Below are 57,671 nucleotides of genomic sequence, written 5' to 3' on the forward strand. Positions count from 1 at the left end.
GGCAGCGCTGGCGATGCGGCTCGTTCCAAGTCACCTCCTGCGGCGCGCCATGTCGATCATCCTCACCGGCGTTACCTGCGCTGCCGTTTGCGCGGCTCCAATCGGCGCCTATGTCGGCGATATCTGGGGATGGCGAACCGCCTTCATGATCGCTGCGGTCGTCGGCGCCGTTACGCTGGTAGTGCAACTCATAACCATTCCGACGCTGCCTCCGATTGGAGTGGCCAGCTTCCGCAGTCTGCTGGATGTGGCCAAGAATCCGATGATCAAAGTCGCGATGTTGGTCGTCCTGCTGGTCGCTTCCGGGCACTTCGCCGGCTTCACCTATATCCGCGCCTTCCTTGAGAAGTTTCCCGCGCTTGATATCGAGACGATCTCGCTGGTGTTGCTCGTCTTTGGCATCGGCGGCTTCTTCGGCAATTTGGCCGGCGGATTCCTGGCCGAGCACAGCCTCAAGGCAGCCGCGGCCCTGCCTCCCCTGTTCATAGCGATGGCCACTGTCTCGCTGCTGACGCTGGGAGCATCGGCTTGGGCCACGGCGATTGCGGTTACAGTATGGGGCTTTGCCTTCGGCGCGGTGCCGGTGGGACTGCAGACATGGATGGTGCTGCACGCCGCTCCCGAGCAGGCCGAAAGCGCCGGTGGGCTGATGGCCGCAACGTTCCAGGTAGCCATCGCAGCGGGCGCGATTTTCGGCGGACTACTGATGGACAATGCCGGCGTCGCCAGTTCCCTTGCCTACAGCGCCGTTGCCTCGTTCCTCGGCGCCCTGACAGTGTTCTTGCTCGGCCCGAAGCGCGAACCTCAGACCACCTGACAGAGAGGCCATCAGTGCAGCGCGGGAAAGATGCAATCATCAGCCGCGCGGTGCGATCCTACGCACGATTTTTGGCGGTTGCAGGCCTCGTCTCCGGGTGATCGGACGCTGTTGTCCGGTCGATTTCGACCGGCGGGGGCGTTTCGAATGATGGTGCCGACGAGAGAACCTAAGAGTGCGGGACCGAACCGGACCGCCTCGTCCGTCGACCGCTCTGGCATGGCGACGCGGTCTATGCGGCTCTGTCTTGCGGCGAGCATCGGGCGGATCGCGCGCCTGATCTCTTACATGAAGCTCGGGGCCGAACATGCCCCGCAGCTTCTGATTCGGCCCGAAATAGAGGATCGTTCGGCGATATCGTAGTTGTATTCACCAACTGTGATCCAGCCGCGATTGAACGTCGACAGCCCCGCGCGACGGATTTCCAGCGGCGGAATCTCAAGCGCCGCCTGCCCTTGGTAAGGCGGCTTACCGGAATTCGGCAGGAGGACGAGACGAGTTATCTCACGCTCAGTATCCCCGCAATTCGGTGCGGCGCATGGCGAAAACCTTCAGCCTCGCATAGCTTGCGGTAAAAGTACTTCTTCCACTTCATGTTTTTTGGTGTTGCCGGCTGCCAGCATGGGGAAACACGTGGCACGCCGTCATGCAAAATCATCGAATGTGCGTCAGACCCAATTTTGCACGCCGGTTCGCACCCGTATGAGGCGCTGAGTAAATCTAGACTGAGACCAGGAGTGCCCGCGACTTCACATGCGGGATGCCTCCTGCAACATTATCTGCCGCATCCAGATGCTTGCCGGATCACTGTTGTGGAGGGTGGGCCATTGGACGGCCTCGGTGAACGTGGGTAGTGGCCGCGGAAGTTCGATGATCCGCAAGGGGAAGGTTTTTTTGAAATGCTGAACCAGCCGGAAGGGCATGGTCGCTATACGAGCTGTGCCTGAGACCATCGGCGGGATCATGCTAAAGGCCTGTACGACGATCTCAACACGTCTCTTGAGACCATGCTCAAGCAAAAACTGTTCCTCGATGGATGGCATCTGGGCACCGCCGACCCTGAACGCAATGTGTTTCATCGACACGTATCTCTCGAATGTAAGCTGACGTGGCAACTGCTTGTTCGTGGGGCAGCCCACGCACACGAATGTCTCGTCGAACAGCGCCGTTCTTGGATGGGCGCTCGACATGAAAAATTCCGGAAGAATCACAAAATCGACGTCACCGCGCCGGAGAAGCTCATCGGGGTCGTTGTCGAGCGGCCGCAATTCGAAGCTGACGGCGGGTGCTTCGCGTGCAACCCGCTCCACGACCTTTTCAAAAAACACGAGTGTGGCGAAATCGGAAAGAATGATCCTGAAGCGGCGATCGGATTGAGCCGGATTAAACGGATCCCAAGAAATAATCGAGCATTGGATGTGCAAGAGTGCGCCACGAACTGCGGGGGCGAGTGTTTCCGCACGCGGGGTTAGAACGCGTTCGCGGCCGCTCATCGTAAACAGTTCATCGTTGAAATAGTCGCGCAGCCGGGCGACGGCCGCGCTCATGGCCGGCTGACTAAGGTTGATGCTGCTTGCCGCGGCCGTGAGGTTGCGCGCGGTCAGCAGTGCGTCGAGCACGACGAGAAGGTTCAGATCAAGGCCTTTGAAACGCATGCCTCATCTGTCCGTAACGTGGTTGTTTGTCATCGTGACCATTATGGGCGCTCGTTTACGGTCCCACTCAGAGGTGTTGTGTCCCGACCTGCCGCCCGCGCGCGTGGAGGACGTGCTCGTCGTAGTTATGGGGATAGCGCGGCCGATGAGCGAATGGCCGACCGGTACAACAGTCGATCGGATAGGTCCGGAGCTATGAAACATGTCGATTACAGATGCGAATTTTTCACGTGACTAATTGATTACAGATTGAGATTTGAGCAGACTTGGGCGTGGCGGCGCTCCGACAACGATCCGCGACCCATATCCGAGGTTGCGCGCAATACTGCGAATTGCCATCGCTATGACGACAATCGCCACTCCAAGCACAGTTGCGAAGGCGATTCTGGTCGTGAGATTCCAGACTTCTCCAAACTGTATCAAATCCATGAGGCGAAACACGGCACCCTGGACCAGGTAAAGCAGCAGCGTGCTCTGACCAAGCTGCACCGCGACGAAGCGAGCTACTCTAGTCGAGTAGACAAGTCTCCAGCATTGGAACATAGACTGCATTGCTACTGCAGAAGCCGCCAAAGAGCCAGAGAACATCAGAAAAACTTGTTTAGCTGACTGTTCATCATGAATTAAAACGAGATTGTTGTAGGCATAAGTCTCCTTGCCCCACCCGAGGAAGCATATGAAAGCCGCTATCGAAAATAAGACAACAAAAATGGATTTGTGACGCCAGATGACGCCATTCTGCCATCCGATCGGCTGGGCAAACAGGAACCCTAAACAATAAAATGGGTAAGTGTACTTTAACAACGGGGTTATTGATAACGTGATGGGTGCGAATGCGACCGCAATTGCAGATGCGCTTATGATCCATATCGATAGACGGTTGAAAGTTGTAAGAACTCTAATCAGAATGAACGAAATAAATGCCGCCCATATGAACCAATAGGTTCCAATAACTTCCGTCGACAAATCCAACAATGTATCAGTTAAACTCTTCATGGGAAAAATAACTGCGGACTTTAACGTCCAAATCAACGTACACCAAAAAAGCATTGGCAGTAGTAGCTGCATTGCCCGCTCACCGACACCTTGGGTGAACGATTTTCGCAAAATTGCCCCAGAAGAAAGATATCCGCTTATCGCCATAAAGAGAGGCATATGAAACATGTAGATCGACTTGAAATACGGCGACAGCCAGAAAGCGTCGGTGCCCTGGTAGATTAAATATTGTAACAAGTGCCCAATTATCACCAAAGTAATGAGTATGCCTTTGGCGAAATCGAAGCTTAGGTCTCGGTTGTTTGTCCCTGCTGGGCACGAGCCGCGTCCCTTCGCTCCGGCTCTTATGTTATCAAGCATCAGACTCCAGCCTATCTGTTGCAGTTGCTACTTGCCGTTTCTGGGCACGGCGAGCGCGGTGCAAAGGATCGAAAATCACGCCGATCGCGGCGTGGTATGGAGGGCCGATTGGCTGCAACCGAGCGGACAACATCCCAGTGCCTGATCGCAAACCTCGAGCGCATTGGCGGTCGCGATCATGTGTGGCGATGCGAACGCCCGGCACTATGGTCGTCTGGCCGTCTCTGCAAAACCTCTCAAGATGGTTTCGCAGCGGGTGCCGAACCATGCCAAAAGCGAATGGAATGCCACGCTGCTGCAGCACCGGACGCATGACGCGGATAGAACGACTCATTCCGAGTCTCTCAAGATCCGGATGCATCCTGTACGATCCGAGTTCGCCTACCAAGCAATCAACCTCGCCAACCGTGAAGAAATGGCGCAGCAGGTCCTAGTGAGCTGCTACGCCGTGCACATCAGAGCCGATTGCGCGAACCCTCGGCCCTGCACCGGCCCAGCTACAACCGCCTGAAAGCCCCTGTCGCCCATAGGCCTTTTGGAAGAAGGCGGAGAGTTCGACATGATCGGCTACTTACAAGTCATTTCCCAGCACACGCTGCAGAAGCAGTGGCGTGATCGGGCGCATGTCAAGTGCGGTCATCTATGCAGCGCCCTGGAAGTTTGGTAAAATCGATTGTTTAGATCGCGAGCATCCACGCTATGGATAAGTGAAAGCCATGCGCTTCAAGGGCCTTGATCTGAACCTTCTCGTCGTGCTCGACGCACTGCTGACCGAGCGGACCCTCACGGCGGCGGCAAGCAGCATCAACCTTAGTCAGCCGGCCATGAGCGCGGCCGTCGCCCGGCTGCGCGACTATTTCAACGATGAACTGTTTACGACGAGCGGCCGCGAACGTGTTCTAACCCCGCGTGCGGAAACACTCGCCCCCGCAGTTCGCAGCGCACTCTTGCAAATCCAGTGCTCGATTATCTCTTGGGATCCGTTTAATCCGGCTCAATCCGATCGCCGTTTCAGGATCATTCTTTCCGATTTCGCCACACTCGTGTTTTTTGAAAAGGTCGTGGAGCGGGTTGCACGCGAAGCACCCGCCGTCAGCTTCGAATTGTTGCCTATCGACGACGACCCCGATGAGCTTCTCCGGCGCGGTGACGTCGATTTTCTGATTTTTCCAGAATTGTTCATGTCAAGTGCCCATCCAAGAGCGGCGCTGTTCGACGAGACGCTCGTGTGCGTGGGCTGCTCCACGAACAAGCAGCTGCCACGGCAGCTTACATTCGAGAGATACATGTCGATGAGGCACGTTGCGGTCAAGTTCGGGCGGACGCTGAAGCCCTCCATCGAGGAACAGTTTTTTCTTGAGCATGGTCTCAAGAGACGTGTCGAGATCGTTGTGCAGGCCTTTAGCATGATCCCGCCGATGGTCTCAGGCACAGCTCGTATAGCGACCATGCCCTTCCGGCTGGTTCAGCATTTCAAAAAAACCTTCCCCCTGCGGATCATCGAACTTCCGCTGCCACTACCCACGTTCACCGAGGCCGTTCAATGGCCCGCCCTTCACAACAGTGATCCGGCAAGCATCTGGCTGCGAGAGATATTGCTACAGGAGGCGTCTCGAATGACTTCTCCGGGGGACGCCAAAAGGCGCCCCAGGCAGCCCTAATTTACTCCCGCGTCTCACGCCGGCACTCGCGTCAATAGCCCGTGTCGGAAGAGAGCGACGCTCGCGGCAAGTGCGCCTGCGAGGTCGTCCAGCGGGTGGGCTGCGTCGACAAACGGTGCGAATGAGAAGGGCCCCCCATAGCCGCCATCAAGCAGCGCCCGGATCTGGCTGCCATTGTCGGAACCGACCAGGACGCGATCCGGGTAAATCCAGTGGATCGGATCGTTCACGCTTGAAATGTGGACGAGACCGGTCAGCTCGGAGGAGAAGAACGTCTCCCCGGCAAGCGTGTGGTGGAACGTGTCGTGCACGAGGCGGAAGACGGATTGGCCATCAATGGCGGCAATGGCCTTAGCCGCTTCGTTCTTCGATCGAAGCGAGCAGGTCCGGAAGCCCAGCGGCTCGATGAGACCGATCAGACCGCGCGACTGGAGGATCGGCTTGAGCGCCTTCAAGGCGACGCGGAGATCGCCCCGGCGCTCGACATTGGCGGGCCAGGAGCCATCGTTGACCGGCACCAGCATGAGCGTCTTGGCTCCGCAGGCCGCTGCATAATCGGCGAGCTTGCTCGCCTCGGCCCTGCGGGCGGGGGTCCACTCATTGAAGCGCTGGAGGGCATTGACGGAAATAATCCCAACGCCTGTGTCGGCGGCCGCAGACCGGACGTCCGCCGCCGGCATGCCGCGTGCAATAGCATTGCTGCCCGGTTGGCTGCGGATCTGGACATCGGTTAGGCCCTGGTCGCGGGCAAAAGCGAAAAGTGCCCTGACGTCAAGTCCGGGCGTCGCCAAATAATCGAGTGCAAAGCGGGGCGATGCTTCGCGCATGGCTTGGCTTTCCTTCCATGAAACGGGCGTCATTCTCGGCTGACTGGCTTCTACCGTGCGTTGATTCGCGAGGTCCGAAATGATGGGCATGAGCGAGGCGAGGCAGTCGTACTCACGTTTCTCTCACGCTATGTTTTTCTCTCATTTATGAGCCGACGTTCACCCAAACGGCGGTGCCGCGCCTCCTGAGACATGGTTAAATAGGTGCAATGACCGAACTCGCTCGCAGCCATCCAACTGCTTCCGCAAGGTACCCGCCAAAGTCAGGCAGCAGGGTGTTTCGCCAGAGCGAGGCCGACGCCCAGCGCGATCATCGCGCCACCTGACGCCTCCCTCAGGCGGCGGATCAACCCGGGACGCGCTGCCGCGCCGTCTTGAATGCCGCTGGCCACGACGGCAACCACGATGTCGGCGAGCGTGTTGAGCGCAATGGACACGGAGCCAAGCACCACGAATTGCAGAGCTACGAGCCCTGCGCTCGGATTCACGAACTGCGGAATGAAGGCGAGGAAAAAGACTGCCGTCTTCGGGTTGAGCGCCTCGACCAGTACCCCTTCACGAAACGCCCGCCGGGGTCCGACTGGACCCACTGCGGCGCCGTCATCGCCGCCAGTCGCTCCCCTGAGGCGGGCGGCTTGAAAGGTGCGAAAGCCGAGCCAGACGAGGTAGACCGCGCCGAACAGCTTTAATGCGGAGAACAGTTCCGAGCTCTCGAGCACGATCGCGGAAACACCTAAGCTTGCGGCGAGGACGTGGATCATGCCCCCCAACCCCGTGCCGAAGCTGGAAGCGATACCTTCCCGACGACCACCGGCGAGCGTGCGCGCGGCAACGTAGAAGATGCCCGGACCGGGGGTGATGGCGAGCACGGAGGCCGCGGCGAGGTACAGGGCGAGTGGGGTCAGTTCTGGCATGATGGTCGATTCCGACGAAGTTCATGATTATTTTGGGATGAGAGCGGCGACGTCGCGGTCAGATGCCCGCTCGCTCGCCGCAAGGCCCGCCGCCACGCCAGCGCGGTCGGCCGCGTTCCGGTTCTGGCTCATTTTGCGCTTGCCCTCCAGCCTCGTGATTGGCATGCGCAGGCCGACGATTCCGCGGAGTTGCGCCTGTATAAAATCCGGCGGCGCGTCCGACACCGCCCAAGGCGAGGCGCGCTCGCCCTCGTGGTGGTCGGTCAGCCGATTCACGACGTCCAGCAATCTTCCCGCATCCTCGAAGAACTCGACCGGGCCATAGGCGTGGACGGCGACGTAATTCCAGGTCGGGACGACCTTCCCGGTTTCCCGCTTGGTCGCATACCATGCCGGCGTCACGTAAGCGTCCGGCCCCATGAAGATGGCCAAGCCGTCGCCCAGCGGCGGAACACGGCACTGGGGATTGGCCTTCGCCAGGTGCCCGTAGATCACGCCGTGCTCGCCCTCGCTCTCGTCAAGGAAGAGGGGCAGTGGCGTTGCGAGCGGCCCTTCCGCCGTGACGGTAACGAAGTTCGCCAGCAGCGCCGCGCGAATGGTCGCGCGCAGGCATTCCTTGTCGTCGTCGCGGAAAGCGGGAGGGATGTACATCGCGAAACTCCTTGCGTTACCAAGTCAGGTATCGGCAAGCTGGCCTATTGGAAACAGCCAGTCAGAAGCTATTGAGGTAGTCCAGTTGGTGAAAGATGGCATCGCGCGCCGGATCAGGGCACCGGAATCCCCGGTGCCGGTCACGGTATGCGAATTGCCTGCCAAACCTTTCGGACGCAGCCAGCGATCCCGCAGGGTCGCGCTATGTGAGCCTGTGACAAGCCCAATGAAATCGATCCAACGCGAAGTGAACCATACATTCAACAATCGTCGAAGAGTGAACCTACCGGCGGTGCTGGGCCATGCCGAGAGCCTGCGCGGGTCCTCATCGTAGCAGGTGACAACAGACGTCTAGCCAACTGTCGGAGCCGACCAGTTCGTCCGATGTCGACGAAGTGCTTGTTCGCAGGGCGTAAACGGCCTGTAAGCCTTCATAAGAGAGACCACACAGGTACTGGCTGGGAAAGCAGGTCCATGGGATCTCGCATTTCAGTGATGTTCTGGAAGCGAGCGAATTTCATATCCGCAGGCATCTAATGCAGGAATCAGATTGGACAGCGCCATAACGGTCTGGTTGCGCAGACTGGCTTGAGTGCTCCGTGTCGACTCGTCGGGAGGGCATCCGTCGTGCAAGAGCACGATTGCGCCGGGGCGTACCGAGGCGAGCACTGCATCGACGATCGCGTCGGTGCCGGGGCGCGACCAGTCTCTTGGGTCGATCGACCAATGAAGGGCCGCCAGCCCCGCGATCTCTGAGGCAGTGAACACTTCTTCGCTCCAGGCGCCGTATGGCGCGCGAATGTAGCGGATCGAGGCCTGCGGGCATGCCAGCATGATGGCCTGGTTCGCCTCAAATACTTCACGTTGCACTTCGCCCAAACCGCATTTGGACAGGTCCGGATGAGACATCGTGTGGTTGCCTACCTCATGCCCTTCTGCGATCATTCGCTGGATGAGTTCCGGATGCTCTGCGGCGTAAGCACCAATGACGAAGAATGTCGCTGGCACCCGATTTTGCGCCAGCACATCGAGTATCTGTGGTGTGAAACATGGATTGGGACCGTCGTCAAACGTCAGATAAACGCTTCGACGCCCGGTGCCGTCAGCGCATTCACTCTGCACCTTCCATCTGTCATCGAGACGTCTCATAGCTGCGAACCCTTGCGGTCAATTGTTGTACCGGTCGGCCATTCGCAATCGGCATAACCCCGATCCTTGAGGTAGGGGCCTACGCTATCGGGGGGAGCTTGTCGCGAAGAGCCGACGCGATGCAGCTTGCGCCGATCACCGATGTACCTGGTCGAAAAGGGGATCGGCTCGCTTGATGTTCGGCGCAGACCAGGAGGGACACACCAGAAAATGCTCCTCGGAGCCAACGCATGCATCGACAATCTCCTTAGGGCTGCATCCTTGAATTCTTCCTATGGGACGTTCTGTACAATCGGCAAAATCGATTGTTTCGATGACAAGCATCCACGTTGCGGATAGATGAGACAAAGGCTTGGATCGCGCGCAACCTCACGGCGGCGGCAGCAGCATCAACCTTAGTCAGCCGGCCATGAGCGCGGCCGTCGCCCGGCCGCGCGACTATTTCAACGATGAACTGTTTACGATGAGCGGCCGCGAATGCGTTCTAACCCGCGTGCGGAACCGTCAGCGTCTCAGAGTCGAGCGACGACGTCGCGCAGCATCTCGACGCCTTTTTCGATCTGCCGGATGCTCAGGGCGGAATAGCCCATGACAAGCCCGACGCGGTCGGCTTCGCCTGCTCCCGACTGCCGATGATAAAGCGGCGAAATCGGGTGCAGACCCAGACCCGCGTATTGGGCAGCTTCGACCAACGCCGTTTCACGCGATCGCGGCAGGTCGTTGAACCATATGACGACGTGCAGTCCAGCCTCTGCCCCCTGGACGGCGATCCGACCTTGAAAACTGCGCTTCAGGGCGGTCAGCAATGCCTCCCGGCGCTCGCCGTTGATGCGGCGCACGCGGCGCACATGGCTTTCATAGCCACCGCTCTCGATCAGAGAGGCCAATGACTCCTGCCCCGCCATCGGAGAATGCCGGTCGGCAAGCTGCTTGGCGGTTTCGAAAACCTGCAGGAATTCCGCCGGGACGACGAGATAACCGATCCGCAGCATCGGCGAGAGCGTCTTGGAGATGGTGCCGAGGTAGATGACGGCCCCATGATCCTCGAGGCTATGCAGCGGGGGAACGGGGCTGATATCGTAGCGATATTCGCTGTCGTAGTCGTCCTCGATGACATAGGCGCCCTGCTCCCGCGCCCATTCCAGAAGCTGATGCCGCCGCGGGATCGGCATGACGCCGCCGAGCGGAAACTGATGCGAGGGCGTCACATAGGCCAGCCGGGCCGCGACCCCCGCCAGTTGCTCCGTTTGCATGCCGTGATCGTCAACCTCGACGGGAACGGGCGTGGCACCTGTACTGGCAAAGACCTGGCGCGCCATCCTGTAGCAGGGGTCCTCGATGACGAAGCTGTCCCCGGGGTCGAGCAGCAGGCGCGCGCAGAGATCGAGGCCCTGCTGCGAACCATTGACGATGACGATCTGCTCGGGGTCGCAGCGCACAGTACGGGCGCGCCAGAGATAGCCCTGAAGCGCTTGGCGGAGCCGGCTCGAACCGCACGGATCGTCATAGGCGAGCCGTGCCGGCCGCTGCGCCATCGCCGCGTTCATCGCGCGCTTCCAAACCGATGCGGGGAAATCTGAGGGCGCCAGGACGCCATATCGGAAATCAACCTTCAGCGTGTTCGGCAGGTAATCCGGCCAGCGCGGAGTACCACGCAGCCGTTCTCCATAGCTTGACAAGTGAACCGGGCCGAACCGTTTTGGGGGATTGGCGGTCAGCTCATGTCCCAGCAGTGAGGATGCGACACGAGGGCGCGCGCCTTGACGGATGTCGATGAAACCTTCCGCGGCCAGCTGCTCGTAGGCGACGGTGACGGTCGTTCGCGAGACGCCAAGTTCCTCGGCGAGACCACGGGAGGACGGCAGCTGGCTTCCGGTGCCGTAAACGCCTCTGAGGATCTGCTCGCGAAGCGCTTCGTAGATCTGGCGCGCGCCCATGCCATGCGAGCGGGTTGAAGCACCGGGACCTGGAGACTGGACCATTTCTTTTCCTGCCAACTGGACATTCCATATCAACCAGTTTGCAGCCACTCCTTCCGAAAGCCAAGGCACGTCTGAAGCCGATGCCCGAGACCGCAATCCAAGACCGGAAAGTGGCACATCTGCGAACGATGCCAAATTCGGCTTCGCTACCCTCGCGATCCATCACGGCTACGATCCGGCTGGTTTTCCCAATGCCGGTCAACCACGCGTCTTCCTGAGCTCGACCTACGATCGAAAGTGTTGCGGCGAATGAGGCCGCCGCCTTGGCGGCGCAATCCTCGGCGACGCGGAAGCCTCCACACGCTGTACGAAACGGGCTTGCGCTACATCACCGGCGCGGCGCTCTCGACCATGTCCTCCTTCCTGGTTCTGCGCGGGCTGAAAAGGACTCTCACGCTTCGCATGGAATGGCACAGCACCACGGCGCTTGCGATCGCGCAGGTGCGCGACGGGCATTCGGCCGTGGGTTAGGTGAGCTCCCCTTCTTCGACTCGCATCCCGATCAGGCGATTGCCCGAAAGGAGATGTCGGGCATCGCCAACGAGGGGGCCGAAGGGTCAAGGCGCGCTAAGACATGATCGTCGCCTCACCAACGCATTTTGCCAAAAGCATCTCAACGACTAATATGCCGGCTTGGCGCGCCGTAGGGCCGCCGCCTTATCCCGCGAGCGGCGCAGCCCGCTCGCACGTCCCGTCCGCTATGCGTAACACCAGGCTGATGCCGAAGACCATAGGCAGTCACCGAACCGGGTCCGCCGTCGAGAAACGACGAATTGGTGCTGTCTTGAGCCACCGGCAAGCAAATCCATTACTGATCCTCGACTGCCATAGGCGTTATGCATGCTCGCAGCCTGGGCACAGTCATATGAAGATGCTTGGACAGAACGGTGTTTCGGCAACTGTTATCTGTCGTCCAGCTTTTGGCATCAGTTTTGATGGACGCGAGCAGCTTGCGAGGGACGCATCCGAACGCGGCGCTGCTCCCACAACCGTCGCAGTTCTCCTGTGAGAGCCTCGCGCTGGGCCTGATCCAGCGTAATTGTATCGAGGAGATCCGCGAGCACGGCTTCGCCCTCGATTCGCGTCAGCAGATCGAACAATTCAGGTGAAATACGCACACCGTCACGGCTGGAGTGATCCGTTCGGATTTCGCAGATGGTCTCCTGGCGATCCAGCGCCGTGTGAGCGCGGACCTTATACAGTGATACATAAGGCGGCAATGAAACCGCTAGCGCAGTCCAATCCTCCAGCGTTGCGGCCCGTTTTTTGACGAGGAACGGCCCGACCACAAGTCCATCCAACCCTGTCGTCAGGAACGTGGCAATCGAGTCTGCAACTGAATCCACGATCGGCTCGGCATTGTTGTTAAAGGACGTGTTGAGCAGAATTGGGATGCCAGTGCGCTGCTTGAAGGCATTGATGACGTCCCAGTAGGCCGGACTGGCCTTGCGCGATACTGTTTGCAGCCGAGCCGTACCGTCGACGTGCGTGATGGCGCCGAGCAAACCACGCTTGGAGTCGCGCACACGGACCACGAAATTCATGAAGGGAAATTCGCACGCACTGCCTGGGAGGTCGAAAAATTCGCGCGCATCCTCCTCCAGCACTGATGGGGCGAACGGGCGATACCCTTCCCGCTTCTTGACCATGGCGTTGATCCGGTCCTTGTTTGTGGCGGGCCTGGGGTCGGCAAGAATGCTGCGATTTCCGAGCGCGCGCGGCCCGAACTCCGAACGACCTTGCACCCAGCCGATCACGGCGCCACCGGCCATCCACTCGGCTGCCCTATCCGCCACCTCCTCAGTGCGTTCAAACTCCAGGTGCCCCGCCCATGCCTTTAGTTCCTCTTCCACAGCATGATCGCTCGCGAGATCCGGCCCCCAATAAACCTCCTGCAATCGCGCACGCGGCGCGGGGCGGCCCAGCTCACCAGACACGATGAGTGCAGCGCCCAATGCGCAGCCAGCGTCGTGCGATGCGGGCTGCACGAAGATGTCTTCGAAAAGGCCTGAATAGAGCAGCTTGCCGTTCATGGAGCAATTGTGCGCAACGCCACCGGCCAGGCACAGCCGCGTCATCCCGGTGGCCTCACGATGATGCCGAAGAATATGAAACACGATGCGTTCGAGTGCTTCCTGTAGCGACGCACTCACATCTTTGTGCTGCTGAGTGAATGGCATTCCCTTTTGCCGGACCTGAATGGTGCGAAGCAAAGTCGGACCGATGCGGTCCAGGTGGACGCGATACTCGCCGTTTGCAGACAGTTCATAGAACTGCTCGAAAAGCTCGCGATAGGGAACGGGATCGCCGTAGGGGGCAAGCCCCATTACCTTATATTCATCGAACAAGCCGTAGCCGAGATACCGGATCACCTCGAGATAAAATAGCCCAAGGGAATTGTTCTCTGGGAAAGTCGCGAGTTGCGAAATTTCAGCACCAGATCCTACCGCCACAAGACCCGACTGGAAATCACCAGAGCCATCAATCGCGAAAATCAGACTTTGCTCGAAGCCCGACATTGCAAAAGCACTCACGGCGTGCGCCTGATGATGACTTACGAATGAGATACGCGAAGGGTCGAGCTCGCTACCGAACTCCTGCGCCAACAGCTGCTGCACCAAAAATTTGGCATCCAACGGAATGGAGGCGTCGGGCTCGGAAGCAAGCATGTTTTCGAGCATGGCGTTGCAATAGGCTTCGGTAGCGTAGTACGCCACATGATCGATTTCGCTGAGCTGAACCCCAGCGGCTGAAAGACAGTATTGAACCGAACTGATTGGGAGCTTGTTGGAGTGCTTGATCCGATTGAGGCGCTCCTCTTCTACGGCCGCGATGACCTGTCCGTCTCGGACGAGCACCGCAGCGCCATCGTGCATGAATGTATTCGCAATCTGGAATCGGTTTTCATAGACTTTGTCTAATCCGCCGCTCAATCCTAGACACAGCATCTCGCTCTCCGTTTATCGCACAGGAAGACTGAATTGGCCTGTTTCAAGGCCGTTTGATCAAAAACACAGGCTGCGTTGTCGTTCGCCGCCGCGAACGCCAGTCAGACATCACCAACCTCAAAGAAATTCTCTTACGCCTGGATCAACATGAGATCCTGTGATCGAGGTCCCGGGCGTTCCATAACGTTGAGAGATTGAGTGGATGCCACGAAGACCCTGGGTTGGATGCCGATTTGCGTTGGCGATGTCGTTTTTATTTGCAGCACGAAGTCCGTAGCGCATTGTTTATCTCACTCTCTTTCGTCAGCGCATTAGTCGGCGGCGCAACAGCGCCATCGAGAGGAAGAATGGCAACAGCGCGTACAGGCCGAGCACACCGACGTGCAGGGCGATGCCGCTGATCGGGCGATCAAGCATAACCGGACGAATGAGGTCGATCGCATGTGACAGCGGCATGCATCGCGCTATCTGCTGAAAGGCGCCAGGCAGCTGGTTCAATGGGAAAACGGCGCCCGACAGGAACAGCATAGGTGTGAGGACAAGCGTCTGGTAAAACACGAAGTAATCGTAGCTGGGCGAAAGTGCGGTGACGATCATCGCGAGGCTCGCAAATACGCACCCTGTCAGAGCAATGATTGGCAGCGCATAGAGGACGGACGGCCAGGCGGCATAGCCCAAGGTTGCGGTGACGATGGTAATAGCCGTACCGGCCATGAAGGCCTTGGTGGCTGCCCACGCCAGTTCACCCAGAACGATATCGCCGAGGGTAACGTGCGTATACAGCATGGCTTCCCATGTGCGTTGAGAATGCATGCGAGCGAAAGCCGCGTACAATGTTTCCAGGGTAGAGGCGGTCATCGCACTTACCGCGACCATGCCGGCCGCCAAAAAGGCGATATACGACGCACCGTCGACGCGGCCGACCATTATGCCGAGGCCGGTGCCTAGGCCGAAAAGGTAGATCATAGGATCGGCGAGGTTACCGAGAAGCGACACGAGTGCGACTTTCTTCCATGCCAGATAGTTGCGTCGCCATACCGCAACCCAGTTCCACGCATTGGCCGGCAGCGCCGCCGCAAAACCTTCAATCATCGCTCACTCCTCCATCTCGCGCCCGGTCAGCCGCAAGAAAACATCCTCGAGATTGGCTGGACGCAGAAGAAGACGCAGACCTGCTCGCCCCTGCAGTTGCGTGCGCACCTGGTCAGGGTCTGGCGCATAGCAATAAAGGGTTTCGCCGCTGACCTCGATGCGCTGGGAATGTGGCTTGACCAGCGAAAGCAACTCGTGCGGATCGCCGCCATAAATCTCCATGACCTGGCATCCGATATGCTCGTCGATCAGCGCCTGCGGGCCGCCTTCGGCGATGTTGCGGCCCTTTTCGAGCACGCACAGCCGATCGCATAATCGCTCAGCCTCTTCCATGAAATGCGTCGTCAGAATAATCGTCTTGCCGCGTGCCAACAGGGCGCGCAGCCGCTCCCAGATCAGGTGGCGCGCGTGCGGATCGAGGCCGGTGGTCGGCTCGTCCATCACAATGAGCTGGGGGTCGTTGATCAACGCCCGCGCCATTGTCAGGCATCGCTTCATGCCGCCGGACAGTTCCGAGACGCGCGCATCCGCCTTGCGCTCGAGGCGAGCGAACTCGAGAAGCGACGGGATGACCGCTTCGCTCTGACGTGTGCTCATGCCGAAGTAGCGTCCGAACACCAGCAGGTTCTCGCGTACGGTGAATTCCTGGTCAAGATTGTCGAATTGCGGGACCACGCCAATGCCCCTGCGTGCCAGCCGAGCGCGCGCCGGCACCGGGACGCCAAGCACCGTGATCGTGCCCGCGTCAGGGCATGTCATGCCGAGGAGCATACGCGCAATCGTGCTTTTGCCCGCCCCGTTTGGTCCGAGGAGGCCGAAACACTCTCCCGACGCAACGGAGAACGACAGTTCGTCGACAACGATCTTGTTCCCATACGACTTGGTTACGCCGGCAAAATCGACTGCCACGGTTGACGCAGAGTCAGGCACGGAGCTTTTCGCGCTTGTTTGCCCGTGAGACTCCCGTTCGATCGCAGGAGTCTCGAGCCGCCGCAAATCCTCTGGGCCCAACTTACGCTTCAACACTTGATGTTTCTGGTCCTGGCTCAAAACTCTTCTACCTGCGATCAAGTAACTATTGCTGTTCGCTGTAAGCGGCGTCAGATCCCACCAGGTTTGGCTTTGGAAGGGCGTCGCCGGTGTCTTGCACATTGGCCGCCGAGCTTCGCGACAACCAATCGCTGTTGCTCAATGTACACAGCGCGTATGCTTTCAAGGGGAGCAAGAGAAAGATGTTGATGAGTGTGTGGAGCGAGAACCCGAGAAATCGAAGTTGGCGCGCACGAAACGCTGCCACGCTGCAGCGAACTATAGTCATGGCTGCAATCATCAGGCATGCCGTCCAAGGCACAGTACCTGTCGTTACGAATTGCGCGAGCCCCGCCAGAATCGACAAAGAGAGCAATAATGGGCCAATATTCTGGCCAATCACGTCCAATGTGAGATAAATATTAAGGCCGCGCAGCAGTTGGAACGCCAGCAACGTGTCACGGAAAGTGCTCCGGGCCCAGCGAAGCTGTTGGCGCAGATAGGGACCCATGCTGTTGGGAACGACTGTTGCCGCGACGGCCTCCGGGACATACTCTGTTCGAAAGCCTGCTTTCAGCATCAGGATCGTAAGGTGGCGGTCCTCGCCGAAGTCGCTCGGCTTCCCTCGAAAGCGCTGCGTCTCGTACTGATCCAGCAGCGAAACAAGCGCGGATCGCCGGTACATGGCACACGGACCGCAGCAACACATGACGGCACCGAACCGAGCCTGCGCTGCCCGCTCTTCGTTGCAGGCGAGCCAGTATTCCATGTCGATCAACCGCGTCAGCCAAGTTTCACTGCGATTGCTAGCCGCCAACTGGCCCATGGCGGCGCCGACCGCTTGATCTTGCATCTTTAGCGCAAGCCTGGTGATGACGTCCGGGGCGAGTATCGTGTCCGAATCTACATTCAGCACCAAATCTCCGCACGAGCGGCGAATGGCGGCAATCTGCGCCTTGCGCTTTCCGACATTCTTTGGGAGCGCAACGAAGTTGAACCTCGGGTCGCCCGCGTATTCCTCGTGTACACCCACGAGGGCATCGCGGTTTGCAGAACCGTCATCAACAACATAGACCTGCAGTTTGCCGGCGTAGTCCTGACTTGCAATGGAAGCCAGGCAGTCCGAGAGGGTGCGAGGCGCCTCGTTGTAGCACGGGATAATGACATCGACGCTCGGCCAAGGCTCACCGCTGGGCGGGTCGCCCGAGGTCGGCGGTACGTTTGTAGGCAGGGTATAAAAGACCTGCGCGGTTTTATAGACGGTCGACAGCAGCGCGTAAGAGCAGATGGCAACAGTACTGGCTGAGGCAAATAGGTTCATGAGATGTCAGATTTTTCAGTGAATTTGAGGGAAGCGGGCGGATAGTAAAACCGCGGCCAATGCTGGAATCAGCTCGATCAACGCCATGGGGACGGGTCGCGCTGACTGACGTCGTAGCGGGTGTCCTTCATAGCTCTGGACCGTTCCGATCGATCAAAGTGCCGGCCGGCCACTCGCTCATTGAGCGTCCAATTGGGAGCACCAGGACGAGTACGTTGTCGTCGACTCGCGTGGGAGGCAGATCGAGGTACACGTCCGGGTGGGTTGAACGCACGCGAACGCCCGACAAAATGTTCGCCAAGCCTTTGCGGCAGAACCTCGAAACATGGTTCCGGAGCGCGGGCCGCACCGAGCCGAACGCGAATGGAACGCCAAGCTGCTGCAGCACCGGATACATCACGCTGATCGAATGGGCGATTCCCAGCCCCTCAAGATCCGGACGCACCCCGTATAGACCGAGTTCAGCGACAAGCAGATCATCGTCGCCAACTTTGATGTATCGGCGCAGCAGGCCCAAGTGAGCCGCTACCCCGTGCACATCACGGCCGATTACGCGGAGCTCCGGCCTTGCACCGGCCCAACTTCGACCGCCTGCGAATTGCTTCCCATTAAAGGCTCCGGTCGGCTCATAGGTCTTCCGGAAGAACTCAGAGAGTTCGAGGTGATCGGGAAGCTGCAACTCATTTTCCCAGCATAACCTCCACTGCACGTCAGGGCGCATGCGAAGACTTCCTCTTTTTCGGGTTCTTTTGTGCACCTCACGCGGTAGAGCAATGGCGGTGCATGTCATGGGTCTATGAACGGCCCTCCCGGATTGGTAAAATTGATTGTTTAGATCGCGAGCATCCACGCTATGGATGTTAAAACCATGCCTTTCAAAGCCTGATCTGAACCTTCTGGTCGTGCTCGATTGGCCCGATAAGCGGCGGCACCGATGGCAGCTGTCGGTGACACAACCTGATTCAAGAGCGGCCGCCAGCGCGTGGCTGCGCCCGTGCCGAAGCAGCGATCAAGTGGAGGACGGCCCGACTGTTAGGCGTCAGCAAACGCGGCGACCGTTGGCGCACGCGATGATGCATGGCGATCGCGCAGCTCTGGATCGCCGGCGGCAAACAGGTTCCGCGAAGCTCTATCGCGCTCGCCAACAGGAATCGTCTGGTCAATGCTTTCGAGTGTTGCCGGTCAACCGGACTGTCGGTGAAAGCACCTGGAGAGCGGGAAGGAGGGCGCGCCCGGATGGCGCTACTTCGAAGGAATTGTTTGAGGTTTTGGCCGACTGGAACACACAGCTTGAGCACCTGAGGCCTGAAGTCCGCAAAGGAGCTGGCCCCTAAGTCTTCATTCCGTGCGAGGGATCAAAAATCGCCGCACACAGAAAGGCAGCCTAAGGAGCGTCAGCACTTGCGCCGGCCGAAGGGCCGGGACGCGGGACTGACTGCAACGACGAGATCGGTTAAAAGGGCAGCCGTAGGAGTGTCAGCATAGCGCCGCATAAGGCGATCGCGGTAGGGACGCTCATTGCTGAGCGCCCCCCCGCACAGATCCGTACGTGCAGAATTCCCGCATACGGCTCCTACCTTGGGTGTTTGACGGCGAAGCGGATTGCCGGCCAGGGATGCAGGATTCTTGGTTTCGGAAGCCATTGCACTGCGAGCTTTTCGACTCGGGACGTCGACGTCGTGTCCATCTGGCCACGGTGTCTCAGAGCCAGCTTCCAGAGGAAGATGACATGCTCCCTAAATGCCTGAAGTGATCGCAGGTTGGCAGGCACCGCATGATACTCATAGTATCCGCGGACGACCTGCCTGAGCCATTTCGCTTGTTCGCGAATTGGCTGGTTTCTCAACCATCGCAGCCGGTCCTTGATCTCCCGGAGCTTCGCCCTCATACGGTCGCGGCGGGACTTCCGCAGAAGCATGAAGTCTCCCCGCAGTGATTTGCCGCAGATATGGGTAAAGCCGAGAAAGTCGAAGGTTTCCGGTTTTCCAAGACCACGTTCCCGTCGGCGACTGGCCGCGTAGCGGCCAAACATTAACAGGCGCGTTTTCTCAGGGTGCAATGACAGAGAGAACTTCTCCAACCGTTCTCGCATCTCGATCTGGAACCGGTGTGCGTCAGCTTCTCGTTCGAAGCCCACCACGATATCGTCCGCGTAGCGCACGATGATCATGTTGCCCGTGGCTGACCGCTGTCGCCAGCGGTTAGCCCAAAGGTCGAAGACATAATGCAGGTAGAGGTTCGCGAGCAGTGGCGAAGCCACCGATCCCTGACCCGTTCCCTGCTCAGACGTCGTGACGATCCCTTCTTCCAGAACGCCCGCCTTCAGCCACTTCTGGATGAGACGGATGATACGCTGGTCGCCGATCCGATGGCTCAGGAACCTGACCAGCCATTCCTGACTGACCTGGTCGAAGAACTGCTGGATATCGGCGTCCAGTATGAAGTTCACCTTTCGCTTTTCGATCCCGACCGCGAGTGCGTCCAGCGCATCGTGCTGGCCGCGTCCGGGCCGGAACCCATACGAGAACCCGAGGAAGTCTTCCTCGTAGATCGCGTTGAGCACCGCGACCGTCGCTCTTTGGACAATTTTATCCTCAAGGGCGGCGATTGCGAGCGGGCGTTGGCGTCCGTCCGGCTTTGGTATGTATTGCCGCCGTGCGGGGCTTGCCCGGTATGCACCTCTTTGGAGCCTATCGCGCAGATTCTCGATCAGGTGATCAAGGTCCGCTTCGTAAGCTCGCCATGTCAGCCCGTCTACGCCGGGGGCTGCATCACGCCGTAGAGCGTAGAATGCCGTCCTCAACGTTTCGAGATTGAGATGGTGAAAGAGGCTGGTGAACCTCTCCTGCTTCCTAAGTCTTGCGACTTGCCGTATGCGTTCCAGCGCATGTGACACGCTTTCCCGGTCCTGTGCCCGGCGCGTGGTTTGCTGATCCGCATTCCCCTTGGTCGCTGCCCTTGGCTCCACCGACTCCGCAGCCGGCTCCCCGGCCTTGTTCGTCAGCTTCATAGCTACTACGGCAACGTCTGACTTCTCACGATCGTTCATCATCGGCTCATGCTTTCGCTTTCCCGATACGGACCAAGGAAGGTGATACCGCCTTGGTCAATCGTGAGATCTCCCGGTTCCCGAACATGGAATTTCCACACATGCCAGGTTCTACGACCACGCCGAGTTGGTCGGGCACTCGCAATAACGCGCCCTACCATGTTGCCTTCCGGAGCATCCACGCCGTCGGCACTCGAGATTAGGTCCCTTACGCGGCTCAATGGCTGGCCTGTGCTTTCTCCTACCGACGCTTCACCAACGACCTCGCGGGCGTTGGCGCACGGCTCGGAGCCAGTGTGGGTTGCTACTCCTTCACTGAAATGGACTTTCACCATTCTATTCCTTGCCGGTTTCTCCGGCGCTCGGACACGGGACCGACGGCCCCCGACGAGGAGTGCCGCTTTCCCGGCTAGGGATCGTCACCTACCTGGGCCGAAACACCTTTGAGGTTCGGTGGCGGCAGCCGTAGAGCCCGTCCCGCATAGGGAGCCATGCAAAATAAGGACTTCGCTTCATGTGGGCATCTATGGGTCATTTATTGGGTAAAGCCGTTACGCAAAATGGCAGAGGTGGGGAACGGTCACCCCGCCGCTTCCGAACCTGATGTCTGGACCGGAAAGGCTTCGGCCGACGTCTGGGGCCGTTGAGGTGGAAGCGGGCGAAAACCCCTCGAGGCTCGCGGCGCTGAACATCGAGCCGCATGAAGAAGCCGGATGTAGTCAGCGGTTGTTACCATCAACCGGATCCAGCTACTTGTTGCATCGGGCGCTCTTATACGTCCGCATATTGGGTCAGCTTGACACCGCAGAAGCGCACAGTGTCTCCCAGTGTTTTATCAGGCAGCGGAAATCGGCTTTCGGAAGAGAGCCAGCAGGCAGTCTTCATTGATCGACGCGCCCCGGCACTCGATGCACTCGATCTCGGTCAACGATTCGTTCAGCATGGCGATGGTGGTCTCTGCACCAGCAGCGTGCCCCCAGCGTTGGCAATTGGCGTCACGTGCCGACCCGAAAACCAGCTGCCCGCCTGGCGCAAGCAGACCTACCAGGTTGCGGACTGCCGCGCGGATCTGAACGAGGTCTCCGACGTAGTAAAGAACCTCCGCAACGACGATCAGGTCGAACAGCTCATCACTCGAAAACTGTTGAACATCGGAAATTATCCAGCTGATGTGCGGCGTCTCCTTCATGCGTAAACGTGCTCGGGTAATCGCTGGCTCCACGACATCGATCACAGTGAGCCGCTGGCAAATGGGGGCTAGCCGCTCCGTAAAAGCGCCGGCAGCGCACCCGACTTCGAGCGCATTCGCGACTCGACCTTGCGCAAGTGACAACCGGAGAATTTGGGTGTGGCGCTCCCGCTCGAACGGGTTGCCATCGAGCCGCCATGGATCGTCTGCGGCCATTTCTCGATTCAGCAGTTCATGATCGATTTGGGTCAAATTCGCACCTAGCTAAGGCAGCAATCACCGGCGCTGCAAATGCCGTCAGATGTCGGTAGGGTCGGGACCGTACTGCGGGCCGAGGCAGTTGATTTCGGTCACGCTCCTAATTGGGTCCGCAGGATTGGCAAAATTGATTGTTTGGATGACAACCATCCACGCAGTGAACACATCGAAGGCGGAATTGGGCGTGGATTCGCACACACACGGCGATTGACACGTTGACGATCCGCGATGGAAGAGGCTCGCGGCATTCAGCAGCCCCGTCTTCATCAAGCTGATCCCGCGCAGCCGCGACCGCTCCCATCGAACCACACGCGCCCGCCTGCTACGACGCCAGCACGCTGATGATGAGACTATGGTGACCGGGGTTCACCGCCTCAGCATGGCCGCAATGCCATGACGGACAAAGGGAAGATGTTGGCCGAGGCGCAGCCCGACATGCCTTGCAAGCCGTGCCGCCGGATGCTCGCTTGAGTAGAGTCCGACGAGGATATTCGTAGCATGGTAGAGCGGCGCCGCCGACAGGCGCAGTCGGCTTTCATATCTGTGGAGCATGTCGGGGTCGGCAATGTCGCGACGGTCGCGCCATGCGGTCTCTATACCGCGGGCGAGCTGCTTCTGGCCGCCAAGGCCGATGTTGAAGCCATGCGCGGTCACCGGGTGCATGCCAATGGCGGCGTCGCCGATCAATGCGGCGCTCGGCGCCCGGAACCTGTGCGCCCAGGTCGTGGCCAACGGATAGATATGGCGCTTGCTAGCCAGGCTCATGGTGCCGAGGCGCCCTCGACAGCGCTTTGTCAACTCCCTCAGGAACAACTCGTCGTCGAGGGCAAGCAGTCGGTCGGCCTCGTTTGAGGGCAAAGTCAAAAGCAGCGACGACACGCCTTGCGCGAGCGGCAACATCGCCACCGTCTGATGGTGATCGAACCATTCGATCGCAATCTGGTGGTGGTGGCGCTCGTGCCTCACCCGGCAAATCAGCATCGAGTTGCCAAGCCGATTGATATCGGCGCCGATTCCGAGCAGATTGCGGGTGGCGGAAAAACGCGAATCGGCTGCAACGAGAAGGCGAGCGCTCAGCTGCCTGCCATTGGAGAGCGTTATCACTGCTCCTTGACGGCTGTTTGTTGCACGCACGACCGAGTGGCCGCACAGCAGCCGGGCATGGCCCCGCAAGCGGATGATCTTGAACAGGGCATCGCGGATCTGGCAATTCGGGACCAGAACGCCCAGTGGTTCCGCGGATCCGGCGGGGGCATCGAAACACAACGCAAACGGGCTCGATCCGTTGAGGACGCGTGCGCCTTGAAGCGGTGACTTGTCCGAAGCGGAGATAACATCCCAGGCTCCGAGCTCGCGAAGGATTCCAATCGAGGCGTGGGTGAGCGCGATCTCGCGGCCGTCGAAAGCCGGACTTGCCAGTCTTTCCAGGGCCTGCCCTTCCACAACCGCCAGTTTGAGCTGGCTATAGGCAAGCGATGCGGCGAAGGAAAGTCCGACCGGCCCGGCGCCCACGACAATAATGTCGAAGCTGTCGTCACAGCCGGCCATCAGCGTGCCGCCAGCGCGTCGGTTCTCTTCGTGAGATGTTGGGGGAGTCGAGCCGCATGTCGTGCATCGATTGCGCTGTGATCTATTGCCCGCATCGCCTCAAGCGCGGTTCTCACGTCGGTTCCTGGCTGGTGAAGCGTCATTTGCCTGCCGTATGATCTGGATTGTCAAGATGATGGGAGCGACGACCAGGCTGTCGGTCAGCCCATGCGTTTTCCCGTGAAGGACTGGGCGATCAAACCACGCCGACAAGGGCGTGGCCTTGATCTGGGTCAGTCGAGGCCCAGCCGGCGTCAGATGACGTCGATCCAATCCAGTCATGCGCCAGCTGACCCCATGACGACGCCATGGCACCAGCCAGCCCAAGGGAGAACCAGGCGTCTGATCTGGGGAAGGCTGTTTTAAGGACTTTTTGCGAGATCAGCGAATAACCGGCTCGCCATGAAAGCGCCGGCGCGAGGGCGGCGAGACGCCGAAGCCGACTTCCATCATCAGTCGTGGCGTGCGCGAAGGCACGGTGCCCATATGGAAGCCGAACGGATCCTCGACGAAGCCGAGGCCGGCTTCGCCGGTCAGCGTGACCGGACTGTCGTCGCCATAGACCTTGAGAACCTCCTGCGCCGGATGGCCGACAAGCAGCGTCAGCTGATGCTTGATGGCGCGGCGGTTATGACTGCCACGGACATAGACATGCGGGCCGGTGCCTTCGTCGACCGGCGTCAGGTAGAAGAAGAATTTCAGCATCCGCCAGTCATCGAGGTCGAAATGATACTTGCCAAGCGAGGCACGGTTCTTGTCGGCGTCGGAAGCCTCGCTGGTCGGGAAGCTCCACCACACGCGTGTGGTGATCAATTTCGCCTGAGCGCCCAGATAATGCGCGGCGATGTCGAGCAGCAGCGGGTCGTTCTGGATGGCGACCGCTGCCTTGCAGCCAAGGATGTGTTCGAAAAAGTGGCCGCTGAGCAAGGAGCGGCCGAAACGCTTCTCGGCCTCGGCATGGTCCTCAGCCATGAATTCGAGACGGCGATCGAAATTGCCGAAACAAGGCGTGTAGCGGGCGAAGGCGGCGATCTCCTTATGGATGGAAGTCGGCAGGACGAGCCCGCAAAACAGCCCGTCCGACCGCAGCGCCTCGAGAACGTCCTGGCGATCGACGCCGGCAAACATGGTGTCGTGGGCTTTTTGCGACACGCGAACCGGCTTTGCCCCACGCCAGTGCATCCGGCGCGCCGGCATGGTGCGGGCGAGCACGAACATCGGCAGCCATGCCGGGTTCTCGCGAATGTCCGACAGATAGGTCGGAATGCGCACGGCGATGCGGCGCAGCACGCCGCCGTTTCGCGCGATGGCCTCGAGACTGGCGGCGCCGGATTTGTCACGGCTCGAAAGGGTCATGAAGGTCCTCAGCTATGAATGCAATATGATATCGACGAAGCATCTCTTTTCACTGCCTCGCCGCTGGTCCAAGCCCGATTCCCGCAACGGAAGGACGTGTAGGCGCGCGTCGGTTTTTGTGCAATGCACAATAGCCTTGCGCGTGGCACAATGCTGTTCGGATCGCCGTGCGCATCAGCCAATATCCAGCGGCAGGCAAACGAGGCGGCGGCACTTAAAAAGAGCCGCCGCCCGGCTTGGCACCTATTGGCGGACGAACAGCGGCTGGACGCTCGCCCATTGATCGGCGGTGCGGAAGCCGCCGCGTTTCGTGTAGCTTTCGACCGGGAATTTCATCCAGTTGGGCATCCAGTTGTCGGTTTTCTCGCGGCCGTTCTCGCCCGACAGGCAATCGCGGATGATCTTCTTTTGCGTCTTGACCTTCTCGGCGACATTGCCGTCGGCGACAGGCTTGCCGGCGAGGTCGGCCAGCATCGCATTGGCGATCTCCCTGTCGCGCAGCAGGTCGAAGAAGGCGTCGTCCGCTTGCCACCACGCGCCCATGTCGATGCCCAGATGGTTGCCGAGGGCCTCGACGACGGCGCTGCCGGCTTCGAGCGTCTCGGCCATGACAAGGCTGAGAACGCGCATGACGTCGTCGTCGCAAAGTGCCAGCAAACGGGCAAAGACTGCGGCAAGCGCAAAGGCGTCGCCATTGCCGCCGGCTATCGCGCCCTCCTCGTCGGCCTGCCCAAGCAGCGCCAGCACCGCGCGCCGTTTTTCGGCGAATGCGGCTTCGGCCCTGGACGCGGCAATACTTGCCGCCACCGCTTCATTGGCGGTGCGCTGCGGCTCGCGGCGAACCTGCCACAGGCCCGAGCCTGCGATGGCATGCGCCACCATCAGGCGCAGCGCGACACAAGGATGGCCGAGCATGGCGGTACGCACGGCACCGTGGCGGTGCAGATCGACATAGTTCTGCATCGGCCCGGTGAGTTCCGGTCGCGACGGCTTGGCGGGCGTTTCGTCGTGCGCGCCGCCCTCGCCTTGCGCGCGGGCGCGGCGGGCTTCCTTGCGCGACAGCCAGCCCTCGTGGCATTCGACCGCGCCGCGATGCGAGACCGATATGAAGACCTTGCCGCCCTTCTTCCTCGGCGTCTTTTCATGGTCCCATGACTGGAAATGCTGCCCCGGTTCCAGCACGGCGACCTCGGGCCAGCCGGCTTCCAGATAGGCATCGCGTTTGGCGGCAATCGCCTCGTTCTGCTTTTGCCAGAACAGGTCGGCATCGGCGAAATAGCTGTCCTCGCCGAACAGGTCGCAGACGATCAGGCCCGGATAATCCTCGATGGGGAACAGCGCCACCTTGGTGGAAATCGACTGGCCGCCGAACAGCCATTGCTTCAATTGGTGGCCGCGCGGAGCGTATTGCTCGGGGTCGGCATAAAGCGCCAGCCAATCCTTCTGCTGCGCCTTGGAGGCCATGGTCAGATGGCGCGCCGTCTCGGCGTCGATGTCCTCGCGCCGATAGGCCTCGCGGATCTTGGGCAGAAGATCGCCGAGCGCCAGAATGCGTTTGACCAGAAGCTCGGTGACGCCGAAGGTTGCGGCGATATCTGGAATGGTGCGGCCTTCCCTCATCAGCCGCGAAAACGTCTCCCACTGCGACACCTCGTCGGGATCGAGCCGGGCGAAGTTTTCGATCAGCGAGGCCTCGAGCGCGTCGGCGTCGTCGCCGTCTTCCATGATGGCGCAGGGCAAGGCATTGCCCTGGCCGCGCTCGTCGGCGAGCGATTTGGCGGCGAAATAGCGGCGCCGGCCGGCGACGATCTCGAAGCTTTCCGGCGTGCCGTTGGGCCGCACCAAAAGCGGCACCAGGACGCCGCGCGCGCGAACCGACGGCAGGATGTCCGACACGTCGGGCGCGCGTTTGGAATGGCGCATGTTGAGCGCGGAAATGTTGAGCTTATCAAGCGGAATGTGGGCAAGTTGCATGGTTTGTCTCCTTCGTTGCGGGGTGGGATTGCCCCGCCGCAGAGGCTGCAAGCCGGCGCGGCGGGACGGTTTTCGCGCCCTAGCGGCGCGTCTGTTCCGCCGTGTCGGGCGGAAGCTTGGAATCGGCGTTGCCAAGGGCTTCTGCCGCCTGTCGCAGCAGCCGGTCGGCTTCGGTGATGTGGCCGGCGCTGCACGCTGCCTGGGCGTAGACGGAGAGCGGAAAGCGCGCCTTGAATCCAAGGTCGCGCTCGATGCCGAGGCCAAGCCGCCCCTTGACGCTTGCAAGCTCGGCAAGACTGACGCTGCCGAGTTCGGGGAAGCCGAAGCCGAGGTCGCAAAGGCCGAAAAGGGTGTCGCCGTCGGCGTCGAGTTCGGTGAGAAGCCAGGTCGCTGGGCCGGTAGGATCGAACAGTTTGACCACCGGGACATGGTCGGTTTCGGTGTCGGTTGCGCCATTGGCGAGCAGCAGGGCGCAAAGCTCGTCGGTGATCAGGATCATGGGAAAACTCCTCTCAAAACAGGTCGCGTTGATTTCTGGCGTCATCGAACAGCCCGATATCGAGCGGCTTTTGCGCCGCGCGTGGGCGCATCGGCGCGTCGGCCAAAAGGGCGAGGCGGTCGCGCGTGGTGGCTGGACACCGGGAATGAGCGTCTGCTCGCCTTGCGGCGTTGACTCGGTCCGCAGGGTGTCGGGATCGCGCGCGCTCATGCCGCGATCTCGTCTTGTTGCGCGCCTTCGGCCTCGGCGTTGAAGCCCAGAAGAAAATCGGTGGCCTTGGAGGCAAGGCTGGCGGCGCGGAAGATGGCGCGATTGTCCTCGCTCAGCACCTTCAGCCATGTGCCGATATAGTCGGCATGGCGCACGGTCGGCTCGATGCCGAGGGTCGAGCAGACAAAGGCTGCGGTGATTTCGGCAACCAGTTCCTCGCGCGCATAGGTCTTGGAACCGAAGGCGCCGGAGAGGTCGCGCGCCAGCCGCGCCGGGTGGCCGGTCCAGTGGCCAAGCTCGTGGAAGCAGGTGCGGTAATAGTCGATCTGCTGAAAGAATGCCGGCTGCGGCGGCACCTGAATGGAGTCACTGCCCGGCATGTAGAAAGCGCGATCGCCGCCGATGCGGAAATCCGCGCCGCTTCCTCGAATAAGCGCCTCGGCCTGCGGGACGATCTCGCGTTCGGGCAGCGGTTCTGCGTTGCGGTAAAGGTGCTCGGGCAGGCCGTCGCACTGCGCGACGTTGAAGACGGTGAAGCGCTTCAAGTACGGCACCGCCTGCGGCTCGTCGCCGTCTGTCTTGGCGCGCTCCTGCTCGCCCTTTGGGACAAAGCGGTCGGCATGCACGATTGTTGTGCCGCGCTCGCCCTTCCTGACATTGCCGCCAAGGGCAAGCGCCTGCCGGAAGGTCAGCCAGTTCTGGCCGGGATAGCTGCGCTCGATGACGGCGCCCCACAGGATGAGGATGTTGATGCCGGAATAGCGGCGCCCGGTGGCCGCGTTGCTGGGCAGGCCGAGGTCGGCCTTTGCGCTGCCCCATGGCTTGACCCATGGCACGGTGCCGCGCTCCAATTCGGCAATGATGCGGTCCGTGATCTCCTGATAAAGGCTGGCGCCCGAGCGCCCGCCCCTGCCCGCGCCAGCCTCTCGGCTGTCGGAACGCTGGTGTTTTGCACGCATCGTCTGGTCCTCCGCTCTTCAATCCCGCGCCTTTCCCCGCAAGTGGGGTGGGCGGCGAGACGCGACCGGAAAGGCCCGCCGTCGGAGGCGGACCGCATCCGAAGGACCGGAACGAAGAGGAGGACCCGAAGCGCAAGCGAAGGGTTGCGGGACGCCGCGGCGGGCCTAGAAGGGAGTGCCGCCCACCCCGCGCCGCCGGGAAAGGCCAACAGACAAACCGCGCCGGCCGGCAGGGCGGCGACCGTCAGCAGCCGACAGGCTGCCCGCGCCAGGGGGCGAAGCCGGATGGCCGAGACCGCCTGAGCCTGGCGAAGAAAAAGCGGGCTCGGTTCACGAGCACCCGGCACGCGCCGTCAGGCGCGCGGGCGCATCAGATTTCTGCGCCGTGCGGACATCGGTTTGGCGTTCCGGTCGCACTCGTTCAATCAGAACGAGGTCTTGATGCCGACCATCACTGTCGCCGCGGCAAAATCGCCGCCGATCCAGTCGTCTTCGCCGCCAGTCTCTGCGCCGGTCGCAATGTCATAGGTGTTGTAGTCGCCGCGAGCGGTGAACACCTTTACGTAGGAACCGGAGACGAAGAAGCTGGTCCGCTCGTTGTACTGGTAGCCGACGCTGCCGCCGACCATCAGAACCGGCGCCGATTCGAAATCATCCTCGAAGCGCAGGTCACGCATCCAGTGATGATCGGTAGCGCCGGCCGAGAAGGTCGTGCCGCCCTTCAGCGCAAAGCCGAAGTTCCAGCGATCCTGGACATAGGTCGCATCGATGCCGGCGAAGGCGACCGGCAATTTCTGCTGGTAGCTGATGGCCTTTGCGTCTCCTGGGAAGTCGCCAACCGAATCCCGGAAGCCGGCAACGCTGTAGACATAGGAGCCGCCATAGGCAGTCCACTTGACCGAGGTGTACTTGAAACCACCGTTGACGTTGATCAGCAGCTGGTCGCTGAACTGGAAATCGTGGCCGAGCGCGACGGTTGCCGAATAGAAGTAATCAAGATCGGTGTCGGAATGGCGCGAACGGTTGCTCCAGTCGTTCCAGCCATCATTGGTCGAGAATGACGGGTTCCAGTCATAGTCTTCCATGTAGCTGTCGCCGCTGAAGGCGATCTGGCCGGAAAGCTTGGCGGTCCAGCCGGCCTCGCTGCGCGCCGTCATCTCGGCTGAAATGACCGCAGAGGTGCCTTCCCAGATAAGGTGGCTCAGCTTCGAGCCGCTGCCGGGAGCCTGATAGACCAGCTCGTTGGCCTGGATGTCGATGACGCCGACGCCGCCAACGAAAGAGAAATTGGGATTGTAGGGCGCCGGTTCGCTCGCCACCGCGTCGCTGGCCATCGCCGGCCAGGCAGCGAGCAACGCTGCCGCTCCACCAAAGACTTTCGCGTACAATTTCATAGGACTACCCTCATGGGAATCATCCGCCATTCGGCTATAGGCAGCGTAACCGGGTGCAAGTCGGGTGCGGTCGTCTATGCAGCGCCCCTGTAGGTGGCAAAATTGCCGCCCTCGGCTCTGTTCCTCAACACTCAAGGAAACGTCGTTAGCGTGACCCGATTGACGGCGGTTTTTGCCGATGCGTTTCGGGCAGCGGGCGTGACGGCAACCCCTGCATTATCCGAGGCACACATTTGCGATGACGATGCTGGTACGATTGCAGCGGCAGGCAGCGACCACGCCGGACCTCAATCCGCTGAGATCGTGCAGGTTGCTTTGAGCAGCCCATAGCAAACTCTCTAGTCTAGATAATCCGAAAGAGCCGAGGGCCGAGTTCCTCGAACCCGTTGCGCAGGTAGAAATCGAGCGTGCGCTTCCATTTTGGTTGCCTGGGCGCTGCAAGCTCAAGTCGCTTCCAACCACGCGCATGGCCTTCCCGCGAGGCGACCTCAAGCAGTTGAGGGGCAATCCCTTTGGAGCGCTTTTCGGGTCGAACATACAGCTCCGAAATATAGCCGAACTTACCTCCTGCATAGATCGCCGTGCATTCATTCAGCACCATGATGCCGACCGGCTCGTCATCTGCACTTGCGATCACTGCGACCACGCCAGCGTCGGCAAGCATTATCTGCGCGCTTTGTCTCACGTCGTCGGGCGCGGGCGCTTTCCCGCCAGTGAGTTCATCGAGCAGCGCGTGAATAAAACGGACGACCGTCCCTGCGTCCGTTGCGTTGGCGCGGCGCGTAGATATGGAAGGCATATTTTCTCCTGCTAGTGGTCAAAATCCCGATTGATGCTGCCACCCCACGCAGATCCGACTCACTCTTTTAAGTAACTCGGACGAGTGAACAGCATTTTTCATCAAAAATATGATAAAAAATTGCAAAATAAATATTACAAGCAACAGGATACCGATGACTTGAGGTGAATTGCGCAGATAGGGGGGCCTGCAAATCAACCTGGTTACTTCGTGACCGCACGGTGAAGCCGCCTTGCCGAGGTAAGATGAAGTTGCAGGTCTAAAAGGGCCTAGGACAAACGATACAGCCTGAGATGCCCGTGCGGCCAGTACGCTAGGACAATGCAGTCGAGCAAAGAGGACATCCGTGACGGGCGGCGAGAGCGCTCGACGGTCGCCACACTCATTCGGCACCAGCCGGAACAGCCGAGCCGACCGGTGCGCAGAGGCTGGTTGCCGCGCCGATCAAGTCGGACACGTCGGCCCCGGTCGTCGCGAAAGAGGTGACGAACCTCACGATTCCGGGCTCCCACCGGTCATGGTAGAAGCGGAATCCCATGTCGAGCAGCCCTCGGATCAGGGACGTGGGAAGTCGGCAGAACAGGATGTTGGCCTCGGGACGCTGCTGGATTTTCACGCCTGGCACCAGGGCCAACCCCTGCGCGAGCGCCGATGCCATCGCATTGGCATGGGTCGCGTTGCGAAGCCAGACACCGTCCCTCAGATAGCCGTCCATTTGCGCCGCCATGAAGCGCATCTTGGAACTCAACTGGCCGGCACGCTTGCGGCGAAAGGCTATCGTGCTCGCGAGATCTCCGCGGAACGAGACGACTGCATCGACCCCAAACGTTCCATTCTTGGTGGCGCCAAATGACACAAGGTCGACGCCGGCCTTCCACGTCATCTCGGCTGGCGAGCAGCGCAGAGTGACGAGGGCGTTGGCGAAGCGAGCACCGTCCATGTGGAGCGCCAGGTTCGCTGACCGGCAGATATGTCCGATCGCCTTGATCTCGTCGAGCGCGTAGACCGATCCCATCTCGGTCGCCTGCGTGATGCTGACGCTGGAGGGCTGGACCGAGTGGATATCGCCCACCATGCGCGTTGCATTGGCCGCTAAGGCGTCGATGTCGATTTTGCCAGCCTCGCCTGGAAGCTGCACCAACTTCGCACCGGCGGTGTAGAACTCCGGCGCGCCGCACTCGTCCCGGTTGATGTGTGCATCGGCGTGCGAGAGGATGCTGCCCCATGGCGGCGTAATCGCCGCGAGCGCCAGCGCGTTTGCCGCCGACCCTGTCGAAACGAGGAACACGTCGACCGCATGCTCGAACACCTCGGCGAGCTGGCGCTCGACGGTATGCGTCAGCTCATCGTTGCCGTAGGGAAGCGCCTGACCCGACGCGCACGCGGTGATGGCTGCGATCACCTCGGGGGAGACGCCGGCGATGTTGTCGCTGGTGAAGTCGCGGGGGCGGGTCTGCTTGCTTTCGTTCATGGTCTGACGCTCGTTTCATCCATTGAGCGTCCAAGTTGGACGGTTCGCCGCGCGCTTTATTGAACGATATTCAAACCGAGAGGTAACGTGCCGGCGTCACCCCCAACACCGCCTTGAAGTGCCGGGTCAGGTGGCTCTGGTCCGCGAACCCGACCGCGACGGCGACCTCGGCGACCTGCTGACCTCGCCTCAGCAGCCGTCGCGCCTCGTCGATGCGGACCTGGATCAGGTAGCGGGTGGGGGGCAACCCGAAATGCGCCTTGAAGCCTTCGATCAGCGTCGCCTTGGAGCATCCGGCGAGGGCGGCCAGGGCGGCGAGCTGCAGAACTTCGTCAAAGTGGGCATGGATGAAGTCACATACGTCGCGGAACCTCGGTGGCACGAATTTTGGCTCTGCAACGCGCGACCTGCCGGCCTCTGCGAAGACGTGGGGCAGGAAACGGATCAGATACTCCTCGATCTCCAGTGCCGAGCTATGCCCATGTTCAAGCAGGCGCCAAAACGCGCTGAGGCCGTGTGCAACTGGGGCATTCTCCTGGAACGGGCTTTTGAAGTCGATCGTTCCGGGTTCGTTTTGGCCGCTGTCCTCAAGGACTTGCCGGATAAGGACTTCGGGCATGTAAAAGATCTTCTGGCTCCAGCCAAGATCGTCACCAGCACCCCCGAAATGCGGTTCCCCGGGCGCGAAGGTCGCGACGGTGCCGCTACCGGCGTGCCAAACCTCACCTCGGCACCAAACATCATGGACGCCTCGCTCGATCAGCCCGATCAGATACTCGTTGTGGATATGCTTGGAGAAATCCTGCCGGTGATAATCCGCCGCCAGGTAATCGAGCCCGCCAAGGACATCGGAGTGCTTCATCACCGCACGATTGCGCGGCGGTCGGCCCGGGGGTTCAGAACGGCCACGCGCCTTTTCGTCGCATTCTACGGCGGTATCGGCCACTTGATGATCAATCCAGGTCGGTCGTCACAACGATATCGTGCACACGTCGCGAATTTCAAACCGAAGCAGGATTAATTGCCGCCCGAAGAGGGGCCTGCTGCAGGGCGGGCAGCGGATTGGCGGGATTAATCGTGTTTCAAGCTTGGGATGTGGACCCGAGCGACGCGTGGCCGTGTGGCCGATATCAAGAAGAAGACCAAGCGCTATCCCCTCCGATCTGACGCATGAGGAATGGTCGCGGATAAACCGTTCCTGCCGGGCGCGGCCAAGACCGGGCGGCGCGTGGTGACGGACCTGCGCGAGGTCTTGAACGCGATCCGCTACATGGCCCGATCAGATGGCGGCTGGCGCATGCTGCCAAAGGATTTCCCGCCCATATCGGTCGCGGTCGAGACGCCTTACGGACATGCCCACGAACTGCGCCAACTGGCTGGAACGTTCCCCGGCCTGACGGCGAAGCAGCAGGCGCCGATCAAGGCGCTGAACGCAGAATACGCCAAAACTCGAAGCCGAGCACGAGCATGCCAACGAACTGCCGGCCGATGTTGACGAACGGCTACCAGGGGCGGCTACGGCTGCACTCATTGTCGGATCTTCGACGAAGTCGGACATGAGACACAGCGCTATCGGAGTGACCGCATTGTTCTGCAACGATTTTCTCATTTGGCACGACACATGCGGGGGCTATCCCGCATGAGCGCTCCGTCAATCTCGATTGATGCGAGCAGGATTCAATCAAGGCGCAGTGCGTCGCTTCTGAAGATCAAGGAGAGAAAAGTATGGCGAGAGCGCGAATTGGCGTGGCGCGGGCAATGACAGCGGCTGTCGTCCTCATCGTTGCGGGACAGGCCGGCGCGGCAGATGTTGGGCAAGCCGCGAGCGTCCCGCAGGCAGAAGCCTGCGTCGCGGAAGCGCCAAGCCCCTGGCAGATCCGTCTGCGTGCGTTGGGGGTGATCACCGAGGATTCGGGCTATGTCAATGCGGTGCCCGGCTCCGGTCTTTCGTATTCGGACACCGTGACGCCGGAACTCGATATCTCATATTTCTTCACGGACAACATCGCCGCCGAACTCATACTCGGCACCACCTATGCCAACATCGATGGCCAAGGTGCGATCGGCGGGCTGGGCAAGGTCGGCAAGGTTTGGCTGCTGCCGCCCACGCTCACATTGCAGTATCATTTTACCGATTTCGACGCCTTCAAGCCCTACGTCGGCGCCGGCGTGAACTATACGATCTTCTATCATCAGCAAGTCGGCAGCGCCGATGATCTCAAGGTCAAGAACACATTCGGCGCCGCGCTGCAGGTCGGATTCGACTACATGGTGGACGAGCACTGGGGCGTCAACTTCGACGTGAAGAAGCTTTTCCTCAGGCCCGACTTCGACGTCACTGTCGCCGGCGCCAAGCTCACAGGCAAGGCCAAGCTCGATCCCTGGTTGATAGGCGCAGGTCTCACCTACCGCTTCTAATGTCGAAAGGACCCTGAAGGGGCACTTTTCGAAGTCCGCGCGCGGATCTTCCGTGCCGAGAAGTGGACCCGCGATGGTTCTTAAAGGAGTTGTTGGCATGCGCGTAGAAAACGATCATTGCGACGTGATCGGTGTGCCGGCCGCTCCCACGCAACTTGATCGTCTTTCTTCTGCGATTCTGCGGCAGGGGGGATGGCGCGAGTGTCGCTGCCAGGCGATGTGGTGACCTGGGCGGCAGCCCGTCACCAGACGCTCAGGCAGATGCTTTCCGACCAGCGTTTCAACAAGGACTGGCGACAGTGGCGGGCGCTGCAGGACGGCGAGATTCCCGAGGATCATCCGCTGATCGGGATATGCAAAGTGGACAACATGACCACGGCGCACGGCGCCGATCACCGGCGCTTGCGCGGCCTGCTGTCCAGCAGCTTCGCGCCCAGTCGTATCGCCTTGCTGGCGCCACGGGTCGAACAATGCGTCGATCGACTCCTGGCCGAGATGGCGCAGCGCGGCGGCAGTGCCGATCTGATGAGCGAGTTCGCCGCTCCGCTGCCCACCAACGTGATCGCCGAACTGTTCGGTTTGCCGGACGAACAGCGCGAAGAGATCGTCGCGCTCACCTACAGCCTGGCCAACACCTCCGCCACAGGCGAAGAGGTGCGACAGACGCGGCAGCGCATCCCGGAGTTCTTCCGTCGCCTGATCGCGCTCAAGCGGGGCCAGCTCGGCGATGATCTGGCTTCGGCCCTGATCGTCGCGCGTGACAAAGGCGAGCTCGTTTCCGACACCGAGCTCATCGACATGCTGTTCATGGTGCTGTCTGCGGGCTTCGTGACCACCGCCGGCGTCATCGGCAATGGCGTGCTGGCATTGCTGACGCATCCGCAGCAACTGCACTTGGTGCGCAGCGGCCAAGTTCCGTGGTCACAGGCGATCGAGGAGATCCTGCGCTGGGGCAGCTCAGCGGCCAATCTGCCGTTCCGCTATGCCACCCAGGACGTGGAGATCGACGGATGCCTGGTCCGCCGCGGCGATGCCGTCCTGATGGCGTTCCATGCGGCGAACCGGGACGAAAAGGCCTTCGGTCCCGGCGCCAACAGGTTCGATGTCACCCGGCGGCACAACCCGCATTTGTCATTCGGCGAGGGGCCGCATTCCTGCCTGGGCGCTGCGCTGGCGCGCCTGGAATTGCGCTGCGCCTTCCCCGCGCTGTTCGGGCGGCTGGAGGATCTGGCGCTGACCATCGCTGCGGAGGACGTCGTCTACATGCCGTCTTACGTCATTCGCTGCCCGCAGCGCCTGCCGGTCAGCTTCCGCCCTTCCGTCGCTTAGAGAGTGCGGCATTCACCCCGGATTCGGTGATTCTCGGTTCGCCGGGGTGGCTGGTCTCGCACGAGGGGGGCGAGCATGCCCGGTTACGCACGATCGTGGCGCCGGCCTTCAGCAATCGCAGGGTGAAGCTGCTCGCGCAGCAGGTCGAGGCGATCGCCGCGCAGTTGTTCGAGACGCTGGCGGCCCAGCCCCAGTCCGCCGACCTGAGGCGCCACCTCTCCTTTCCGCTTCCGGACATGGTTATCAGCGTGCTGATGGGCGAGTGCGCAAGGACGCTGAGCGAAGCCGAGCGGGAACAAGTACCGGGATTCCCGGCTGACCGTGACGACCTGGCCCGACTTTACGCCCTTTGAGCCCGGCGACCTCGATCTGATCCGGCGTCGCCGATGGGGACAAGGATCTCTCCGAGCCTGCACTGATAAGAGGCGGCATCGTAAGCGGCTTTGGGCGAAAGAGACCGATCAGCGCAAGGGCATTATTCGCATCATCACATAAACATCTCGTTATATGTATTGACAAGAAGCGAAGCTGCTGTGATTGTGCGCATGTCGTGGTTCTCCGCGCGGCACTGCTGTAGCGGAGCTAAGAGGGAAGCCGGTGCGATGCCGGCGCTGCCCCCGCAACTGTTAGCGGCGAGCCAAGCCCATTGGTGTCACTGAGGCGAACGGCCTCGGGAAGACGGGCAGAGGCTTTGACCCGCGAGCCAGGAGACCTGCCACGACGAACAACGTCCACGGGCGGGGTGTCTCGGTGGCCGCGGTAGCCTGGCTTCGTGCCGCCTGCTCGCGCGTTCCTTGTCCCCACGCCCCAACCATCGGGGTATGGCATGACTGTCTCTCAACAAATTCCAGTGGCAACGCTCGGCGTGCCGCGTATCGGTCGACGGCGGGAACTCAAATTCGCGCTTGAAAGCTACTGGTCCGGAAAATCTCCCGCTGCCGACCTGCTCGCGACGGCGAAGGCGCTACGCGCCGCCAGCTGGAGGGAGCAGCACGATCGCGGCGTGTCGAAAATCCCGTCCAACGATTTCTCGCTTTATGACCATGTGCTCGACACCGTCATCATGGTCGGCGCCGTGCCGGCACGATACGTCTGGACTGACGGCGAGGTCCCACTCGATACCTATTTCGCCATGGCGCGCGGCGACCAAGGTCAGGCCGCTGATTGTGGACATGCCGGTGACGAGCATGCGGCCAACGGGCATGGCCTTGCCGCGATGGAAATGACCAAATGGTTCGACACCAACTATCACTACATTGTGCCGGAACTTACGGACGATCAGAGCTTTGCCCTCTCGTCGGCGAAACCGGTCGATCATTTCCTCGAGGCCAAGGCGCTCGGCATCCACACGCGCCCGGTCCTGCTTGGACCGGTTAGCTTTCTCAAGTTGGCGAAGTCACCTGAGGAAGGTTTCAACCCTATCGCACTCCTGCCACGGCTGCTGCCCGTCTACGAGGAGCTTCTGCGGAGGCTGAAGCTCGCGGGAGCCGATTGGGTGCAGATCGATGAGCCGGCGCTCGTGCTGGATCTGATTCCCAACGAACGGGATGCGCTCCAATTCGCCTACTGCCGGCTGGCGAAAGCAGCACCCGAGTTGAAGATCATGGTCGCTACCTATTTCGGATCGCTGGGAGACAATCTCGAGACCGCAATTTCTCTGCCCGTGGCGGGACTGCACGTCGATCTCGTGCGCGCTCCAGAGCAGTTGGAGACCGTCGGCCGGCTCGCGCAGAAGGAACTTGTGCTCTCGCTCGGGCTGATCGACGGCCGCAACGTCTGGCGCGCGAACCTGCCTGCCATACTTGACCGCATCAAGCCGATCGTCGCCGGCTGGCCGTTGGACCGCGTGGAGATCGCCTCGTCCTGCTCGATGCTGCATGTGCCGATCGACCTGGACATGGAGACGACACTCGATGCGGACGTGAAATCGTGGCTCGCCTTCGCGGCGCAAAAAACCGACGAGCTGGTCGTGCTCGCCCGTGCCCTGGCTGAAGGCCGGGACGCGGTCGCCGCCGAACTAGATGCGTCGGCTGAGGCTGCCGCCGCTCGCGCGACATCCGCTAAGGTGCATGATCCGCTCGTCGAAGGTCGGGTCGCCAGCATCAAGGTCGCCATGACGCGCCGGAAGAGCGCATTCGACGTGCGCTCCAAGCTTCAGGCCGACACGTTTGGCTTGCCATCCTTCCCCACCACGACGATTGGCTCCTTCCCGCAAACAGCCGAGGTTCGCAAGGCGCGGGCAGCCCATGCCAAAGGCGAGCTGAGTTACGTCGACTACGAGGCGTTCCTGAAGAAAGAGATAGAAGCCGCCGTTCGCTGGCAAGAAGAGATCGGACTCGACGTGCTGGTCCACGGCGAATTCGAGCGCAACGATATGGTGCAGTATTTCGCCGAGCAGCTCCGCGGCTTTGCCTTCACGCAGCATGGGTGGGTGCAGAGCTATGGCTCGCGCTTTGTGCGACCCCCGATCATCATTGGCGATGTGTCGCGACAAAATCCGATGACACTACACTGGTGGCGATACGCCCAGTCGCTGACGCTAAAGCCGGTGAAGGGCATGCTTACCGGCCCGGTGACGATCCTCAACTGGTCCTTCGTCCGAGACGACCTTCCGCGCTCAGCCGTCTGCCGCCAAGTCGCGTTCGCCATTCGCGATGAAGTGAGCGACCTCGAAAAGGCCGGCGCCAAGATGATCCAGATCGACGAAGCCGCACTGCGCGAGGGCTTGCCGCTTCGTGAGGCCGACTGGGAAACCTATCTCGACTGGGCCGTCGAATGCTTCCGGCTGGCTTCAACGGCGGTTGGCGATGCGACCCAGATTCACACCCATATGTGCTACTCCGAGTTCGGCGACATCGTGGACGCGATTGCTGCAATGGATGCCGATGTGATCTCCATTGAAACCTCGCGCTCGCAGATGGAACTGCTCGATACGCTGCGAACCTTCAAGTATCCGAACGAGATCGGTCCCGGCGTCTATGACATTCACTCGCCGCGGGTCCCGGAAGTGGGCGAAATTTCCAACCTCATCATGCTTGCGCGCGAGCGATTGTCGGATGGCCAACTGTGGGTGAATCCCGACTGCGGTCTCAAAACGCGCAGGTGGGAGGAGGTCCGCCCTGCCCTGGTGAACATGGTGGCTGCGGCACGCGCAATTCGGCAAAAAGCGCAGACGGCGTAGGGCTCGGTGCCACTCGCCGGCGGTGAGCGGCAAGGCCACACACCGGGCATCCTTGGGGGAGTCTATCCGGCGCGCCCAAGGCAATCGCGCTGCCGGTGACGAAGCGCCTCGGCAAGCTTGGCCTGGCCGCGGCCCTTGTCATGGCGCGTCGAAGTCAGCTGTTCCAGAGGCCGCCGTTGGCGGGTGATCGAAGGAGGCTTGGGCCCCAAATGAGCCGGCCAGAAACGAGACGGCTCACCGCCAGCCAGTTTCGGATTATTCCGTATTGGGATCATCCAGTGTCACTATCGTCTCCCCGACCTTGGTCGCCGAACCCCCCGGTCCCGACCATCGGGAGAAGCATCAGCGATCACGCGGCGCCGGTCCGCGGAGCGTGTTCCGGGAGATCGGATGCAGGGCCAAGCTGGGGGAAGGTTCATATGGTACTTCCGGAGACTGTTGAAGCGGCATCGACGCTCCGCCATCTGCACCGGGCCAATTCCCGCTCGATGGCTCTGTCTGCCTCTGGCTTCAATCACGATCACCGCGACGGCGAAGCCGAGCGGCCGCAGCTGGCAGGCGGACCCCTTGTGTTTTGATGGTGAAGATCCGGCGCCGGGCCAGGAAAGCCATCGGGGAAAGTGCGGGGTTGGCTTGCTCCTGGCGGCCGGCAGGGGTGTTCGGACCGCGCCCAATAGCGACGCGCAGATGGCCGAGATTCATGGGCGGCGTCCCAAATCTCAATCGCTGCGCAAAATGCGTGCTTCGAGCGCGGCTGCGACGAAGGCTCGTCGAGCGGCTGGTGGATGGGTCTTACCGCGTAAAACCTGCAGACAGGTGTCCATCGCTATTCTGCGTTTATCGGTCTCATGATGCAGATCCCGCAGCAAGATAGCGGCCGCGTCGTTGACGTCGAACACGATACGCTCCGAGCTGCGGCGGCTAACCTGAACAACGACTGGCCTCTCAAATCTGATCAAGCCGGTCATCCCCATCCTCCACAGCCACTATGCGGCAAACAGCCCGGGTCCCATTTCTTTACTCAGCCGAACGCGACCGCTGCATCTGCGCCACTGAGCCTGGCCATTGGCGGGCAAGCCATCGCCATGAGCTGCGTCTGGCCATGGTCAGCTTGCGTGCGATCTGCGGTTTTACAGTCGGTGGTGAGGAACTGCTTCTCATTCGCGTGGTCTAGTTGTGAAACCTGGACATAGTGCACTGTTTGACGCGCCTCGCCAGTCTCAAACATGTCGTCGAAGTCTACACCTGCACTTTTCCACTGCCCGATCTGCAGGCGGCGATCCACTGCATCGCGGAGGTTGAATCTTCCAAGATGGCGACCCGCTTCGCAAAGCCGAAAAAGGAATTGCGCGCCGTGCTTACCGGCTTGCGCCCATCGTACGCATCGTAGCATGCCCTCAGGGCGGCTTCGTGGATCATGTCTCTGCGATCTTCCGGCCATTCATTGAGAAAATCGATTGCATCCGCAAGGCCGGCGATCTCTTGGATGATGTGCGTTGCGCGCCTCACGAAAAGCGGGCTGCTGAAAGCCTCAGCGTTCATTCGTTCCTCCAACCTTCCAAATAGCCAATTTGTGTGAAGAGGCGCCGCATCGACGCGAGGCGACCCTGACACAATGTGTTGTCAGGGCGATGACGGTTCAAGAGGAAGATCCGCGACGGCGACCGGGCGTGCAGCGATCCGCCAACACATCATGCAATGGCTTTGGTTGCCATCAAACGCGGTCGTCACTATTAAGCTACGAGATGATTCTTACCCGGCTACTCTAATTCCGCAGGAGCGTTTTCATGACCGAAGAAACCGAGAGCAAAGCTGACAGCCTCATCGAACTCACCGCCCATGTCGTCTCAGCCTATGTTTCGAACAATCCGGTTCCCGTCGGTGAACTGCCTGGGCTTATCGGCCAGATCCATATCGCATTGAAAGCCACTGCTGGTGGTGCCGCACCAGAAAAGTCGGAAGCTCTCAAGCCTGCCGTACCGATCAGAAAATCGGTTACACCCGATTACATTTTCAGCCTTGAGGACGGTAAGAAGTTCAAGTCGCTCAAGCGTCACCTGGCTACCCACTATGGCCTTACGCCCGACGAATATCGCGCAAAATGGGAGCTGCCGGCGGACTATCCCATGGTGGCGCCGAACTACGCTGCGGCGCGCTCGGCATTGGCCAAGACCATGGGTCTGGGCCGCAAGCCGAAGGAACCGGGAGCGCCGGCACCTGCCAAGCGTGCCCGCAAGAAAGCCGCAGCCTGACCGCAATTTTTCAGGATCGACGAAGCGGGCCCGGCATGATTTCGCACTCGCGAGATAAAATTTGTGCGTTGCAATATCCGGGGCGATCGGTATGATCATGGTGTCGGCCATCTACTCCTCCCAGATGTGGTGCCGACGCTGGATGGGGCGCACCTCCTCCCGCGAAAATTCATCGCGGTGACTACTCCCCGGACCTTCGATCATATGAAAGCAGGTGGATGCGACCTCGACGCCGGCTGCCGCAAGCCGCGGGTCCGAAGCTGCGATTGTGGGTGGTTTCCCTGGTGTCGTAGAAATATCGAAGCTCGATGTGCCATCCGGATATGCAGATGACCTCCTTCTCGAACTATCGATTGCGGACGCGCTACAATCACCCAGATCCAATGGGGCACCGAGATCCAGCGGGTCAAAAAAGGCGCCCTGCCGGTGGGGAGGGACACCGGCAGGGCGCGCCGCACAAACACCCTGATCGTTGGGCAACAGGACAGCGGCGGCAGAACTTGGTTATCGCTTGAGATCGAAGTTATCCGAAGCATGCTTAGAATCTGACGGCTTCAAGTTTAGCAGTTTCGGTCGGCTCGGCGCGAAATGCGCTGTCAACCCCTCGTCACCAATGGGCGACCAGTCCTAACGCCAGCCTGACGTCAAAGCGTTTGGTCCGTGGGAAGTTCCTCCCAAGGACCACTTTACCCGGGACGGCGTCGAACCCGGGGCTCGCTTCCGTCGGCACTCGCATGTTCATATCGCACCCTCGCCCTTCAGCGCGCGATAGGTCGTCTCGACTGATTTCGCGGTTGCGTCGACGATTATGTCGATCTCCTTACGGGTGATGATCAAAGGCGGGGCAAAGCCGAGGATATCGCCGTGTGGCATGGCACGGCCGATGACACCATTCTCGAACAGAGCAGCGGCGGCGCGAGCGCCGACCTGAAGATCGGATTCAAACGGTATTCTCTGCTTTGGATCTCGCATCAGCTCTACGGCGGCGAGGATTCCGACACCACGAACCTCTCCGACGATGGGGTGTCCCGCCAGTTCGGCATTCATACGGGCATGCCAATACGGTCCGACATCGCGGACATGCTCCAGGATATTTCTTTCCTTTAGGAGTCGAATATTGGCGAGCGCGGCCGCAGCGCAAAGCGTGTGACCTGAATATGTCCAGCCGTGGCCGAGAGCGCTGTGCTTCTCTGTTCCTTGTTCCAAGACCGACCAGACGCGGTCGCCAATGATTGACCCGGAGATGGGCAGGTAGGCGGAACTCAAACCCTTGGCGATGGTCACGAAGTCCGGCCGCATGCCATAGAGGTGGGAACCGAATTGCTCACCGGTTCGTCCAAACCCACAGACCACCTCGTCGGCGATCAGCAGGATATCGTACTTGTCGAGCACGCCTTGGATCGCGGTCCAGTATCCTTTTGGGGGTGGAACGATACCGCCTGTCCCAAGCACCGGCTCGCCGATAAAAGCTGCGACGGTCTCCGGGCCTTCAGCGAGGATAAGGGCTTCAAGTTCATCCGCGCAGCGTGTCGAGAACGCTTGCTCACTTTCGCCGTCATGCGCCTGGCGATAGTGGTGCGGCGTCGTGGTATGGCGCACCAAATCGAGCGGCAGGTCGAAGAAATTATGGAAGAAGGCAAGGCCTGTCAGGCTCCCGGTGACCAGCCCAGACCCATGATAACCGCGATGTCGCGAGATGATCTTCTTCTTTTCGGGGCGGCCCAGAATGTTGTTGTAGTACCAGACCAGCTTGATGTTGGTTTCGTTGGCGTCGGAGCCGGAAAGGCCGAAAAAGACCCTTCGCATGTTCTGGCCAAAATACTCGACCACGGCCTCTGCCAAGAGGGCGACTGGCTCTGTTCCTTGACTTGCATAGACATGAGCGAACGGCAATTCGTGCGCTTGTCGGGCAATGGCATCGGCAATTTCCGTGCAGCCATACCCCATGTTGACGCAGTAGAGCCCGCCGAAACCGTCGAGGCTCTTTCGGCCTTCAGTATCCCAAATGTACACGCCTTCCGCACCGGCCATGATCCGATTTGGGGTCTCGCCTCGGCTGTGCTTGGCCAGATGCGTGGACGGATGAAAGACGAAGCTTCGATCCTTCTCTCTGAGTTGCTCGGTTCCCAGATTACTCAACCGCATTAGTCCCTCTCCTCGCGATGGATTGGCGGAGGGCACTCGGCCGGCCGCCTCCTTAGCAATTAGCATACCGCAAACGCCTCTCCAGTTTCGCGGGAATGCATGTCCTTAGCCGAGGAATTCGCGGAATCGGGATCAAAAGCCGTGGAAACCAAGGCTCGGGTCACCGTTGCCTTAGTGCGGACAAGGGAATCGGCGAATTGGATTTGACTGGTTTGGTCACGACAAGACTGTAATATTGATCAATCCCTAGGCCTGCCTGCAGCAGTCCCTCCATGAAATCCTGATACGCGGCCATAGACGGAGATGCGACGCGCATCAGATAATCGATCCGCCCGCCGATAGCCCAGCAATCCAGGATTTCCGGAAATTCTCCGATCGCAGTCTCGAAGTGTCTTTGGTCCTCGAGGCGATGACGTTCCAGCACGACCTCCACCATGACAAAGACCATGCCGCCGATGAGGGCCGGACTCAGCCGCGCGTAGAACCCCTCAATAATCCCTGCGACCTTGAGTGCACGGAGCCGCTCCGAGCAGGCCGACGCCGAAAGATGAACGCGTTTTGCAAGCTCGCTTTTTGAAATCCGGCCGTCTGACTGAATCTCGGAGAGAATCCGGAAGTCCCAAGCGTCCAGGCGCGCAGGATTGGGTTTCGACTTCATGACCTTCTGCTCTAAAGCCGTTGTCGACAATGGACTTGACGCCGCCCAACCGAGCTTGGTCGGAAGGCTCAAACGCCGATGTTGCGTGCGATGCCATCCGCAGCCATGCGCTTGCGCCACTCAAGAGGCCCGGAATTGTGAATGGAGTTTCCCTCAATATCGACAGCCATGATGACAGGCATATCCTGCACCTCGAATTCATAGACTGCTTCCATGCCCAGGTCGTCGAAGGCAATGAGCCGCGCTGATTTGATCGATTTCGATATCAGGTAGGCAGCCCCCCCTACTGCGATGAGATATGGCGTTTTGTATCTTACGATCGACTCGATGGCCGCCCGTCCCCTCTCCGCTTTGCCCACCATCGCGAAAAGCCCGGTTTCGGCGAGCACCTTGTCCGTAAAATCGTCCAAGCGGCTGGAGGTTGTTGGGCCAGCCGGTCCGACGACCTCATCTCTCACGGCGCGGACGGGTCCAACGTAGTAGATAACGCGTCCTTGCAGATCGAACGGAAGCGGCTTGCCAGCGTCGATCAACTCGACCATTCGCTTGTGGGCGGCGTCGCGGCCTGTCAGCATCTTTCCGGACAGAAGGAGCGTTTCCCCGCAGCGCCACGATGCCGTCTGTTCCTTGGTCAGCGAATCGAGGTTCACTCTTCGTACGCCGGCTGGACTCAATTCGTCGGTTCCAATATCGGGCCATTCGCGCAAGTCGGGCGGCTCCAGACTGATTGGTCCGGAGCCGTCCAGGGTAAACTTCAGGTGCCGGTTGGCGGCGCATTGCGGAATGAGCGCCACGGGCTTGGACGCGGCATGAGTAGGATAGGTCGCAACCTTGACGTCGACGACTGTCGTCAGGCCACCAAGGCCCTGCGCGCCGATGCCCAGCGCGTTAATCCGTTCATAAAGCTCGATCCGCAGTGCCTCCTCTGCGCCTGAAGGCCCCCTGGCGATCAATTCCGCCATATCGATGGGCTGGTTCATGGCCTCCTTGGCCAGCAGCATCGCCTTTTCAGCGCTACCACCGATGCCAACGGAGATCAGGCCGGGCGGACACCACCCACTGCCAAGCGTCGAGACTGTGTCAACCACCCAATCGGAAACAGACCCGCTGGGGTTCAAGGTGGTAAAGCGTGCCTTGTTCTCCGATCCGCCGCCTTTTGCGGCAATGGTGATCTCAATCTGGTTACCTTGCACAAGGTCGACGTGGACGACCGCCGGCGTGTTGTCACGGGTGTTGACCCGTCCGGCCAGCGGATCGGCAACGATCGATGCCCGAAGGGGATTGTCTGGGTCGAGATAGGCCTGACGGACGCCCTGATTCACGAGGTCTGCGAAACTGACCGTTGATTTGATGCGGGCGTCCATACCAACCTTCGCGAAGACCACCACAAGGCCGGTGTCCTGGCAGATCGGCCGCCGCCCAAATGCCGCCATGCGGGAGTTCAGCAGAATCTGCCCGATGGCATTCTTCGCCGCTGGACTCTGTTCGCGCGTGTATGCGTGAGAAAGAGACCGGATATAATCTGGAGGATGGTAGTACGAGATGTACTGAAGGGCGTCGGCCACGCTCCTTGTGATGTCCTTGCCGGCGATGTTGCGTGTTCTACTTCCCACCGGAATTCATCCAAATGAGCTGAGGCCGTTGACCATTTTCAAGATCTGGAAGCTCCGTACCCCCTGCTCGCCTCCTTCATATCCATAGCCGCTCTGGTTGACGCCCCCATAAGGCGCGTCCGCGGAAACCCCTTTCAGGTGATTCACACTGACAGCGCCCGCCGAAAGACTGTTGGTCAGCTTTCGTTGCGTATCGGCAGCGTCCGTGAAGAAGTAAGCGGCCAAGCCATACTCAGTGGCGTTGGCTTCCTCGATGGCCTCTTCGAGCGTATCGAACGGAGCCACGGTGAGGATCGGTCCGAACGGCTCTTCATGAAGCACTCTCGCTTCCTTCGGCACGCCCGTCAGGATGGTTGGCGGCCAGTAAAAGCCCGGTCCGTCGAGGCGGGTTCCACCAGTCTCGATGCGGGCGCCACGATCGACCGCATCCTTGGTCAGGCGCTGCATGGCCTCGATTCGCCGCGCGTTCGCCATCGGACCCATCTCAGTTGCAGGGTCGTCCGGTGGGCCGATCCTGATCTTGCGGACAGTTTCCGTCATCCGGGACAGGAATTCCCCGTAGAGAGGCCGAGCGACAAGAATCCTGCTGGGCGCATTGCAGCTCTGGCCCGCGCACTCGAACTTGTATTCCGAGATCGCCGGTATGGCCTTTGCCAGATCAGCATCCTCGCAGACAACGACGGGGGAGTGCCCACCGAGTTCAAGGATACAACGCTGCAAGTTATTCGCGGCAAGCGTGGCCAGCTGTTTTCCAACCGCGGTTGAGCCCGTGAAAGTCAAGACCTTCACGATTGGGGAACTCAGGAGATGCCGCGATATATGCACCGGCACACCGAAGACGAGATTGACCACGCCATCCGGAATGCCTGCTTGACGCAACGATTCCACGATATGGACAGCCACGCTCGGTGTCTCTTCGGCCCCTTTGAGAATCACCGGGCAGCCTGCCGCCAGCGCGGGAGCGAGCTTGCGGGCGATGAGAACGGCCGGATAGTTCCAGGGCGTAAAGGCAGCAACGACACCGAGCGGCTCCGGGACGATCATCCGGTTCGGGCCCATCGGAATCGGGGCCGACAGCTCTTCGGCATGCCTGCCGTTCCATTCCAGCGTTTCGACCGCGCGCGCGAACTCACCTGTCGCTTCGGCAATCGTCTTTCCCTGTTCGGTCGATAGATCCTTGGCCGCGTCTCCCGCCTTCGTGGCCAGGATCCTGGCGGCCGCTACAAGGATTTCGCCGCGCTCTTTCGCAGGCCGTGAGGACCACGACTGGCGGCTCCGTTCTGCCGAAGCAAGGGCCTCATCCAAATCCGAAACCGTCGCCGAGGCCACCGAGGCAAATACCTTGTCCGTTGCCGGATTAATCACCGGCAATGTGGCTCTGCTACCACCGGCTCGCCATTTGCCGTTGATGAAGAGCTCGTAGCTCCTGGCGTCGAACATCGCGTGCTCCACTCAAGTGAATTCTTGCCATGCGAGCGCCGTTCGATACCAAACCCGGTAACTCGCCTGAGCCAGTTTCATCGCGAGTGTCGCGGCAGGTCAAATATCGAATATTGCCGAAATCCATCTGGAATCCAGATCGATCTGATTCTGATCGCCGCAAGAGGTCATGGCATCGCCATATAGGTCGAGGGTTATCAGGCCGCGTCAGGAGCCGCGGCTGCCCAGCCCCGGCTCTCAATTAATTCTCTGGCGACCTTGGGGATGAGCTTGCGGACCGCGGAGACGGCCGCAGAACGCTCATCTTTAGGATTTACAGCAAGTACGACGGAGCGGGTAATCACCGGATCGACGATTTTGATCGTCCGAACCAGTCCCTGAGAGGCTTCTTTCTGAATGGCCGAGGGGGCGAGAATAGAATGGGCTTTTCCCTCTATGACCATGTTGATGATCGTTGAGAGCGAGTCCACTTCAAACTTGACGTCCAGCGCGCAACCGTGTTGTGCGACGACGTCAGCCACCGAACGTCTGACGTTGTTATTGCGCATGGGAACTGCCAACGGGAACGCATGCAGGTCCGCCAGAGATATCGACTCTTCGAAAGGCGGCTCACCTGACGGCACCACCAGACAGAGGTCTTCGCGCGCCAGGACTGTCATTCGCCCCACACTGTCCGCGGTGCGGTAGAGAACTGCCAGATTGAAGCGTCCAGCAGCCATCCACTCCTCCAGCGGTCCCGTCATACCCTCGATCATCTTTAGTGAGACCCTCGGCAGTTCGGTTCTCACTGATTCAAGCAGGGGGCCGCTAAGGACGCGAGCGGCTCCGGACGGGATGCCAATGGTCACCTCCCCAGCAGGGGAGGCAGCTGTGTTGGTCAATTCTGCCTCGGTCAGGCGAATTTCCTTGAGGATCGCCCGCGCTCGCTCGAGCAGTTTGGCTCCTGACGCCGTCACGCTCACGCCGGTCCTGTCGCGTATCAGCAGCTGAGTGCCGAAGCCTTCCTCCAGCTGACGCACATGCAGGCTAAGCGCGCTCTGAGCAATATTGAGGAACGCAGCGGCCTTCGTGAAGCTGCCTGCTTCGACTACGCCGACAAAGTATTTTAACTGCCTAATTTCCATGACTTGAAGAGCCCAACTGGGGCACTTCCCCAGCTTCCTCCCTATCTATCTCGAAAAGCGATGGCGCGAAAGCAATAATTGTGCCGCGCTGCAGCAATCGCCGGCATTCACGGCCGAGGCAAGTGGAGCACCTTGGTGTCGTGTCGTCCCAGTCTGGTCTAAATCAGCCGCTCAAACGCCCAGCTCGGCTTTCGGACCCATGGCGATGATTTCACGGGCCCTCCTGACAACCGGGGCATCGACCATCTTTCCGTCCAAGGCGAAAGCACCTCTACCCTCTGCCGCGGCATCCCTTTCGGTCGCGAGCACGCGCCGGGCCCACTCGATCTCCTCTGCGCTAGGCGAGAAGGCTTCATTCAGGATGGCAACTTGTGTCGGATGAATCGCCAACGCTCCGACGAAACCCAGCCGCCTTGCCTGTATGACGACATCGCGGAACTTCTGCGTGTCCGAAAACTCCCCGATACTTCCAACGAATCCCAGGGGCAGCAGACCTCTCGCGCGGGCGGCGAACAAGACCGAAAGGCTCGGTCCTAGAAGGAGCTCCGGACTTGGTGTCCCGCCAACGGCCGCGCTGAAATCTTCCGGGCCAAGCGCCATCGCGGCCATCCGTGGATGGGCCGCAGCTATTGCCGCGAGTCTCGTCAATGCCCCCGGAGTTTCGATCTGGGCAACGAACCTAACGCTTCCCGCGTCAAGATTCCTTTCGTGCTCAAGTTCCGTCACGGCATCAGCGACTTCCATCACCCACTCGGCCGACTCCACTTTGGGGAGGACAAGCGCATTGACGCCCGCGACGATCGCTGCTTCAAGGTCGTCAGCCAGCGCGCGGAGGCCACGGTTCACGCGGACCAAAACCGACGCGCCGTTACGACCCACTTTTGTCACGGATTCTGGGAGCTGCCGCCGTGCCTCGCCCTTCTGATCCTGGGGAACAGAGTCCTCCAGGTCGAGTATGACGGCATCTGCATCGCGGTCATGAGCCCTCTCCACGAACCGGGAGACGTGGGCGGGGACAAAGAGCAGGGATCTCCATCGAGGAATGAAGCTCGCGCTGTGGACGACTGGAACGGTGTCCCTGCTCACGAGGACGCTCCTTCTGTCCATTTGCGCGGGTGCTTTGGCAGTGAAATGACCTTCCTTAGGGGCCAATTGGACCGCCCAGGCCAACAGTAACGATGGTTTCGTACATTGCGAGCGCGTCAGCGCAAAGGGACGACGGTGTCTTCACGCGGACGCAGCCCTTAGGCGTAAGCGCGCTCGGACCTCCTCGCGGACAGCCTCCGTATGTGCGCCAAGTGCCGGAACAGGGCGCAACGAGGGTCTCTCGGAGTTGAAAATCGCCGCAGGCGCTATAGCCTCTACAATCCCTTCAGGTGTGCAGACCTGCACTCTGCGAACATGCGGATGCTGTGAAACAGCCGAAATCTCATTCAAACGACCGTATGCCAGGCCAGTCGCCTCAAGCTCCTGCATCGCTTCCTCGCTGGATAGTTCGGAAAAGCGCCGTTCGATGATCTCATTGAGGCGAGCACGGCTACCGAGCCGCTCCATATTATCGGCAAACCCGGGCTCGCGCGTGAGCTCGGGCTGCTTGAGGAATTTGTCGCAGAAGTTCACCCATTCCCGGTCATTCTGAACGGAGAAGATGACGTCCTTGCCATCGGCGCAACGGTAGGCACCGTAGGGTGCCAGCGACGGATGGTTCACGCCGGCGCGCACCGTCTCGTAGCTGCTATGGTCATGCTGCAGAACCGGTACGTTCATCCAGTCGGCCACAGCATCGAATAGCGAGACTTGTATGCGGGCGCCCTCACCTGTCCGCTCCCGATGAAACAGCGCCTGAAGAATGGCGCTATGTGCCGTCATGCCTGCCGAAATGTCGCAAACCGACACCCCCACCCGCGCCGGCCCGTGTTGCGTTCCCGTGATCGCACACAAACCTGTCTCGGCCTGTACGATAAGATCGTAAGCCTTCAGGTGGGAAAACGGCCCCCCCTCCCCGAAGCCAGAGATGTCGCATGCGATCAGACGTGGAAATCGTCGGCGGAGATCCGCGGAACCGAATCCCAGTTTTTCGATACTGCCCGGCTTCAGATTCTGGATAAAGACGTCGGCATTGGCGACGAGCGTGTCGAGGACGGCGCGATCCGCCTCCAATCTCAGGTCCAGACAAACCGACTCCTTGCCGCGGTTGAGCCACACGAAGTAAGCACTCTGGCCTCGCACCAACTTGTCGTAGTTTCGGGCAAAGTCCCCTTCGGGCCTTTCGACCTTGATGACCCGTGCTCCGGCGTCAGCTAGGCGCGACGATGCGTAGGGCGCTGCGACGGCCTGCTCCACGGCTACGACGGTGATCCCCTCAAGAGAGTTCTGCATGCGACACCGTGCTTTTCATCCAACGTTTTCGTTTTGAGCCCGACGACGGTTCAGGATCGCCAGCAGCCGATTTTGTTCGTTCCCAACTATTGAGAATGCCTCGTCGACACCCATTCCGGGCTTTGCGAGCATCATGTCGGCTTGAGTCGCTACAGCGACATGGACTGAAGCCTGTGCGGAGAGATCCGTTTCGGTACAACTTCCTCCGACATACGCCCCTACCTTGTTCTCTTTGCAGAGGAGCACGGCACGTGCCGTGTCAACTAATGAGCCGACATCGGGCGTCTTGATTTGAATAAGATGCGCGGCCTTCGCTTCGGCAAAGAGCCGAATGTCCTCAAGCGTATTGCACCTCTCATCCACGACAATGCGAGCGTTGGAACCTCGGTCATCCAGGATCGATACGATCCGGGCATAATTCTCAATCTGAACTCGTGTAGAACCAAAGTCCGCCGGGGACTCGATGTTGATCGCAAAACCCGGAACGGTATCGGCAACCCTGCAGATAAAGTCGGCGATCCGTTCCGGCTCCAAGCCGATTTCCAGGCCGATCCAGCCGTACACATCGAAATGCAGCACCGGATGATACCCCGGGCGGCCGATTTCGCGCGTGCGCCCTGCAACCCACTTGACGAACTCCATGAAGGTCTGCCCGTTGACGCCGAATTTCTGCCGTGAGTTGATAAGGCCGTGGGGAAGCACATCCACGGCCTTCAAAATCATCTTGTCCACGTTGATTTCGCGAGCGTCACCGCTCTGGCAGTAAATCGGGACGCGGCACGTCGGCAACTGAAGACCAAACTCCGCGCATATGATCTCCGCCATCGTCTTACGGTGAAGGTGGGACGCGGCTCGAAGCAGCGCCTGGGTGACGCCATACTCAATCGCGAGAGATAGCCGCTTGTGTTCGAAGGGCTCGAAAACCTGGGCGCAGGCATCGAGGTAGCGAGATGCATCGACATCAAGAAGCCGTGGCGCCACGATCCGTGACGTCAAATCCGAGATTTGAGCAGTTTCAAACAAAGGATCGCGTCCGCCAGCACCAGAGTACTGAACGCTCATCATGTCACCCCAAGCAACAGTGTCGTCGCTAAGGACAAGCCCCACGCTGAGCGACGATGCCGGAACGCGAATGGACGTGAACCCAGGTGTTATCGGTTCGCTGACATAGATGAAGCCGTCCTGGGTTGCGCCGGCCCTGATAGCAGCTTGGTCGTCATAGAAAAATGCACCATTGCCAGGCGCAAGGAGGACCTCTTTGATCTGCATTTGGTTCGCTCGATTGTTCTCGCACGGTGTTGCGATGTAGTTGGATCGGCCGCTTGCCTAATATGTGCTACTTGGTGTTGTGTTCACCAATATAATGTTATGGACGGCGCCATCGCGTTTTCAGATAGTTCGTGCCTGAACGACATGCACCTCATATGTCCGGCAGCATCCGACCTGCACTCCGCCCACTCCGACGTCAAATCTCCGTCTCCGGAATCGTCCGCAACGTGGTGTGCTCGTGACGCTCGTAATGGGTTAGCATTCGCGCAAGTAACCAGAACGCGTTTGGAGTGCGCGTCATTCCGACCATGACGTGCGCGTTCCCGGCTGTGGGTCGCGCGGATCGTGGATCGCAGCGGCCAGCCTGTCGGCCGGTTGCAGGCGTCGCTCGGCCGCGGCCAAAAGCATGACGCCGCCCTTCGAGGTGATGCGTCCGCCGTCAAACGCAGCCGTGATCTTCTTGCGTCCAACGGCTGGAAATGAGAGCGGCAGCAACGTATCGTCGGTCATGGCGGGTGTGGGCTCGAGAGATGTGGTGGCAGGGCTGGCTTAGACAACCGAATCCTACGCCATCAATCGCTTAGCTACATCCGCCAACCTCTCAGACGCTCCGTCGTGCATAAGATGGGCTAGGCAGTCACACCCCGTCAACTTCGGACTTAGCCAGGCCGGAACCGGGCACTTGCGGGATCGCAAGGCCGTCGGCTAAAATGACAAGTCAGATGAGCCACCTCATTGTTCGTCGCGACGAATAGCCGGTGGATGCGCCCCCTGATTCTCAGAGATTGACTGGTCGTGCAACGAGCGCCACCGCTTCGTCAACATCGACATGCTCTCCGGATCGGACACCGCAGACGATGGATGTGGAAGGCGCGCGAATATCCGTTGAACTACTTGACCACGGATCCATCGGGTGAACGATTCCAATCAGATCGCCTTGCTTGATTTCGTCCAACACCGAGCAGCGAGGTTCGAAGATGCCGCGCGCAGGTGATTTCAGCAGGTCGGAAGGCAGCGTCCCAAGTGTCCGGCTAGATTGCTGGTGACGGAACGTAGGACACTCTGTTTCTCCCTCGATAATCCCGAGGGAAATGAGTGCGTTGCCTACCGCAGTTTCGGCGATCGTAAGAATGTCCGAGTCGACCGTCCCGGCGCCAAGTTCAGCACAAATGAATACCTTACCTTGGCTTTGCGCCACCGTATCAAACATACCACGCGTATCTGGTCCGTCCCAGATCAAAGTCACCGGCAACTTGAACGCCTCCGCCATTCGAAGCGTTTTGCGCATGAGATCAGCATCGGCAATAGGATGCGTCGTGCTTGCAGGGGCAAACTCCCATCGCGGTCCGAAGCCATGCAAATCGAATACTGTGTCGACCATTGGCAACAAGACGCGAGAAACCGCATCCGCGATGCGTTCGGACAACGGCCCATCCGCGCGGCCCGGAAACACTCGATTGAGATTCAACCCGTCGACCGGCGAGTTGCGGCTCCATGCCTCAACAGCTGGTGGATTGAGCACGGGTACGATGATGATCCTTCCACACTTCTGGGCATCGGGCAGCCAATCAAGAAGTCGTCGCGCGATAATTGGCCCCTCCAATTCATTGCCATGACATCCGGCAGTGATAAGGAGACTCGGTCCCTCCCCTTTGTTGAGGCTTAAGACCGGGAGCAGAAGAGATTCGCTGTCGGCGCCTTTTGGGACAACAAGGTGCCCCTTGCTTATGCCAGGCGTATCGAGACCGAACGTAAGGTGTGGTGCTTCGATCATTGTTGGTCCGTATTTCGTGTAACTTCAAGAGATATTCGGCGGCTGTCGATAGCGCATCTCACCCACGATGACATCACGGTGACTTGGTCTTGTTCGTACATTCATTCTTGACGGGCTCGCGTCAACTGCTGTTTCTATATTATCGTCATCTGGTCGCGCGATGGGCATTCAAGATACATTCCGCCAAAAGCCTCATCCAGGCAACGCCAGCGATGGATCCGGGACTAGACAATGGACGCCAGCGTAAGCCGGCAAAGGTCCGTAATGTCATAGATGGGTAGCCCTGTACGACGGCGGAGTGCGTCCGTGACTAGAGGGAATCCCGTGCATTCGAACAGAAGCATCCCAATTTCTGGATGCTCCATGCGAAGTTGCCTCACAGAAGCGTCGACCTCGCTCTCGAGCTGATCCCTGTCGGTCCGGATTGGTGGACGCGCCAAAGCATTGCGTAGAAATTCGCCGCCTTCCACGCCGCCAATGACCACTCTCGCTCTATCTGTCGGGTTGCTGAAGCCAAGCAAATCCGCATTGCAATGTTGCGAATCAGCCGTCACGATCCCAAGCTTATGAGCAGGCGCCAACTGTCGCAGCAAAGTCGGAACGAAGAGCAGGCTGGACATCGCTACGGGTATTTTAACGGCGGCGGCAACCGCCGCCTGATGCCGGATGAAAAACCCGCAGTCAGAAAGAATCACCCCTGCGCCTCGTTCAATCAATCGTCGAGCGGCTGCGACGCAGGCGCCTTCGATCGAAGCGTCACCACGAATGACGATATCTGGCCATGCCCCCTCGACGATTTCCGTGATCACTGGGCGGCCGAAGTTCGTCGGATTCCAGAGGGAGCCAGGCTGCGGAACTCCCAACGATTGCTCGGCCGACAGACCTTCATCAAGTTGAAGGATACCAAGGGCACTGCTGCGGCGTTGAGCCATCAGGACGTTCTCCTAAAGGATCTACATGTATTCATAGAGGACCGCCGAAAACTGGAGCTTCGACGTTCATTGACGCCTCGACGCCCCAAGCGTACGCGACCATCTCTTTTAACCATGAACTTTGCGAGCAGACTGATTCAGGAAAGCTCAGGCTCGATGCAAAGTATGCGGAGTCCTGCTCAGTATCTCGGCTCCATGTTCTGTCACCAAGACGCTCTCGCTGCAACCGATCTGATAGCCGCCCTCATCAAAGAGAATGATCGGAATATGGAAGCTCATATTCATGTCAATAACATCTTCGGCATCCGGTTCGATGCTCAGGTCGCCGCGGTCGCTCCAATAGACGCCGATCTGATACCCAGTCCGACTACGAAGCGCTTCTGGACGAGCACCCTGCGCCACCACCTTGCGTATTGCTGCACTCACGGCCCCGGTCGTCACGCCCGGCTTGATGGTTTCGACGGCCGCTTCGATTGCCTCTTCTGCGACCTTGTGCAGGGATTCGAGCCCGGGATAACGTCCCAGAACGGCCGACCGGCATAGAGGCGCGCAATAGTCCCTAGAAACTCCGCTAAGCTCTATGAATGCCGCCTCATTCATTCGGATGGAATAATTTGCCGGCCGAGCATGCGGCAATCGCAGCCGTTCCCCGAACGGCACGTTCAGAGGGGGCGCCAATTCCTTGCCGGCAGCATTCACTTTTTTTCGAATTGCGGCAGCCATTTCAGTTTCAGTGACGCCTTCGCGAAGCAATTCATAAAATGTATTGATCGCAAGATCAGTGACGATCGCGGCCTCCCGCAAAGCCTCGATCTCCACCTCGCTCTTTACGGCTGCTACGCATGTAACGAGCTTACTAGCATCAACAACCTTAAGGTCCGGAAGCTCTTGTTGAAGCGCATTGACATCGGCAGGCGCGAGAGACGAGCGTGCAAGCTCCATACCGACCCGCTTATTGTGGAGATTTAGACGTCGCAGAACATCACCGCAGACGGTGGTAAGCTCGTAAGCTTGCGTGTAGGGGATGATACCATCAATGCAACTGAAAGCCCTGATGCTCTCCTCGTCAAACTTGCGAACGACAAAAGTCGGTTCGCGCCCAGGAGAGAGTATTAACGGATGAGGCGCAAAATAGGTACTTGCACCGGAGTCTCCTGTCAAATAGCGGAGATGGCTCTGTGAGGTGACAAGCAACGCGTCCAGGCCTGCTCGTTCCACAGCTTCGGTCACCCGCCGCTGCCGCTCCTCATACTCGGATCGATCAAACAATGTGCCGGTACAAGGGATTGTCGCCCGCTTCGTATCCATCGACTGTCTCCATGACCTAGGACGCGCGGCCCATCAAAAGCATCAAGTTCATTTGCGCAACACGGGGCAGCCGATACTGATCAAGCGACTTAGTCCGCAGCAGTAAGGCAAATCAGGCCTTTCTTCAGTCAGACAATCCCTCCAGCAGTGGCTTACGTCAAATGCAGTTTCTATATCGCCGTCATCTCGGCACGCGATGGAACGAAAGAGTCCAGTCCACCGTCACGCTTGATGGATTCGAACGGAGACTCGGCTGAAATACGGAGCGTAAGTTTCAGGGCGTCAATTCAGATGCCCCCGGCGAGGCCAACGGCCGAAAGGAGTCCACGCCATGACCAGCGGTCACGAAGGTTCCGGCTGCTCATATGCGTGGCAGCAGGAGACTCGATCATATTGACGCCTAGTTCGCGTAGGATCGAGGCAGGTCACGCGATCACATTCGCGGCTTCCTCGAAGAAACGCGGCCGAAGTGGAGGGGGGTGTTAGCCCAGCCAGGTTACACCCGGCGGCCATCCGGGCGGCCACAAGCTCGGGCTTCGCACCTAGTGAGCGATCGACCGCAGAGACAATCAGGCGGGGCGTATTACCTGGATAGTCGCGTCCGCCACGTGCCGGTCGAGAGCCGCGTGAAACCCATCGACATCAGATGGTTGGCAAGAGCTGTGCCGGCTGAACAGGTGCCGTGGCGCGTGCGTGCGTGCGTGAGATGGAGTGCGAGGCTTAGTCCGACGGTCCGACTGACGACCCGCTAGCCCATCTTATGCACGACGGAGCGTCTGAGAGGTTGGCGGATGTAGCGTAAGCGATTGACCAATTCGCTTGTCTAAGCCAGTCCTGTCGCCCACATCTCGCGAGCCACACCCGTCATGACCGACGATACGATGCTGCCGCTCTCATTTCCAGCCGTTGGGCGCAAGAAGATCACAGCTGCGTCGATGGCGGACGCATCACCTCGAAGGACGGCGTCATGCTTCTGGCGGCCGCCGAACGGCGCCTGCAACTGGGCGACCGGCTGGCCGCCGCCATCCACGATCCGCGCGACCCACAGCGGGTGACACACGCCATGGCCGACATTCTGCGCGCCCGCATCTTTGCCATCGCCTGCGGCTACGAGGATGCCAACGATCTCGACCGGCTGCGCACGGACCCGGCCTTCAAGCTCGCCTGCGGGCGGCTGCCCGACAGCGGGATTGATCTGTGCTCGCAGCCGACCTGCTCGCGCCTGGAGAACCTGCCCGACTTGCGCACCGTCATCCGGCTCGGCTGGGTGCTGGTTGATCTGTGGCTGTCGAGCTATGCCGCGCCCAAGAGCGTGACGCTCGACATCGACGACACGGTTGATGTCGTTCACGGCCATCAGCAGCTCTCGCTCTTCAACGCCCATTACGACGAGCGCTGCTTCCTGCCGATCCACATCTATGACGCCGCGACCGGACGCCCTCTCGCCATGATCCTGCGTCCTGGCAAGACCCCGACGGGCAAGGAGATCCGCGGCCATTTGCGCCGGCTTATCCGGCGCATCCGCGCCCGCTGGCCGGCCACCCGCATCCTGGTCCGCGGCGACGGCCACTATGGCCGGGCCGAGGTCATGGCCTGGTGCGAGAACAATGCGGTCGATTACGTCTTCGGACTGCCGGGCAACAAGGTTCTCCAGCGCCTCGTCGACGAAGCCGCCGACGACATCCGCACCCGCCGCGCGCTC

Annotated in this window: 46 protein-coding genes, 6 pseudogenes and 1 riboswitch (2 of these 53 only partly in view); of the genes and pseudogenes, 12 read left to right on the forward strand and 40 right to left on the reverse strand. The window is 60.0% G+C overall.

Going from position 1 to position 57,671, the window contains the following annotated elements:
- Positions 1 to 817, forward strand: partial view of an MFS transporter gene (locus JN302_RS33040; protein WP_202334532.1) — the 3' portion only. The gene continues 410 nt to the left of window position 1, outside the view; only the last 817 of its 1,227 coding nucleotides appear in the window; the start codon falls outside the window, past its left edge; the stop codon is at positions 815 to 817.
- Between the two features lie 521 nt (positions 818 to 1,338).
- Here JN302_RS33040 and JN302_RS33045 read toward each other — a convergent pair.
- Positions 1,339 to 1,446, reverse strand: a pseudogene (locus JN302_RS33045) (nitrogen fixation protein NifQ); the annotation flags it as partial.
- A 120-nt stretch (positions 1,447 to 1,566) separates the two neighbouring features.
- A complete protein-coding gene (locus tag JN302_RS33050; protein ID WP_202330436.1) occupies positions 1,567 to 2,472 on the reverse strand; it encodes a LysR family transcriptional regulator in 906 nt (301 codons plus the stop codon).
- Between the two features lie 43 nt (positions 2,473 to 2,515).
- Here JN302_RS33050 and JN302_RS39400 point away from each other — a divergent pair, with 43 nt between their 5' ends.
- Positions 2,516 to 2,671, forward strand: coding sequence for a hypothetical protein (locus JN302_RS39400; protein WP_272481108.1), 156 nt, complete (start codon positions 2,516 to 2,518; stop codon positions 2,669 to 2,671).
- Positions 2,672 to 2,706: 35 nt separating this feature from the next.
- Here JN302_RS39400 and nolL read toward each other — a convergent pair whose 3' ends face one another.
- Together nolL and JN302_RS33065 are read right to left on the reverse strand one after the other, a co-directional pair.
- Positions 2,707 to 3,828: a nodulation factor fucose acetyltransferase NolL gene (nolL, locus tag JN302_RS33060; protein ID WP_202330437.1), complete on the reverse strand. Its 1,122-nt coding sequence runs from the start codon at positions 3,826 to 3,828 to the stop codon at positions 2,707 to 2,709.
- Positions 3,821 to 4,384: pseudogene (locus JN302_RS33065) on the reverse strand (hypothetical protein); the annotation flags it as partial. The pseudogene JN302_RS33065 and the gene nolL, both read right to left, overlap by 8 nt.
- 160 nt (positions 4,385 to 4,544) lie before the next feature.
- On the opposite strand from JN302_RS33065, the gene JN302_RS33070 reads away from it, so the two are divergent.
- Positions 4,545 to 5,489 carry a LysR family transcriptional regulator gene (locus tag JN302_RS33070; protein WP_010913834.1) on the forward strand — a complete coding sequence of 315 codons (945 nt, stop codon included), beginning with the start codon at positions 4,545 to 4,547 and terminating at the stop codon, positions 5,487 to 5,489.
- A 14-nt stretch (positions 5,490 to 5,503) separates the two neighbouring features.
- Here the strand turns inward: JN302_RS33070 and JN302_RS33075 are convergent, their stop codons facing one another.
- The 4 genes from JN302_RS33075 to nodB all read right to left on the reverse strand — a co-directional run bounded on the left by JN302_RS33075 (position 5,504) and on the right by nodB (position 9,030).
- Positions 5,504 to 6,349, reverse strand: a complete 846-nt coding sequence (locus tag JN302_RS33075; RefSeq protein WP_044549150.1) for a TIM barrel protein — start codon at positions 6,347 to 6,349, stop codon at positions 5,504 to 5,506.
- A gap of 230 nt (positions 6,350 to 6,579) precedes the next feature.
- Positions 6,580 to 7,230: a LysE family translocator gene (locus tag JN302_RS33080; protein ID WP_202330438.1), complete on the reverse strand. Its 651-nt coding sequence runs from the start codon at positions 7,228 to 7,230 to the stop codon at positions 6,580 to 6,582.
- Between the two features lie 27 nt (positions 7,231 to 7,257).
- Entirely contained in the window at positions 7,258 to 7,881 is a 624-nt protein-coding gene (locus JN302_RS33085; RefSeq protein ID WP_010913831.1) for an FMN-binding negative transcriptional regulator, read from the reverse strand.
- Positions 7,882 to 8,370: 489 nt separating this feature from the next.
- Positions 8,371 to 9,030 (reverse strand): chitooligosaccharide deacetylase NodB, encoded by a 660-nt coding sequence (gene nodB, locus JN302_RS33090; protein WP_010913829.1) that lies wholly within the window; start codon positions 9,028 to 9,030, stop codon positions 8,371 to 8,373.
- 329 nt (positions 9,031 to 9,359) lie between these two features.
- Between nodB and JN302_RS33095 the strand changes: the two are divergent.
- Positions 9,360 to 9,520: pseudogene (locus tag JN302_RS33095) on the forward strand (LysR family transcriptional regulator); the annotation flags it as partial.
- Positions 9,521 to 9,542: 22 nt separating this feature from the next.
- Here the strand turns inward: JN302_RS33095 and pdxR are convergent.
- Positions 9,543 to 11,012, reverse strand: a complete 1,470-nt coding sequence (gene pdxR, locus JN302_RS33100; protein ID WP_010913827.1) for a MocR-like pyridoxine biosynthesis transcription factor PdxR — start codon at positions 11,010 to 11,012, stop codon at positions 9,543 to 9,545.
- A gap of 318 nt (positions 11,013 to 11,330) precedes the next feature.
- On the opposite strand from pdxR, the gene JN302_RS33105 reads away from it, so the two are divergent.
- A complete protein-coding gene (locus tag JN302_RS33105; RefSeq protein WP_244846079.1) occupies positions 11,331 to 11,483 on the forward strand; it encodes a PLP-dependent transferase in 153 nt (50 codons plus the stop codon).
- 227 nt (positions 11,484 to 11,710) lie between these two features.
- Here JN302_RS33105 and JN302_RS33110 read toward each other — a convergent pair whose 3' ends face one another.
- From JN302_RS33110 to JN302_RS33190, 17 genes are all read right to left on the reverse strand, one after another.
- Positions 11,711 to 11,854, reverse strand: coding sequence for a nodulation protein NodZ (locus JN302_RS33110; RefSeq protein ID WP_446720385.1), 144 nt, complete (start codon positions 11,852 to 11,854; stop codon positions 11,711 to 11,713).
- 84 nt (positions 11,855 to 11,938) lie between these two features.
- A complete protein-coding gene (locus JN302_RS33115; RefSeq protein WP_199201271.1) occupies positions 11,939 to 13,960 on the reverse strand; it encodes a carbamoyltransferase family protein in 2,022 nt (673 codons plus the stop codon).
- A gap of 303 nt (positions 13,961 to 14,263) precedes the next feature.
- On the reverse strand, positions 14,264 to 15,052 hold the full coding sequence (locus tag JN302_RS33120) for an ABC transporter permease (RefSeq protein ID WP_010913823.1): 789 nt from the start codon (positions 15,050 to 15,052) through the stop codon (positions 14,264 to 14,266).
- A 3-nt stretch (positions 15,053 to 15,055) separates the two neighbouring features.
- The gene (gene nodI, locus JN302_RS33125; protein ID WP_010913822.1) at positions 15,056 to 16,078 is read right to left on the reverse strand and encodes a nodulation factor ABC transporter ATP-binding protein NodI; all 1,023 of its coding nucleotides are present in this window, start codon (positions 16,076 to 16,078) and stop codon (positions 15,056 to 15,058) included.
- A gap of 49 nt (positions 16,079 to 16,127) precedes the next feature.
- The gene (gene nodC / locus JN302_RS33130; protein ID WP_010913821.1) at positions 16,128 to 17,402 is read right to left on the reverse strand and encodes a chitooligosaccharide synthase NodC; all 1,275 of its coding nucleotides are present in this window, start codon (positions 17,400 to 17,402) and stop codon (positions 16,128 to 16,130) included.
- A gap of 127 nt (positions 17,403 to 17,529) precedes the next feature.
- The gene (locus JN302_RS33135; RefSeq protein WP_044549143.1) at positions 17,530 to 18,123 is read right to left on the reverse strand and encodes a NodA family N-acyltransferase; all 594 of its coding nucleotides are present in this window, start codon (positions 18,121 to 18,123) and stop codon (positions 17,530 to 17,532) included.
- Positions 18,124 to 18,975: 852 nt separating this feature from the next.
- Positions 18,976 to 20,451, reverse strand: a complete 1,476-nt coding sequence (ltrA, locus tag JN302_RS33140; protein ID WP_244846080.1) for a group II intron reverse transcriptase/maturase — start codon at positions 20,449 to 20,451, stop codon at positions 18,976 to 18,978.
- A gap of 835 nt (positions 20,452 to 21,286) precedes the next feature.
- Positions 21,287 to 21,892 (reverse strand): nodulation methyltransferase NodS, encoded by a 606-nt coding sequence (nodS, locus tag JN302_RS33145; RefSeq protein WP_010913819.1) that lies wholly within the window; start codon positions 21,890 to 21,892, stop codon positions 21,287 to 21,289.
- Positions 21,893 to 22,264: 372 nt separating this feature from the next.
- The gene (gene ubiM / locus JN302_RS33150) at positions 22,265 to 23,446 is read right to left on the reverse strand and encodes a 5-demethoxyubiquinol-8 5-hydroxylase UbiM (RefSeq protein WP_202330440.1); all 1,182 of its coding nucleotides are present in this window, start codon (positions 23,444 to 23,446) and stop codon (positions 22,265 to 22,267) included.
- Positions 23,447 to 23,866: 420 nt separating this feature from the next.
- Entirely contained in the window at positions 23,867 to 24,841 is a 975-nt protein-coding gene (locus JN302_RS33155) for a hypothetical protein (RefSeq protein WP_202330441.1), read from the reverse strand.
- Between the two features lie 243 nt (positions 24,842 to 25,084).
- Positions 25,085 to 26,815, reverse strand: coding sequence for a ParB/RepB/Spo0J family partition protein (locus tag JN302_RS33160; protein WP_202330442.1), 1,731 nt, complete (start codon positions 26,813 to 26,815; stop codon positions 25,085 to 25,087).
- Positions 26,816 to 26,894: 79 nt separating this feature from the next.
- Positions 26,895 to 27,314: a DUF2958 domain-containing protein gene (locus JN302_RS33165; RefSeq protein WP_202330443.1), complete on the reverse strand. Its 420-nt coding sequence runs from the start codon at positions 27,312 to 27,314 to the stop codon at positions 26,895 to 26,897.
- 206 nt (positions 27,315 to 27,520) lie between these two features.
- On the reverse strand, positions 27,521 to 28,483 hold the full coding sequence (locus JN302_RS33170) for an ArdC family protein (RefSeq protein WP_202330444.1): 963 nt from the start codon (positions 28,481 to 28,483) through the stop codon (positions 27,521 to 27,523).
- A 425-nt stretch (positions 28,484 to 28,908) separates the two neighbouring features.
- The gene (locus JN302_RS33175; RefSeq protein WP_202330445.1) at positions 28,909 to 29,877 is read right to left on the reverse strand and encodes an omptin family outer membrane protease; all 969 of its coding nucleotides are present in this window, start codon (positions 29,875 to 29,877) and stop codon (positions 28,909 to 28,911) included.
- Positions 29,878 to 30,220: 343 nt separating this feature from the next.
- Positions 30,221 to 30,676, reverse strand: coding sequence for a GNAT family N-acetyltransferase (locus JN302_RS33180; RefSeq protein ID WP_202330446.1), 456 nt, complete (start codon positions 30,674 to 30,676; stop codon positions 30,221 to 30,223).
- Positions 30,677 to 31,058: 382 nt separating this feature from the next.
- Positions 31,059 to 32,147, reverse strand: coding sequence for a threonine aldolase family protein (locus tag JN302_RS33185; RefSeq protein ID WP_202330447.1), 1,089 nt, complete (start codon positions 32,145 to 32,147; stop codon positions 31,059 to 31,061).
- 70 nt (positions 32,148 to 32,217) lie between these two features.
- A complete protein-coding gene (locus JN302_RS33190; protein ID WP_202330448.1) occupies positions 32,218 to 33,093 on the reverse strand; it encodes an AraC family transcriptional regulator in 876 nt (291 codons plus the stop codon).
- 231 nt (positions 33,094 to 33,324) lie between these two features.
- Between JN302_RS33190 and JN302_RS33195 the strand changes: the two genes are divergently transcribed.
- From JN302_RS33195 to metE, 5 genes and pseudogenes are all read left to right on the forward strand, one after another.
- Positions 33,325 to 33,642 (forward strand): transposase, encoded by a 318-nt coding sequence (locus JN302_RS33195; RefSeq protein WP_446720691.1) that lies wholly within the window; start codon positions 33,325 to 33,327, stop codon positions 33,640 to 33,642.
- 230 nt (positions 33,643 to 33,872) lie between these two features.
- Positions 33,873 to 34,565: an OmpW/AlkL family protein gene (locus JN302_RS33200; RefSeq protein WP_202330450.1), complete on the forward strand. Its 693-nt coding sequence runs from the start codon at positions 33,873 to 33,875 to the stop codon at positions 34,563 to 34,565.
- Positions 34,566 to 34,757: 192 nt separating this feature from the next.
- Complete coding sequence (locus JN302_RS33205) at positions 34,758 to 35,894, forward strand: cytochrome P450 family protein (protein ID WP_244846082.1); 1,137 nt, start codon at positions 34,758 to 34,760, stop codon at positions 35,892 to 35,894.
- 5 nt (positions 35,895 to 35,899) lie between these two features.
- Positions 35,900 to 36,154, forward strand: a pseudogene (locus JN302_RS33210) (cytochrome P450); the annotation flags it as partial.
- 274 nt (positions 36,155 to 36,428) lie between these two features.
- Positions 36,429 to 36,628, forward strand: a riboswitch (cobalamin riboswitch).
- 116 nt (positions 36,629 to 36,744) lie between these two features.
- The gene (gene metE, locus JN302_RS33215; protein ID WP_202334533.1) at positions 36,745 to 39,075 is read left to right on the forward strand and encodes a 5-methyltetrahydropteroyltriglutamate--homocysteine S-methyltransferase; all 2,331 of its coding nucleotides are present in this window, start codon (positions 36,745 to 36,747) and stop codon (positions 39,073 to 39,075) included.
- 719 nt (positions 39,076 to 39,794) lie between these two features.
- Here the strand turns inward: metE and JN302_RS33220 are convergent.
- A complete protein-coding gene (locus JN302_RS33220) occupies positions 39,795 to 40,043 on the reverse strand; it encodes a DUF982 domain-containing protein (RefSeq protein ID WP_020629161.1) in 249 nt (82 codons plus the stop codon).
- 271 nt (positions 40,044 to 40,314) lie between these two features.
- Positions 40,315 to 40,617 (reverse strand): DUF982 domain-containing protein, encoded by a 303-nt coding sequence (locus JN302_RS33225; RefSeq protein ID WP_202330451.1) that lies wholly within the window; start codon positions 40,615 to 40,617, stop codon positions 40,315 to 40,317.
- 245 nt (positions 40,618 to 40,862) lie between these two features.
- Here JN302_RS33225 and JN302_RS33230 point away from each other — a divergent pair, with 245 nt between their 5' ends.
- Positions 40,863 to 41,327, forward strand: coding sequence for a MucR family transcriptional regulator (locus JN302_RS33230; protein WP_202330452.1), 465 nt, complete (start codon positions 40,863 to 40,865; stop codon positions 41,325 to 41,327).
- A gap of 738 nt (positions 41,328 to 42,065) precedes the next feature.
- On the opposite strand, the gene JN302_RS33235 is transcribed toward JN302_RS33230, so the two are convergent.
- From JN302_RS33235 to JN302_RS33290, 12 genes and pseudogenes are all read right to left on the reverse strand, one after another.
- Positions 42,066 to 43,472, reverse strand: a complete 1,407-nt coding sequence (locus JN302_RS33235; protein ID WP_202330453.1) for an aminotransferase — start codon at positions 43,470 to 43,472, stop codon at positions 42,066 to 42,068.
- A gap of 160 nt (positions 43,473 to 43,632) precedes the next feature.
- Positions 43,633 to 44,130, reverse strand: a complete 498-nt coding sequence (locus JN302_RS33240) for an Lrp/AsnC family transcriptional regulator (protein WP_202330454.1) — start codon at positions 44,128 to 44,130, stop codon at positions 43,633 to 43,635.
- Positions 44,131 to 44,198: 68 nt separating this feature from the next.
- Entirely contained in the window at positions 44,199 to 45,743 is a 1,545-nt protein-coding gene (locus tag JN302_RS33245; RefSeq protein WP_202330455.1) for a fumarate hydratase, read from the reverse strand.
- A 6-nt stretch (positions 45,744 to 45,749) separates the two neighbouring features.
- On the reverse strand, positions 45,750 to 47,183 hold the full coding sequence (locus JN302_RS33250) for an NAD-dependent succinate-semialdehyde dehydrogenase (RefSeq protein WP_202330456.1): 1,434 nt from the start codon (positions 47,181 to 47,183) through the stop codon (positions 45,750 to 45,752).
- Between the two features lie 197 nt (positions 47,184 to 47,380).
- Positions 47,381 to 48,307, reverse strand: a complete 927-nt coding sequence (locus tag JN302_RS33255) for a LysR family transcriptional regulator (protein WP_202330457.1) — start codon at positions 48,305 to 48,307, stop codon at positions 47,381 to 47,383.
- Between the two features lie 171 nt (positions 48,308 to 48,478).
- Positions 48,479 to 49,393 (reverse strand): HpcH/HpaI aldolase/citrate lyase family protein, encoded by a 915-nt coding sequence (locus tag JN302_RS33260; protein ID WP_202330458.1) that lies wholly within the window; start codon positions 49,391 to 49,393, stop codon positions 48,479 to 48,481.
- A gap of 141 nt (positions 49,394 to 49,534) precedes the next feature.
- On the reverse strand, positions 49,535 to 50,686 hold the full coding sequence (locus tag JN302_RS33265) for a CaiB/BaiF CoA transferase family protein (protein WP_202330459.1): 1,152 nt from the start codon (positions 50,684 to 50,686) through the stop codon (positions 49,535 to 49,537).
- Positions 50,687 to 50,701: 15 nt separating this feature from the next.
- A complete protein-coding gene (locus JN302_RS33270; protein ID WP_202330460.1) occupies positions 50,702 to 51,955 on the reverse strand; it encodes a methylaspartate ammonia-lyase in 1,254 nt (417 codons plus the stop codon).
- A gap of 330 nt (positions 51,956 to 52,285) precedes the next feature.
- A pseudogene (locus tag JN302_RS33275) lies at positions 52,286 to 52,465 on the reverse strand (transposase); the annotation flags it as partial.
- Positions 52,466 to 52,733: 268 nt separating this feature from the next.
- The gene (locus JN302_RS33280; RefSeq protein WP_202330461.1) at positions 52,734 to 53,729 is read right to left on the reverse strand and encodes a succinylglutamate desuccinylase/aspartoacylase family protein; all 996 of its coding nucleotides are present in this window, start codon (positions 53,727 to 53,729) and stop codon (positions 52,734 to 52,736) included.
- A gap of 224 nt (positions 53,730 to 53,953) precedes the next feature.
- Positions 53,954 to 54,661 carry a hypothetical protein gene (locus tag JN302_RS33285; RefSeq protein ID WP_202330462.1) on the reverse strand — a complete coding sequence of 236 codons (708 nt, stop codon included), beginning with the start codon at positions 54,659 to 54,661 and terminating at the stop codon, positions 53,954 to 53,956.
- Between the two features lie 147 nt (positions 54,662 to 54,808).
- Positions 54,809 to 55,969, reverse strand: a complete 1,161-nt coding sequence (locus tag JN302_RS33290) for a M24 family metallopeptidase (RefSeq protein WP_202330463.1) — start codon at positions 55,967 to 55,969, stop codon at positions 54,809 to 54,811.
- Positions 55,970 to 56,835: 866 nt separating this feature from the next.
- Here JN302_RS33290 and JN302_RS33295 point away from each other — a divergent pair.
- Positions 56,836 to 57,671 (forward strand): annotated as a pseudogene (locus JN302_RS33295) (IS1380 family transposase); it runs 504 nt beyond the window's last position.

It is taken from the genome of Mesorhizobium sp. L-8-3 (assembly GCF_016756615.1).
GTDB lineage: Bacteria > Pseudomonadota > Alphaproteobacteria > Rhizobiales > Rhizobiaceae.

What these genes read in the sequence shown, in the direction of transcription:
- JN302_RS33195 (WP_446720691.1), top strand. Translation starts at nt 33,325, where the DNA reads ATGGTCGCGGATAAACCGTTCCTGCCGGGCGCGGCCAAGACCGGGCGG.
- pdxR (WP_010913827.1), bottom strand. Translation starts at nt 11,012, where the DNA reads ATGGTCCAGTCTCCAGGTCCCGGTGCTTCAACCCGCTCGCATGGCATG.
- JN302_RS33120 (WP_010913823.1), bottom strand. Translation starts at nt 15,052, where the DNA reads ATGATTGAAGGTTTTGCGGCGGCGCTGCCGGCCAATGCGTGGAACTGG.
- JN302_RS33230 (WP_202330452.1), top strand. Translation starts at nt 40,863, where the DNA reads ATGACCGAAGAAACCGAGAGCAAAGCTGACAGCCTCATCGAACTCACC.
- JN302_RS39400 (WP_272481108.1), top strand. Translation starts at nt 2,516, where the DNA reads ATGGGCGCTCGTTTACGGTCCCACTCAGAGGTGTTGTGTCCCGACCTG.
- JN302_RS33240 (WP_202330454.1), bottom strand. Translation starts at nt 44,130, where the DNA reads ATGAAGTCGAAACCCAATCCTGCGCGCCTGGACGCTTGGGACTTCCGG.
- JN302_RS33250 (WP_202330456.1), bottom strand. Translation starts at nt 47,183, where the DNA reads ATGTTCGACGCCAGGAGCTACGAGCTCTTCATCAACGGCAAATGGCGA.
- JN302_RS33220 (WP_020629161.1), bottom strand. Translation starts at nt 40,043, where the DNA reads ATGACCGGCTTGATCAGATTTGAGAGGCCAGTCGTTGTTCAGGTTAGC.
- JN302_RS33185 (WP_202330447.1), bottom strand. Translation starts at nt 32,147, where the DNA reads ATGAACGAAAGCAAGCAGACCCGCCCCCGCGACTTCACCAGCGACAAC.
- JN302_RS33075 (WP_044549150.1), bottom strand. Translation starts at nt 6,349, where the DNA reads ATGACGCCCGTTTCATGGAAGGAAAGCCAAGCCATGCGCGAAGCATCG.
- ltrA (WP_244846080.1), bottom strand. Translation starts at nt 20,451, where the DNA reads ATGAACGATCGTGAGAAGTCAGACGTTGCCGTAGTAGCTATGAAGCTG.
- JN302_RS33255 (WP_202330457.1), bottom strand. Translation starts at nt 48,307, where the DNA reads ATGGAAATTAGGCAGTTAAAATACTTTGTCGGCGTAGTCGAAGCAGGC.
- JN302_RS33205 (WP_244846082.1), top strand. Translation starts at nt 34,758, where the DNA reads ATGGCGCGAGTGTCGCTGCCAGGCGATGTGGTGACCTGGGCGGCAGCC.
- JN302_RS33235 (WP_202330453.1), bottom strand. Translation starts at nt 43,472, where the DNA reads ATGCGGTTGAGTAATCTGGGAACCGAGCAACTCAGAGAGAAGGATCGA.
- JN302_RS33165 (WP_202330443.1), bottom strand. Translation starts at nt 27,314, where the DNA reads ATGATCCTGATCACCGACGAGCTTTGCGCCCTGCTGCTCGCCAATGGC.
- JN302_RS33170 (WP_202330444.1), bottom strand. Translation starts at nt 28,483, where the DNA reads ATGCGTGCAAAACACCAGCGTTCCGACAGCCGAGAGGCTGGCGCGGGC.
- JN302_RS33280 (WP_202330461.1), bottom strand. Translation starts at nt 53,729, where the DNA reads ATGATCGAAGCACCACACCTTACGTTCGGTCTCGATACGCCTGGCATA.
- JN302_RS33135 (WP_044549143.1), bottom strand. Translation starts at nt 18,123, where the DNA reads ATGCGCCCTGACGTGCAGTGGAGGTTATGCTGGGAAAATGAGTTGCAG.
- nodC (WP_010913821.1), bottom strand. Translation starts at nt 17,402, where the DNA reads ATGAACCTATTTGCCTCAGCCAGTACTGTTGCCATCTGCTCTTACGCG.
- JN302_RS33285 (WP_202330462.1), bottom strand. Translation starts at nt 54,661, where the DNA reads ATGGCTCAACGCCGCAGCAGTGCCCTTGGTATCCTTCAACTTGATGAA.
- JN302_RS33050 (WP_202330436.1), bottom strand. Translation starts at nt 2,472, where the DNA reads ATGCGTTTCAAAGGCCTTGATCTGAACCTTCTCGTCGTGCTCGACGCA.
- JN302_RS33290 (WP_202330463.1), bottom strand. Translation starts at nt 55,969, where the DNA reads ATGGATACGAAGCGGGCGACAATCCCTTGTACCGGCACATTGTTTGAT.
- JN302_RS33155 (WP_202330441.1), bottom strand. Translation starts at nt 24,841, where the DNA reads ATGACCCTTTCGAGCCGTGACAAATCCGGCGCCGCCAGTCTCGAGGCC.
- JN302_RS33180 (WP_202330446.1), bottom strand. Translation starts at nt 30,676, where the DNA reads ATGCCTTCCATATCTACGCGCCGCGCCAACGCAACGGACGCAGGGACG.
- JN302_RS33265 (WP_202330459.1), bottom strand. Translation starts at nt 50,686, where the DNA reads ATGCAGAACTCTCTTGAGGGGATCACCGTCGTAGCCGTGGAGCAGGCC.
- JN302_RS33270 (WP_202330460.1), bottom strand. Translation starts at nt 51,955, where the DNA reads ATGCAGATCAAAGAGGTCCTCCTTGCGCCTGGCAATGGTGCATTTTTC.
- JN302_RS33115 (WP_199201271.1), bottom strand. Translation starts at nt 13,960, where the DNA reads ATGCTGTGTCTAGGATTGAGCGGCGGATTAGACAAAGTCTATGAAAAC.
- nodB (WP_010913829.1), bottom strand. Translation starts at nt 9,030, where the DNA reads ATGAGACGTCTCGATGACAGATGGAAGGTGCAGAGTGAATGCGCTGAC.
- JN302_RS33080 (WP_202330438.1), bottom strand. Translation starts at nt 7,230, where the DNA reads ATGCCAGAACTGACCCCACTCGCCCTGTACCTCGCCGCGGCCTCCGTG.
- JN302_RS33160 (WP_202330442.1), bottom strand. Translation starts at nt 26,815, where the DNA reads ATGCAACTTGCCCACATTCCGCTTGATAAGCTCAACATTTCCGCGCTC.
- JN302_RS33225 (WP_202330451.1), bottom strand. Translation starts at nt 40,617, where the DNA reads ATGAACGCTGAGGCTTTCAGCAGCCCGCTTTTCGTGAGGCGCGCAACG.
- JN302_RS33085 (WP_010913831.1), bottom strand. Translation starts at nt 7,881, where the DNA reads ATGTACATCCCTCCCGCTTTCCGCGACGACGACAAGGAATGCCTGCGC.
- JN302_RS33110 (WP_446720385.1), bottom strand. Translation starts at nt 11,854, where the DNA reads ATGCATAACGCCTATGGCAGTCGAGGATCAGTAATGGATTTGCTTGCC.
- ubiM (WP_202330440.1), bottom strand. Translation starts at nt 23,446, where the DNA reads ATGGCCGGCTGTGACGACAGCTTCGACATTATTGTCGTGGGCGCCGGG.
- JN302_RS33175 (WP_202330445.1), bottom strand. Translation starts at nt 29,877, where the DNA reads ATGAAATTGTACGCGAAAGTCTTTGGTGGAGCGGCAGCGTTGCTCGCT.
- nolL (WP_202330437.1), bottom strand. Translation starts at nt 3,828, where the DNA reads ATGCTTGATAACATAAGAGCCGGAGCGAAGGGACGCGGCTCGTGCCCA.
- JN302_RS33070 (WP_010913834.1), top strand. Translation starts at nt 4,545, where the DNA reads ATGCGCTTCAAGGGCCTTGATCTGAACCTTCTCGTCGTGCTCGACGCA.
- JN302_RS33200 (WP_202330450.1), top strand. Translation starts at nt 33,873, where the DNA reads ATGGCGAGAGCGCGAATTGGCGTGGCGCGGGCAATGACAGCGGCTGTC.